Source organism: Mesorhizobium sp. B2-3-7 (assembly GCF_006442695.1).
Lineage (GTDB): Bacteria > Pseudomonadota > Alphaproteobacteria > Rhizobiales > Rhizobiaceae > Mesorhizobium.
On the sequence record NZ_VFVV01000013.1, the window covers coordinates 1 to 57,187 of the forward strand.

Genomic DNA, 57,187 nt, shown 5'->3' on the forward strand with positions numbered 1-57,187 from the left:
GCACGGTCACTTCAACCGAATGCCGAAATTACTTCACTGAGGCCGGATATGCCCAACCTAAATTCATCCCGCTCTAGTGCATGTCCCCCCAAACTGCGCACCGGTTTTGGGACAACGACATGCATGAAAGTACCTAGTTCGGGAAGTCCCACGGGTTTACGAGTGCCACTCCGGTTCCCTCGAAATCCCCGATGTTGCGCGTCACCAGCGTCATACGCCGGGTGTTCCATAGTACGACATTGGGATGCGCCCTGCCGCTCGCTACCTTTCGCAGATCGGACACGACATTGGTATCGAGCAACAGCCTCAGGACAAGTCTATTGGCTTGGCATGTTCCGTGCGGGACGGGAGCGGCAAATCAAGCTCTCCAGCTTCCGGCGCAGCCAGCATGTCACCGAGCGACCGCGGTTTGCCGGTGAGCCTTTTGTACTCATCGAACGATAACAGGACATGCACCGGCCGCCCCCTGTCGGTGACGATCACCGGTCCTTCCTTGGCAGCGCGTTTTGCACGGCCAAGGTCCTGATTGAGTTCGCGACTCGAAAGCGTGGTGATCATCATATTAGCCTACGCTTCTAAATCACCGCGCCAAGGGGCACATAGTCGATCTCCATGAAGGTCTCGACTTCAGGAATCCAGCGGTCGCGCACGAAGGCGACGTGGTCGGGATGGTCGTTGTACCTGGTATAGGCGGCCTGGTCGGCGAATTCCATGGAGAAGCCGAACTGGTAGTCGTTCTTGGGACTGACCTGGCGCAATTGTTCGAAATGGGTGACGCCCCTGATCGCCGAGAGGAATTTTTTGGCGTCGACCAGGAACCTTTTTTCCTCCAGCGAGTGCGGCGGATGCTTCAGCGTGAACACGACGGTATGGCGGATCATTTCCCTCTCCTGATTTCCATTATTCGCTGTCGACCCAGGCGCGGATCAGGTGATGCGCGATGGCTCCCTTCGGCGGCGTGATCAGATTGCCCGGATGCTCCCTGGCCAGCATCAGGCGCACCTCGTCGCGCAAGAACCAGCGGCAGTCTTCCAGCTCGTTGAGGTCGGCCTGGATGTCTTCATTGAGCGGCTCGCCGAAGCAGCCGATCATCAGCGAATAGGGGAATGGCCAGGGCTGGCTGGCGTGGTAGACGACGCGGCCGAGCCGGATGCCGGCCTCCTCCAGCGTCTCGCGGCGCACCGCCGCCTCGATCGTCTCGCCCGGCTCGATGAAGCCGGCAAGGGCGGAGTACATGCCCGGCGCGAAATGCCGGCCGCGCCCGAGCAGGCATTTCTCGCGCGTCGCCGTCAGCATGATCGCCACCGGATCCGTGCGCGGAAAATGCTCGGTGCCGCAATTCGGGCAATGGCGCTTGTAGCCGCCGGCCCGCATTTGTGACTCGGTCCCGCATTTGCTGCAGAAACGATGGCTGGCGTGCCAGGCGAGCAGTGCGGCGCCCTGCGCCATCGCTCCGGCGGCCGCTTCGTCGATCAGGCCTTGCATGTAGACCGAGCGGTAGTCGATGGCCCTGACTGTTTCGGGAAGCTGTTCCGGCTCGAGACCGGCGGTCACCGCCAGCACCGGGCCCTGGTCGGAGAATCCAAGCAGCACACCGCTGCCGGGCAAGGTCTGGAAGGGCAGGCTTTCGGCGACGCCGAACCAGGGATCGAAGCTGCCGTCACGAACCTTCAGGTAGAGCCGGCCGCCCTGCATCAAAAGCAGCCTGGTTCCGGGATCGGCGAGCGCTTTGTCGACCGAATCGTCGGCGCGGTTCTCGGATTGTCGGTCGATACTGTTGCCGGCGAAGCCGACGAATTGGCTCGGCTCGCGCAAGGGCGCGTCAAACAGGCTAAAGCTCATGCGGACTCTGGGCGTTCGGGATGGACATGTTCGGGATGGACACGGGAAGGCTTATAGCGCCGCCCTTATCGTTTCGGCAAACCGGTGCAGCTCGGAGCGCTGATAGGGCTCGCGCAGGCCGTGTCCCCACACCGGGCCGGGCCAGCCGGGATCGCCTTCCGAACGGGCGATGACGTGGATGTGCAGCTGGCGCACGATGTTGCCGAGCGCGCCGGTGTTGATCTTGGTGCAGCCGGTCACCTTCTTCAGCGCCTGCGCCACCATATTGGTCTCGAAGGTCAGCATTGTCTGGTCGAGCGGCGTCATGTCGTGGATTTCCTCCACGCCCGGCCGCTGCGGCACCAGAAGCAGCCATGGCCAGCGGCGGTCGTTCATCACGCGCAGTTCACACAGCCCAAGCCACATCAACTGCTCGCTGTCCGCCTCCAGCCGGGTATCCAGCGTGAATCCGGCCTTCAGGCCCGGCAGCATCGGCGTTTCCCTTGCTTTTGGTGTTTTCCTCAGAGTCATGAACGCTAGAGCGGCTGCATCGAGGCTGCAAGCGAATCTCGTGGCTGGTGCAGCCGATTTGCCTGCGCCCTTGCATTTCGTCGCCGAATTGCCGATATGGACGGCGGGAGGTTGGTGGTGGACGATCCACTCGCCAACCGGGTCAGGTCCGGAAGGAAGCAGCCCTAACGAGCCCGGAACGGGTCATTGTTCCAGCCTCCCACCTCATCGGCCCTTCTCGCGACGTTGACGACGCATTGCAGCGCGGGCGAAACTATGCGCAGGAATCGGCCGCCTTTTGGCGCGGCCATTTGGAGTTTTGCGGGCGAATGAGCGAAGCCGGAAATTCGGGACCAAAAAGCCTGGAGATAGGCAAGGCTGGCGCCTATCGCGTGCTGGCGCGCAAGTACCGTCCGGCGAATTTCTCCGAACTGGTCGGCCAGGAGCCGATGGTGCGCACGCTCACCAACGCTTTCGCCACCGGCCGCATCGCCCAGGCCTGGATGTTGACCGGCGTGCGCGGCGTCGGCAAGACCACGACGGCGCGCATTCTCGCGCGGGCCCTGAATTATAAAACGGCAACAATCGACCAGCCTTCCGTCGACCTTGCCGTGCTCGGCGAGCACTGCCAGGCGATCATGGAAGGCCGCCATGTCGACGTCATCGAGATGGATGCCGCCTCGCACACCGGCATCGACGACATCAGGGACATCATCGAACGGGTGCGCTACGCGCCGGTCTCGGCCCGCTACAAGGTCTACATCATCGACGAAGTGCACATGCTGTCGACGCAGGCCTTCAACGGCCTGTTGAAGACGCTGGAAGAGCCGCCGCCGCACGTCAAGTTCATCTTCGCCACCACCGAAATCCGCAAGGTGCCGATCACCGTGCTGTCGCGCTGCCAGCGCTTTGACCTGAGGCGCATCGATGCGGCTGTGGTGAAGACTGATCTCGCCCGGATAGCGGGCCTGGAGGGCATAGAGGCGGACGACGACGCGCTGGCAATGATCGCGCGCGCCGCCGAAGGGTCGATGCGCGATGCTCAATCGATTTTCGACCAGGCCATCGCGCATGGCGGCGGTGCGGTCAGCGCCGAAGCCGTGCGCGCGATGCTGGGTCTCGCCGATCGCGCCCGCGTCGTCGATTTGTTCGAACATGTCATGAAAGGTGACGTTGCCGCGGCACTGGCGGAATTGCGCGCGCAATACGACACCGGCGCCGATCCGGCCGCCGTTCTGACCGACCTTGCCGAATTCAACCATCTCGTCACCCGGCTGCGTTTCGTTCCGGCCGCCGCCGACGACGCGGCGCTGTCGCAGGACGAGCGCGAACGCGGCGCCGATTTCGCGCGGACGCTCTCGATCAAGGTGCTGTCGCGGACGTGGCAGATGCTGCTCAAGGGCATCCCGGAGGTGCAGTCCTCCAACCGCCCGGTAAGTGCTGCCGAGATGGTGCTGATCCGGCTGGCGCACGCGGCCGACTTGCCGACGCTGGACGAAGCATTGAGATCGCTGGAGAACGGCCTGCCGGCGCCGGGCGCCGCGCCGCGTTCGAACGGCGCGCCGGCGAGCCCCGGTAATGGCGGCGCTCCTGGTGGCAACGGCGCCAGCGCAGTGGCGCAGGCGCGCATGCCCGGCGGGTCGGGCGGCGCGCAGACCATGCGGCTGGTGGAAGCCGCTCCGGCCGCCTTCATTGCGCCTGTGCAGCCGGCGCCGGAGGCGCAGCCAATACCGCTGAAATCGCTGGCCGATATTGTCGCCCTTGCCGACGCGCAGCGCGACATCGCCTTCAAGGTGCTGGTCAAGCGCTGCATCCGCCTCGTGCGCATCGAGCCCGGCCGCATCGACGTCAGCCTGACCGACGATGCGCCCAAAATGCTGCTCAACGATTTGACGACCAAGCTGCGCGCCTGGACCGGCCGCAACTGGCTGGTGTCGCTGTCGAAGGAAGAGGGCGGCCAGACGCTGGCCGAAATGGAATCGACCAGGCGCGAGAACGCTTTGCTCGATGCCAAGAGCGATCCGACGGTCGCCGCCATCCTGGCGCGTTTTCCCGGCGCCAGGATCATCGACGTGCGCATTCCCGACGCGCCGGAAGCCGACGCGGTCGAAGCCGAAGTGCCGGTCGAGCCGCCGGCGGACGACGACGAACCCTGACGAAACCACGACTTTGCAAAGGATCGGACCATGAAAGATCTTCTCGGCCTCATGGGCAAGGCGAAGGAAATGCAAGCCAAGTTCCAGGCTATGCAGGACGAGATCGCCACGGTCGAAGCCGTCGGCCAGGCCGGCGGCGGCCTGGTCATTGTCACGTTGACCGGCAAGTTTGAGATGAAGTCGCTGAAGATCGACCCGTCTCTGTTCAAGGAGGATGAGGTCGAGATCCTCGAAGACCTGCTTCTGGCCGCTCACAATGACGCCAAGGCCAAGGTCGAGCAGATCATGCAGGAAAAGACCAAGGCGCTGACCGCCGGCCTGCCGATTCCGCCGGGAATGAAACTGCCGTTCTAGATGCATGTCGCCCAAGAGTGTGCGACAGTTTTGGGGATAACGACATGCATAAAGCCAAAGACTAGTTGGCCATGGCCGAAGAGCCGTCCGAAAGGCTGATCGAGCAGCGTATCCGCAACAGGATCTACGAGATCCTGGAAATCCTGGCCGATTCTGATGCCGGCGTCGATCTCGTCGGCATCAAGGGCTATTTCAACCTGTTCGAGGATTTCGTGCATCGCCCCTCGATCGAAGCGGGCACTTCGGCGCTCTCGAAGGAAGAACGCGCCATCGTGCTGGAGATCGCGGATTTCCTGGAGGCTGCCGGGGAGGCCAACCCCGATTTCACCAGGTCCGAGTTCATCGACAGCGACTGGCCGGGAAAGATCGCGCCGGTCGCCCGCAATGCGCGAGCATTGTTCCTGAAGCGCGGGCTGTTCTCGGAGAAATTCGAAGAAATTGAGCCAGGACGGCCGGCAGCGATTTCAGCCGGGCGATAATGCATGTCGTCCAAAAGCGGTCTCGGCCTGGACAAGGGCGTGCATAAAACAAAGGCTTGAAGTCCGGATCTTGCCACGTAACTGTGCCAGTTTGGCAACAGCATCTCACCAATAACGTTTTAGCCATCATTTTGCCCGAAAGTGTCTCATTCTTGCCGCAGCCTGGGGGCGGGCATCGAAGTGAGAGGGTTACCTGTTGATTGCCACGCGATGGAAGACGCCGCTGTTGCTCGGCGTCGTCACGTCTCCCCTGTTCCTGGCCGCTTGCAGCCAGACCGCGTCACACGGCATGTCCAGCCTGACCGACGCCATCACGCCGAGTTTCCTGAGCTCCCGCGGCTACCACACGCCGAAGGACAGGGAATGCCTGGAAAGGGCGATGTTCTTCGAATCCAACCGGTCGAGCCGCGATGGCATGATCGCCGTCGGCACTGTCGTGATGAACCGGCTGCGCTCCGGCAAACATGGCGACACCATCTGCGCGGTGGTGGGCGAGCGCGGCCAGTTCGCGCCCGGCGTCATGACCAGGCCGATGAATTCGCGTGCCATGCCCGATGTCGAGGAAGCCGCCGACGCCGTGCTCAAGGGCGAGCGCAAGGCCAAGCTCAAGAACACGATGTATTTCCACACCGCGGGCCTGCGCTTCCCCTACAAGAACATGCATTACACCATGGTCGCCGGCGGCAATGCGTTCTACGAGAAGCGCGGCCGCAACTGGCAGCCGCTGCCGGACGAGCCGACGGTCGCGGTCGCCTCGGCCGAGCAGCCAGCAGCCTTGCCCGGAGTAGCCGCGACTCGTGTCGCTTCCGCCGAGCCGACGGCCAAGACATCCGATCGCACCGCTGCGGCCTACGTGACTGCGGCGGCGGAGCCGGTGCGCTCCGGCAAGGCGGCCCAGCAGACCTACGTGACGGCATCGGCTGCGCCGGCCGCAAAGTCCGCGCGCGTCCAGGAGAAGCCGACGATGGTGGCGATGCAGGAGCCGATGGAGGAACCGGATGCCGCTCGTTTTGGGGGGACCTTGAACACGAAGGTCATTTCCTCGGTGCAGGGCGCGCCGCAGGAAGCGGCGATGGGGTTCCAGTCGACGCCTGAGAACACCGATGCCATCGGCGCGATGATCGTCAGCCAGAGCCGTCCGCTCGAAACCAACTGAGGCGGGCCGCACTTGACGGCCTGCCGGTGCTGGTTGGAGACGCGGTCCGGACGCAAAACCGCTTCGCACTTTTCGCGGAATTGCTCTAGATCAGGGCAATGTCCAAGCGAATCGCGGGTCCCGAGATCGAACGCCTGATCCAACTCCTGGCCAAAGTGCCGGGGCTTGGTCCTCGTTCGGCCAGGCGCGCCGCGCTGCATTTGATCAAGAAGAAGGAACAGCTGCTGTCGCCGCTCGCCGCCGCCATGGGCGAGGCGGCCGACAAGGTGCGCATTTGCTCCACCTGCGGCAATGTCGACACGTCGGACCCCTGCATGATCTGCACCGATCCGCGCCGTGACGCCGGCACGCTGATCGTCGTCGAGGACGTCTCTGATCTGTGGGCGCTGGAGCGGGCGGCGGCGATGAACGTGCGCTACCACGTGCTGGGCGGCACGCTGTCGCCGCTCGACGGCATCGGCCCCGATCAGCTCAACATCCGCTCATTGGTCGACCGCGTCGCCGGCGGCGAGGTCAAGGAGATCATCCTGGCCGTCAATGCCACGGTGGAGGGCCAGACCACGGCCCACTACCTGACCGATCAATTGCACGGTTTCGAGGTGAAGATAACGCGGCTGGCGCATGGCGTGCCGGTCGGGGGCGAACTCGACTATCTCGACGAAGGCACGCTGGCGGCAGCGCTGCGCTCCAGGACGGCGTTTTGACGCGATTGCGGGGAAGGATGCTTGTCACGGTGATCCCGCATCCTCAAAAGTTGGCGTTCCGTGGCGCCCCCCTCTGTCCTGCCGGACATCTCCCCCTCAAGGGGGGAGATTGGCAATTTCGCAGCCGGCATCTCCTTTTCAACGGCGGTGTTTGGCGAAGGCAGAGACAACGGTCGATCTCCCCCCTTGTGGGGGAGATGGCCGGCAGGCCAGAGGGGGGCGCCAAGGAACGCGGCCTCCGCAAGTTCTGCTTTGCGTTTTTCCTGGCGATACTGGCTGCACTGTTCCTCTCCACCTCCGCCTCGGCCGCCAAGATCGACGACCAGTTCCGCGCCTGGCTCCGGAGCGATCTGTGGCCTGACGCCAAGGCCAAGCGCATTTCCAAGCAGACCTTCGATGCCGCTTTCGACGGTGTCAAACCCAATCTCAAGCTGCCCGATCTTGTCATGCCCGGCGAGAAGCCGAAGACGCCGCAGAAGCAGCATCAGGCCGAGTTCGGCTCGCCCGGCGCCTATTTCGCCGAGAAGACCATCCGCGCGGTCACATCGGGCGGGCGGACGCGCGCGGCGGCCAACGCCAGGACGCTCGCCGCGATCGAAAAGCGCTATGGCGTGCCGGGCGAGGTCCTTTTGGCGATCTGGGGTCGCGAAACAGGGTTCGGCGCGGCGAAGATGCCTTACGACGCCTTCGAGGTGCTCGGCACCAAGGCGTTCATGTCGACGAGGAAGGACTTCTTCCGCACCGAGCTGCTGGCGGCGCTCGAGATCGTCCAGCGCGGATTGGCCCCGGTGGATGCGATGAAATCGTCCTGGGCCGGCGCGCTCGGCCAGCCGCAATTCATGCCGACATCGTTCCTCAAGCATGCGGTGGATTTCGATGGCGACGGGCGTGTCGACATCTGGAGCTCGACGCCTGACGTGCTCGCCTCGATCGCCAACTATCTCGTCCATTATGGCTGGGTGAGGGGACGTGGCTGGGGCTTCGAGGTGACCGTGCCCGAGAGCGTCTCCTGCTCGCTCGAAGGCCCCGACCAGGGCAAGACAATCTCGCAATGGGCCGCAATGGGCATCAAGCGTGTCGGCGGCAAGGCATTCCCGGCGAGCGAGCTGAAGGCCGAGGGCTTCCTGCTGATGCCGGCCGGCCGCAGCGGCCCGGCCTTCATCGCCACGCCCAATTTCTACGTGCTGAAGCAATACAACACCAGCGACCTCTATGCCCTCTTCATCGGCCATGGCGCCGACCGCATCGCCCATGGCGATGCGAATTTTTCCGGCAGCTGGGGTGCGGTCGGTGACCTCCACCGCTCCGACATCGCCGCCCTGCAGCGGGCGCTGGAGGCCAAGGGCTACGATGTCGGCAGCGCCGACGGGCTGCCCGGCTTCAAGACCCGCCGCTCGATCGGTGCCTGGCAGGAAAAGAACGGCAAGCCCGCCACCTGCTTCCCCGATGCCGGCCTGGTCGCTGCTCTGAAGTAACTCCCACGTCAGGGTTTTTTCTCGAACGCTGGCCTCTGTTGGCCTTCGCATGCTCCGGCTCGTCCGCCTGCCACTATGATCCAGTGAGCCGACGCATAAATGCTCGTTGCCCGCCGCGAGGCCGCCGGATATGCTGTTGACCAACTGGACAAAAACCACGACGGTAAGTGGTCAAAGGGGGCCCTTGTCGGCCTGGAAAAACACCGCAACCCTGAGCCGGGAACTCAGGTCAACAAAACAGGGAACAATCACCATGATGATGGAAAAGCTTGCTCTACGATCCCGCATTCTGCTTGCGGGTGCCGCAATGTCGGCGCTGCTTCTGGCGGGAGCGCCGGCTGGCGCGGTCACGCCAGCCGACACGCTGGTCGAAGGCTTCGCCATCGATGACATCATCTCCATGGATCCGGGCGAGGCATTCGAGCTGTCGACCGCCGAGGTCACCGGCAACACCTATGACCTGCTGGTTCGGCTCGACCTCAGCGACACCTCCAAGGTCAAGGGCGACCTCGCCGAAAGCTGGACCGTCTCGGACGATGGCCTGACCTACACGTTCAAGCTCAAGCCCGGCCTGAAATTCGCCTCGGGCAACCCGATCACCGCGGCCGACGTCGCTTATTCGTTCGAACGCGCCGTCAAGCTGGACAAGAGCCCGGCCTTCATCATCGACCAGTTCGGGATCAGCGGCGACAATGTCGCCGAAAAAGCCAAGGCGGTCGATGACACCACCTTCCAGTTCATCGTCGACAAGGCCTATGCGCCGAGCTTCGTGTTGAACTGCCTGTCGGCCACCGTCGCCTCGGTCGTCGACGCCAAGCTGGTCAAGGAACATGTCGCGGCGGTCACGCCGAGCGCCGACTACAAATGGGACAATGATTTCGGCAATGCCTGGCTGAAGACCGGCTATGCCGGCTCGGGCGTCTACAAGCTGCGTGAGTGGCGCGCCAACGAGGCCGTCGTGCTCGAACGGAACGACAATTACTACGGCGAAAAGGCCAAGCTTGCTCGCGTCATCTACCGCAACATGAAGGAAAGCTCGGCACAGCGCCTGGCGCTTGAGGCCGGCGACATCGACGTCGCCCGCAATCTTGAGCCAAACGACCTCGACGCCATTGCCAAGAACGCCGACCTCACCACAACCAGTGCGCCGAAGGGCACTGTCTACTACATCAGCCTCAACCAAAAGAACCAGAACCTCGCCAAGCCCGAAGTCCGCCAGGCCTTCAAATATCTGGTCGACTATGACGCGCTGAGCTCGACCATCCTCAAGGGCATCGGTGAAATCCACCAGACTTTCCTGCCCAAGGGCGTGCTCGGAGAACTGGACAAGAACCCGTTCAAGCTCGACGTCGCCAAGGCCAAGGAACTGCTGGCCAAGGCAGGCCTGCCCGACGGCTTCAGCGTGACCATGGATGTGCGCACCGGCCAGCCGACAACCGGCATGGCGGAATCGATCCAGCAGACGCTCGGCCAGGCCGGTATCAAGCTGGAGATCATTCCCGGCGACGGCAAGCAGACGTTGACCAAGTACCGCGCCCGCAACCACGACATCTATATCGGTCAGTGGGGCCAGGACTATTTCGATCCGAACTCCAATGCCCAGACCTTTGCCTCGAACCCGGACAATTCGGATGAGGGCAAGTCCAAGACGCTGGCCTGGCGCAACGCCTGGGATATTCCGGACCTGACCAAGCAAACCGAAGCCGCTTTGCTGGAGAAGGATTCGGGCAAGCGCGCCGACATGTACAAGGATCTGCAGCAGAAGATCCTCGATACCAGTCCCTTCGTCATCATCCATCAGCAGCTGGAAGTCGCCGGGTTGCGCAAGAACCTCAAGGGTTTCGCGCTCGGCCCGAGCTTCGACACCAATTTCGTTGGGCCGGTTTCCAAGGAATAGCGCCGGCGGATGAGCGTAGCTGAAAATCAGGCGGCGGCAGGGCGCGGCAGCGCCCGTGCCGTCGCCATTTTCTCATCGATCGGCCGCTTCCTGGTGATCGCGATCACGACCTATCTCGGTCTGCTCGCGGTGACCTTTTTCATTGGCCGCGTCATCCCCATCGACCCGGTGTTGGCCGTGCTCGGCGACCGGGCGCCGGCCAATGTCGTGGAACGCACGCGCCGCGAGATGGGTCTCGACCTGCCGCTGGTCGAGCAGTTCTATATTTATGTCAAAAATGCCCTCAATGGTGATTTCGGCACCTCGGTGCTGACCACCAATCCGGTCATGACCGACATCCGCCGCGCCCTTCCGGCAACGACGGAACTGGCGACGTTGGGGACACTGATCGGCGCGCTGTTCGGCGTGCCGCTGGGTGTGCTGGCTGCCGTCAGGCGCGGCAGCCTCATCGACCAGGTCGTCCGTGTCATCGGCCTGATCGGCTATTCCGTGCCGATCTTCTGGCTTGGCCTGCTCGGGCTCGTCCTGTTCTACGCCAAGCTGCAATGGGTGGCTTTCCCGGCGCGGCTCGACGTCGTCTACGAATACACCTTCACGCCGATCACTGGCTTCTACCTTCTCGATTCGGCGATGCAGGGGCAGTGGGATGTCTTCTGGGACGCGTTCCGCCACATCATCCTGCCGGCCTCGCTGCTCGGCTATTTCTCGCTCGCCTATATCAGCCGCATGACGCGCTCCTTCATGCTCAACGAACTCACCCAGGAATACATCGTCGCCGCGCGCGCCAAGGGCCTGTCGGAAACCCGCATCATCTGGGCTCATGCATTGCGCAATGCCGCCGTGCCGATGGTGACCGTGATCGCGCTCTCCTATGCCGGGCTGCTGGAAGGCTCGGTGTTGACCGAGACGGTCTTCTCCTGGCCTGGCATCGGCCTCTACATCACCAATTCGCTGCAGAATGCCGACATGAACGCGGTGCTCGGCGGCACCATCGTCATCGGCTCGGTGTTCATAGCCATCAATCTCCTGTCCGACCTGCTTTACCGCGTGCTCGACCCGAGGACGAAGGTAAGATGAGCAGAGGAATCCCACTTTCGGGCTCGGCTGCCGCCAATCGCCCCTATTCCGGCCCTTCGGGCCACATCTCCTCTTGCCCGGGGGAGAGGAAGAGCCGGTCGCACGCCTGGCGCCTTTCCTCTCCCCCGTCGAACGGGGCAGAGTTGGTCTGCGAAGCAGACCGGAGTGGGGGCCGACAGCGCCAAGAGGCATCGTCATGACCGCCTCCGACGCCGCCCCCCTCTCCCGCCGCGACTGGCTGCTCAGCGAGCGGCCGGCCTCGCGCATGCAGGCGAGGCTCGGCCGCGCCTATGTCGCGTGGCGGCGTTTTTCCGCCAATCGGCTGGCCTTTCTCGGCCTGCTCATCATCATCGCGCTGCTGGTCATTGCCGCCCTTGCAGGGGTACTGGCGCCTTATTCGCCGACCTTCGGCGATCTGAAGAATGCGCGCCTGCTGGCGCCAAGTGCTGAGCACTGGTTCGGCACCGACGATCTCGGCCGCGATATCCTCTCGCGCATTCTCTACGGCTCGCGCTGGACGCTGTACGTCGTCATCCTGGTCGCCATCATCGCCGCCCCCATCGGCCTCGTGGTCGGCACCGTCGCCGGCTATGCCGGCGGCTGGACCGATGCCATACTGATGCGCATCACCGACATCTTCCTCGCTTTCCCCAAGCTGATCCTGGCGCTGGCCTTTGTCGCGGCCCTCGGCCCCGGCATCGAGAACGCGGTGCTCGCCATCGCCATCACCTCCTGGCCGCCCTATGCCCGCATCGCGCGTGCCGAAACGCTGACTGTGCGCAATTCCGATTACATCAAGGCGGTGGAGCTGATGGGCGCCTCGCCCTTCCGCATCGTGCTGCGCCACATCATGCCGCTCTGCATCTCCTCGCTGATCATCCGCGTGACGCTCGACATGGCCGGCATCATCCTCACCGCCGCCGGCCTCGGGTTCCTCGGCCTCGGCGCGCAGCCGCCGCTGCCCGAATGGGGCACGATGATCGCTTCGGGCCGCCGCTTCGTGCTCGACCAATGGTGGGTGGCCGGCGCGCCGGGCTTCGCCATCCTGATCGTCAGCCTCGGCTTCAACCTGCTTGGTGACGGCCTGCGCGACGCGCTCGACCCGCGGAGCGGCGACCAATGAACGGCGAAACGAGGACACGGCCGGAACGCGCATTGCTCGAAGTCGACGATCTGCGCGTCACCTTCCCGACGCGCACCGGGCTGATCGAGGCGGTGCGCGGCGTCTCTTTCTCGCTCGGCCGCGAAAGGCTGGGCATTGTCGGCGAGAGCGGCTCGGGCAAGTCGCAGACCGGCCGTGCCATCATGGGGCTGACGCCGCCCCAGGCGCGGATATCGGCGAAGAGGCTGGCTTTCGACGGCATCGACCTTCTGGCCGCATCGCCACGTGAGCGCCGGGCATTGCGGGGAAACCGCATCGCCATGATCCTGCAGGATCCGAAATATTCGCTCGATCCGGTGATGAGCATCGGCCGCCAGATCGTCGAGACGCTGCGCACGCATGAGAAGGTCTCCAAGGCCGAGGCGCGGGAGCGAGCGGTGGCCATGCTGGAAGCCGTGCAGATCCGCGACCCCCGGCGTGTCTTCGACCTGCATCCGCACGAGGTCTCCGGCGGTATGGGCCAGCGCGCCATGATCGCCATGATGCTGATCGCCGGGCCGGAAATGATGATCGCCGATGAACCGACCTCGGCGCTCGACGTCACCGTGCAACTCGACGTGCTCGGCATTCTCGACCGGCTGGTCGGCGAGCGCGGCATGGGGCTGATCTTCATCTCGCACGATCTGCGCCTGGTCTCGTCCTTTTGCGACCGCGTCATCGTCATGTATGCCGGCAAGGTGGTGGAGCAGCTCAAGGCCTCCGAACTCGGTCGCGCCCAGCATCCCTACACGCGCGGCCTGCTCAACTGCATGCCCAAGATCGGCGCCGATCGTCACCCGCTGCCGGTGCTCGACCGCAAGCCGGAGTGGGCGGCATGACGTCAGCAATTGCCGTCGACGGGCTGGAGGTCATCTTCGACCGCTTTCGCGCACTGAAGGGCGTCAGCCTGGACGTGCAGCCGGGCGAATCCTTCGGCCTGGTCGGTGAATCTGGCTCCGGCAAATCGACGCTGCTCAGGGCGATCGCCGGCCTTGCGCCGGTCGCTTCGGGCAGCATCACGGTCAACGGCAAGAAGCTCGGCGCGCGCCGCGACAAGGCCTTTTACCGCGAAGTGCAGATGGTGTTCCAGGATCCGTACGGTTCGCTGCACCCGCGCCAGACCATCGACCGCCTGCTGCAGGAGCCGCTCGCCATCCATGGCTTTGCCGACGGCGAAAAGCGCATCCAGCGGGCGCTCGACGAGGTCGGCCTCGGCAACGGCTTCCGCTTCCGCTACTCGCATCAATTGTCGGGCGGCCAGCGCCAGCGCGTGGCGATCGCGCGCGCGCTGATCCTCGAACCGTCGGTCCTGCTGCTCGACGAGCCGACCTCGGCGCTCGATGCCTCGGTGCAGGCCGAGGTGCTCAACCTGCTCGAGGAAGTACGCCGGCGGCGCAAGCTGACCTTCCTGATGGTCAGCCACGACCTCGCCATCATCACCCATATGTGCGAGCGCCTGATGGTGATGCAAAGCGGCGAGGCGGTGGAGAATTTGACGGCGGGTGACTTGGTCGAGCGCCGCGTGACGAAGGATTACACGCGCAATCTCTTGCGGGCCAGCGACGGGTTTGTGAGAGCTATTTGAATTCGCTTGTCTTGCGAACCGATCGTCTTAGGGGACGTCATGAAGGAATGGCAGTTTGCAGATCCTCCTAACGTCGGGGTGTTTTTGGACAGGGGCATAGTAACCCGGGGCGACTGGATCGCATATGTCTCGCATGACGATGACGACGGCAGTTGGCAATTCCACAACAGCGAAACCGGACCTGTTGAAGAAGGCGACATAATGATCGTGAGCCTGCAAAGCGTTTTGCAGCGGGATGAAAGCATCCAAATCTTGGCCGACTTGCCGGAAGGCTGGCATGCCTGGCGCAGCTCAAAATCGTCACCTTGGCAGCGGGCAAAATCGCGTCCCACACCCTCCAACGACAACGAATGACTCGGCAATGTCTCAGGTCTGAGCTTGCACCGGTTCGCCGGTCTCCAGAGCGGGCGGCTCATCCCGACGCTTCGGCTCCTTGATCCTGAACCACGTCACATAAAGCGCCGGCAGGAACAGCAGCGTGATCGCAGTACCCGCGATGATGCCGCCCATCATCGCGTAGGCCATCGGTCCCCAGAACACTTCGCGCGCGATCGGGATCAGCGCCAGGCTGGCGGCGGCGGCCGTCAGCGCGATCGGCCGCATCCGGTGTTCCGTCGCTTCGATGACAGCGGCCCAACGGTCCTTGCCCTCCGCGACAAGGTCCTCGATCTGCACGATCAGGATGACCGAGTTGCGGATCAGGATGCCGATCAGGGCAAGCACGCCGAGGATGGCGACGAAGCCGAGCGGCGCGCCGCTCGGCACCAGGGCCGCCACCACGCCGATCAACCCGAGCGGCGCCACCGCAACGACCAGGAACAGGCGCTGGAAGCTCTGCAGCTGGACCATCAGGATGGTTGCCATCACAAACAGCATCAGCGGCACGACGGCCGCTATCGGCCCCTGGCTCTTGGCGCTTTCCTCGACGGAGCCGGCGGTCTCGACGGAATAGCCCGGCGGCAGCTTGGCGATGAAGCCATCGACCGATGGCTTCAGTTCGTTGACCACTGTTGCCGGCAGAACGTCGCCGACCAGGCCGGCCCGCACGGTGATGGTCGGGATGCGGTCGCGCCGCCATACCGTCGGTTGTTCGAGCTCGTAGCGGAAGTTGGCCACCGCCGCGAGCGGGATGGCCTCGCCGGTGCTGGTCGGCAGCTGCATGTTCTGCAAAGTCTCGATCGAGCCGCGTTCGGCCTCGCGCGAGCGCGCCACCACGTTGATCAGGTAGGTGGCGTCACGCACTTGCGTGATGGTGGCGCCGCCGACGGTGCTGTTGAGCGCGCTGGCGATGTCGGAGGAGGTGATGCCGAGCTGCCGCGCCTTGTCCTGCAGCACGTCGACCCTGAGCACGCGCTGCGGCTCGTTCCAGTCGAAGGTCGGCGCGGCGAGTTTGGGATTGGCTGAAATCACGCCGGCGAATTGCTGCGCCAGCGAGCGCACCGTCTGGATGTCGGGCCCGCCGACGCGGTACTGCACGGGCCGGCCGACAGGCGGTCCGAGTTCGAGTAGCTTCACGAAGGCGTCGGTACCGACGAATTCCTCGCGCAGCAGCTTTTCCAGCGCCGGCTTCACCCGGTTGCGCGCCTCGATGCTCTTGGTGACGATGACCGTCTGGCCGAAATAGGGATTGGCCGGTTGCACGTCATAGGCGAGCACGAAGCGCACCGCGCCCTGGCCGATATAGGACGAGAAATGGTCGATGTCGGGATTGCCGACCAGCGCCCGCTGCTCGAACCGCTCCATCTGCTCGCGCGTGTCGGCGATCGAGGAATTCTGCGGCAGGTTCCAGTCGACGATCAGCTCCGGCCGGTCCGAGGGCGGGAAGAACTGCTGCTGCACCAGGCCGAAGCCGGCGATCGACGCGGCAAACAACAGCACCGTGGCGATGATGGTCAGCCAGTGATGGCGCACCGAGCCGACAAGGGCACGCCGGAACAGCGAGGTGAAGCGGCCTGGCTGGTCGTGATGCTTCGTCTTCATCGTCGCCGGCAGAATGGTGACGCCGAGCAGCGGCGCGAACAGCACCGCCACGATCCACGACACCAGCAGCGACACGGCGATGACGACGAACAGAGTGAAGGTGTATTCGCCGGCGGCGCTGTTGTTGAGGCCGATCGGAATGAAGCCCGCGACGGTCACCAGCGTGCCGGTCAGCATCGGGAAGGCGGTCGATGTGTAGACATAGGTCGCCGCCTTGCGCAGGCTATCACCGACCTCCAGCCGCGCCACCATCATCTCGACCGCGATCATCGCGTCGTCGACCAGAAGCCCGAGCGCGATGATCAGCGCACCGAGCGAGATGCGCTGCAGCGAGATGCCGAGATAGGACATGACCGTGAAGGTGATGGCCAGCACCAGCGGGATCGACAGCGCCACGACGAAGCCGGCGCGCATGCCGAGACTGATGAAGGACACGGCCAGCACGATGGCCACCGCCTCGAACAAGGCGCGCGTAAAGCCCGAGACCGCTTCCTCGACGATGACCGGCTGGTCGGCGACCAGATGCACGCCGACGCCGACCGGCAGGTCTGCCAGCACCTTGTTCATCGCCTCATGCAGCGCCTCGCCGAATTTGAGCAGATTGGCGTTGGGCTTCATGCCGATGGCAAGCCCGATCGCGTCCTGGCCGTTGAAGCGGAACAGTGCCGTTGGCGGATCGGCATAGCCGCGCGTGATCGTCGCCACGTCGCTCAGCCGGAAGAAGCGGTCGTTGACGCGAAGATTGATCGCGCGAAGGCTGTCTTCGGAGGTGAACTGGCCGCCGACCCGCACGCTGATGCGTTCCGGGCCGGACTGGATGACGCCGGACGGCGTGATCGCGTTCTGCGCTTGCAGGCTTGCCACGATCGCCTGTTGGTTGAGGCCGAGGGCCGCGATCTGGCGGGTCGAGAATTCGAGGTAGATCGCCTCGTCCTGGGCACCGACCAGGTCCACCTTGCCGGCATTCGGCACGGTCAGGATTTTTGTCCTGACATCCTCGACATAGTCGCGCAGCTGGCGCGGCGTCAGCCCGTCCGACGTGAAGGCATAGATGTTGCCGTAGACGTCGCCGAAACGGTCGTTGAAGAACGGCCCCTGGACGCCTTGCGGGAACTGCGCCTTGATATCGTTGACCATGTTGCGCACCTGAATCCAGTTCGGCACGACATCGCGCGCCTTGGTAGTGTCCTTCAGGTTGACGAAGACGACGGTCTGGCCGGCTGTGGTGACGGATTTGGTGTAGTCGAGGCTGTCGAGTTCCTCGAGCTTCTTCTCGATGCGGTCGGTCACCTGCTGCACCGTCTCCTTGACCGAAGCGCCGGGCCAATTGGCCTGGATGATCATGGTCTTGATGGTGAAGGCGGGGTCTTCCTCGCGGCCGAGGTTGAGGTAGGAGAAGATGCCGGCCGCAACGAAGACCAGCATGAAATACCAGACCATCGAGCGGTGGTTGAGCGCCCAGTCGGAGAGGTTGAAGCCCTTCATGAGGCCCCTCCCGCGGGCAGTTTGACCTTCTGGCCTTCGGTCAGGCTGTGGACGCCGGCGGTGACGACGCGCATTCCCGCTTCCAGTCCCTGAGCCACCGTGAAGGTTCCGCCGTTCCTGGAGGCAACCTTGATCTCGCGCGTGCTCACGCTCGATGTCTGCGCATCGACGATCCACACCCTGTCGGAGCCGTTCCTCTGGAAGAGCGCCGACAGCGGCAGTTCGATCGTCGGCTCCACCGTGGTCATGCGCGTTGCGGTCACGGTCGAGCCGAGCCGGAAGGCCTGCGGCGGATCGGTAAGCGTCAGCCGCACGCGCCGCGTGCGCGTCGAGCCCTCGGCCTGCGGCGCGATCTCGCGCAGCTTGGCCTCGGTCCGGATCGTCGGCAGCGATTGCAGGATGACCTGGAACGGCGTGCCGGCCGTGAGATCGCCGGTCAACTGGTCTGGAATATCGACCACCGCTTCGCGCGGGTCCGAGCGCGCCACGGTGACGACCGTCTGGCCGGGGGAGACCGTCTGGCCGACCTCGGCGCCGACAGCCGTGACGACGCCGTCGAAATCCGAGAACAGCCTGGCATAGCCGAGCTGCTCCTGCGATTTGGCCAGCGAGGCCTTGGCCCGCTCGACACTGGCCTCGGCCGCCTTCCTCGCCTGCTGCGCGGCATCGAACACGGCTTGCGTGGTGTTGGCGGTGGCAAGCAATTGGCGCTGGCGCTCCTCGCTGGCGGCGGCGTTGGCAAACTGTGCCTCGGCATTGGAGAGCTCGGCCTTGGCCGCCTGGACGGACAGCTCCAAGGCGGTCGGGTCCAGTGCCGCGATCGTCGTGCCCTTGCTGACGATGTCGCCGACATTGACGTCGCGGGACACGACCCGGCCGAGCAGGCGAAAGGCGAGATCGGCGCTGACCTGCGGCTCGACCGATCCGGCGAAGCCGAAGACCTGCGTGGTGCGCGGCTCGACCACCACCGACAGCACCGGCCGGATGATCTCCGGCGGCTTCTCCTCCGATTTCGAGCAGGCGGCGAGCGCGCCAAGCGCTATCACGCCAAGCAGGAGGCGCGGCAGCCGGCTCATTGGCCCGCTCCCGATATCTCGATTTTCTGACCCGCACTGAGCAGCTGTCCGCCCGCGGTGACGACGCTTTGGCCCTCCTCCAATCCCCTGGCGATGACGACGGTGCCGGAATTGAAAGCCAGCACCTCGACCGGTGCCATCGTCACCGTACCGGTCGAGGGATCGACGATCCAGACCGCCGGCTTGCCGGCGCTGGACGTCAATGCCTGCCAGGGCAGCAGGATCGCCTTGGCCGGTTTGGCGCCGACCGAGCCGATGACGGCCGCGCCCAGCGGCATGCCGGCGGGCGTATCGGCAATGCCGACCTTGACCCGGATCGAGCCCGACGCCGGATCGACCGCCGGGGAGATTTCGCGCACCTTGCCCGTTGCCCTGATCTGCGGGTCGGACAGAAGCGTAATCGTCACCGCCGGCGAGGTCGGCGTCCTGGCGACCAACGTCTCCTGGACGTTGAACACCGCGTCGCGGTCGCCGTCCTCGGCGACGGTGAAGACGGTCTGCGCAGCCTGCACCACCTGGCCGGTTTCGACTTGGCGGGCGGTGATGACGCCCGCGGCGCCAGCCTTGAGTTCGGTGAAGGACAGGTTCTGCTTGGCATTGGCGAGCGCGCTCTGCGCCGCGTCGAGGCTGCCTTGCGCCACCTTCAATGCCTGATCGGCGGCGTCATAGTCGCGCCTGGTGGTGTAACCCTGGGCAAGCAGCGTCTTTTGCCGCTCGAAGGCGGCGGCGGACTGGGTCAACTGCGCTTGCGCCGCGTCGAGATCGGCCTGCGCCGAGCGCAAATCGGATTCCTGCTCCTGCGGGTCGATGCGGGCAAGCACCGCGCCCTTGTCGACATGCTGGCCGACATCGGCAAGCCGTTCGGCGACGCGGCCGCCGACCCGGAACGACAGATTATTCAGCGTACGCGCCGCGATCACCCCGGTCAGCGCGGTTCTCGGCGCATAGTCGGCCATCGCCACGGTCTCGGTGCGCACCATGATCGGCAGCTTTTTTTCCGCCGCTTCCTGTTTCTGGCAGCCGGCCAAAAGCAGGACGGCCGTGCAAGTGAAAAGCGCTACGCCGATGGAAAAAGTCGAAAAATTGGAAGGTTTGACCGATGGCGGCGAGACGGACGATGTCGCGTTCCTGCTCATGGGCTCCCTCAGCCGCAGGCCGCTCGCCGATCGCGATGCCTCGCGGATCCCGGCACGATAGTCGATCTCCCGAAAAAGGAAACCGGACTCGTACCCGTGTCAGGCATCCGACTCGGGTTTGCAAAGGCCTGACGACGGCCGGTCCCGGCCGGGCAGCTTTTCGTGATAGGAATTTTTTCCTTGACGAGGTGAAGGCAACTATGATAGATATTTGGATATGGTGCTGAGTTGCGCCAGGGACCCGCCGCACAGGCGGGTTTTTCCGTTCAATGATCCTCAACAGCGCGCCGCGAAGGCTCCGAACCCGTTAACGCAGTCCGTTGCCCTGGTACGGATATCGCCGGCTGATCAGGCGCGATACCTCAGGCCCAATCGCCTGCCGGCGGTGCCGACTTGAGGAAAGCATGAAATAAGCCCAGAAGACATCTGATCAAGCAGAACGGGCGCCGGCCCTATGAGGGACATCATGAAGAACTCAGCCATTTCCGAACGCAAGAGCCAGTCGATCTCGCGCGGTGTCGGTATGACCACGCAGATTTACGCCGACCGGGCCGAGAACTCGGAGATCTGGGATGTCGAGGGCCGCCGCTACATCGATTTCTCCTCCGGCATCGCCGTCGTCAACACCGGCCATCGCCACCCCAAGGTCATCGAGGCGGTCAAGGCGCAGCTCGACCGCTTCACCCACACCTGCCACCAGGTGGTGCCCTATGAGAGCTATGTACGGCTGGCCGAGCGGCTGAACGGCATACTTCCGGGCAAGTTCGAGAAGAAGACGATCTTCGTCACCACCGGCGCCGAGGCGGTCGAGAACGTCATCAAGATCGCCCGCAATGCCACCGGCCGCCAGGCCGTCATCGCCTTTGCCGGCGGCTTCCATGGCCGCACCTTCATGGGCATGGCGCTGACCGGCAAGGTCGTGCCTTACAAGGTCGGCTTCGGCGCCATGCCGGCCGACGTCTTCCACGCCCCGTTCCCGGTGCCGCTGCACGGCGTGTCGGTGGCCGATTCGCTTGCCGCGCTCGATCGCCTGTTCAAGGCCGACGTCGATCCGGCCAGGGTCGCGGCCATCATCGTCGAGCCGGTGCAGGGCGAGGGCGGCTTCTACGAAGCGCCGCGCGATTTCATGACCGCGCTGCGCAAGATCTGCGATCAGCACGGCATCCTGCTCATTGCCGACGAGGTGCAGACCGGCTTTGCCCGCACCGGCAAGATGTTTGCCATGGAGCACCATGAGGTGACCGCCGACATCACCACCATGGCCAAGGGCCTGGCCGGCGGCTTTCCGCTGGCTGCGGTCACCGGCCGCGCCGAGATCATGGATGCGCCTGGCCCCGGCGGGCTGGGCGGCACCTATGGCGGCAGCCCGATCGGCGTTGCCGCCGCGCATGCGGTGCTTGACGTGATCGAGGAAGAGAAGCTGTGCGACCGCGCCAACTCGCTCGGCGCCAGGCTGAAGCAGCGTCTGGGCTCGATCCGCGACGACGTCCCCGAAATCGTCGACATCCGTGGCCCCGGTTTCATGAACGCGGTCGAGTTCAACGACGTCAGGAAGGGCTTGCCATCGGCGGAGATGGCCAATGCGGTCAGGCTGAAGGCGCTCGACAAGGGGCTGATCCTGCTCACCTGCGGCGTTCACGGCAACGTCATCCGCTTCCTGGCGCCGCTCACCATCCAGGACGGCATCATGAACGAGGCGCTCGACATTCTGGAAAGCTCGATCCGCGAGGTTCGCGCTGCCTGAAAGGGCGGCGCCCATTTCTCCTGACGGCTTACACCGGACCCGGTGAACGTGCCGTCAGGAGCTCGGATTCTGTAACCAGGCTGGAAGGTCCGCCTGGCGTGCAGCAACGCCGCATGCGAACCAGCTTCTCGCGCATAGTAATCGACAGCATCCTCGACATCCCGCAGGGCTAGTTTTCGAGGAATGATCGCCTTTATGGGCACTTACTCATTGGCCCTGCGCTCGTTTCCGCAGCGTGGCGAAATAGTTGTCGTCGACGGGAGCGCCCGGGGCGGACGATGCGCCCTCGAGGAGCAAACCGCGCAGAAGTTGACGATCCTGATCGCGGCGGATCAATTCACGCATATACTCGCTGCTCGTGCCATAGCCGCGATCGGTCACTTGCTGATCGACAAAATGCTTCAAGCTGTCCGGCAGGGAGATGTTTATGATGCTCATCCAAGCATTTTATGGACTATGGCAAAAATGGCAATCTTAGGCACTGGCCTCGGCTGACTCCTTGTTCTGGAACGCGGCCAGCGCCGCTTTCAGTCCGTCCGGCCCCGCAGCCACCGTCTGCGGCGCCGGCGAGAAGCCGGCGCTCAGCATCTTGCGGCCGAGCATGTGGTCGCCGGGGCGGTTGACCGATTCGATGCCGAGCAGCCTGTCTGCGGCATAGTGGTAGATCGAGAACTTGTTGTCGGCGAGATCGCCCAGCACGACATGGCTGTCGCCGCCGGATGTCAGGCCGACCATCTGCAGCTTCATGTCGCCGATGTCGGACCAGAACCAGGGCACGGCCGAATAGGCGTCGGCATGGCCCGTTATGGTGCGCGCGGCAAGCCGCGCCTGGTCGGTGGCGTTCTGTACCGATTCCAGCCGCACGTCGCCGCCGGTGAACCAATGCCGATAGGAGGCGGCGTCGCCGATGGCGAGGATTTCCGGCACCGAGCTGCGCATCTGGTTGTCGACGCGAATGCCGTTGGCGATGGTGAGGCCGGCTTCCGCGGCCAGTTCGACATTGGGCACGGCGCCGATGCCGACGACGACCATGCGCGCCGGCAGCCTTTCGCCTGACGAGGTGATCGCGGCCGTGACATGGCCGTTTTCGCCTTCGAGCCTTGCGATCGTGGTGCCGGTGAGAATGTGCACGCCGGTCGCTTCCAGCCGTTGGCGGACATGGCCCGCCACGATCGGCGCCACGGCGCGGCCAAGCAGCCGGTCGACCGCTTCCACGACCGTTACGGTGCGGCCGGCCGCGCGCAGCGTCGCCGCGATCTCCAGCCCGATGAAGCCGCCGCCGAGGATGACGACGTCTTCGCTCCGTGCGCTCAAGTCCCGGATCAGCCGCGCATCGGCCAGCGAGCGCAACGACACCACACCGGACAGATCCGCGCCGGGCAGCGGCAGGAGGCGCGGGCGCGAGCCGGTGGCGAGGATCAGATGATCGAAGGCAAGTTCGCCGCCGCCTGATATCTCCAAACGGCGACTGCCGGCATCGATGCGGTCGATCCGAACGCCCGGCCGGTAGTCGACGGCGTTGCCGGTGTAAAATGCCTCGCCACGCAAGGGTTGCGGCTTGGCCTCGGCATCCTTGATGAAGGTCTTCGACAGCGGCGGCTTGTGATAGGGCAGTTCGTTCTCGTCGCCGACGAGGATCACCGGCCCGTCGTAACCCTCCTCGCGCAGGCTTGCCGCCGCCTGCACGCCCGCATGTCCCGCACCGACAATGACCACGCCGTTCTTCATCGCATTCCGATCCCAAGCTTGATTTTAGGATGTCTCGCCACGTGGCAATTGTCTGGCGCCGCCGCAAGAGGCCATTTGCGGGTCGCACCCGGAACGGCGGCTGTCAATCGGACAGTTCGGCGATGAAGTCGGCACACGGTGCAGGCGGCTAAAGTTGACTATCGCAGTTTAGAATAATTCTAAACTGTTGTTTCGATTGAGTTTTCCTGTCGATTTTCGTTGACTTCCATCGGTCCTGAAGCTTTATGGGGCCTCGCGCATCGGCGCATCCCTTTGATGTCTGGGCCTTGAACCCTTTCGATTGGAGGCATTTTGGTGTCTTTCTTCTTCGACCCGCGCGACAGCGCGGCATGCCCCGCGAATGACGGCCTGCACATGGCCTGGCGCCGGTTGTCGCGCGCGCCGTTCACAAAATTCCCGAAAAACTGGAGAGTGATAATGACGGCACGACATGGCAGCAGGCTTGCGGCGATCAGTGCCACGGCGCTGCTGACGGCGGCGGTGTTCGTGCTGCCGGCCAAGGCCGAGAGCGATCCCAAGGCGGTCATCAAGACCTATGCCGACATCGCGCTTGCCAAATACGAGGATTCGCTGACCACCGCGCAGGCGCTCGACAAGGCGGTCGATACCTTATTGGCCAAGCCTTCGGCCGAGACGCTCAATGCCGCCCGCGAGGCCTGGAAGGCATCGCGCGTTCCCTACCAGCAGACCGAGGTCTACCGCTTCGGCAACAAGATCGTCGACGACTGGGAAGGCAAGGTGAATTCCTGGCCGCTGGACGAAGGCCTGATCGATTATGTCGCCAAGAGCTACGGCACAGAATCCGACGCGAATTCGCTCTACACGGCCAATGTGATCGCCAACAAGGAGATCGAGATCAACGGCAAGAAGGTGGACGCCTCGAACCTTTCGCCGGAATTCCTCTCCGGCACGCTGCAGGAGGCCGGCGGCGTGGAGGCCAATGTCGCCACCGGCTACCATGCCATCGAGTTCCTGCTCTGGGGTCAGGACCTGCACGGCACCGGACCGGGCGCCGGCGAGCGCCCCTACACCGATTATGATCTCAAGAACTGCACCGGCGGCAATTGCGACCGCCGCGCGGAATATCTGAAGTCAGCCAGCACGCTTTTGGTGTCCGACCTCCAGGAGATGGTCGGCGACTGGAAGGAAGGCGGCGCTGCGCGCAAGAACCTGGTCGACGGCGAGCCGAACGCCGCTATTTCGGCCATCTTCACCGGCATGGGCTCGCTCTCCTACGGAGAACTCGCCGGCGAGCGCATGAAGCTCGGCCTGCTGCTGCACGATCCGGAAGAGGAGCATGACTGCTTCTCCGACAACACCTACAATTCCCATCTTTATGACGCCGTCGGTATCCGCGCCGCCTATCACGCCAGCTACACCAGGCTGGACGGCACCGTCGTTTCAGGGCCGTCGGTGGCGGACATGGTCAAGGCGGCCGATCCGGCCATCGACAAGGAACTGTCTGACAAGCTCGATGCCACCGTCGCCAAGATGGAGGCAATCAAGGCCCGCGCCGAAGGCGGCGAGGCTTACGACCAGCAGATCGCCGAAGGCAACACCGAGGGCAACGCCACGGTGCAGGCGGCAATCGACGCACTGGTCGACCAGACCAAATCGGTCGAACGCGCCGTCGGCGCGCTGAAGCTCAACGCCATCGCCTTTGAGGGTTCAGACAGCCTCGATGCGCCGGACAAGGTGTTCCAGTAAGCGTCGAAGCCTGGAAGCCCGGGCCGAAGTCACAAAGGCTTCGGCGCGGGGAAGATAGAGTCAAGCCACACGGCGCGGAAGGCGCCGTCAGCCATCCGAGCAAGTTTATGCTAATCTGCCATTGCAACATCATCACCGAGAAGGAGATTGAGCAGACGATCGTCGGGCTGCTGGACCAGGATCCCTGGCAGCTCATCGTGCCGGCAAAAGTCTATCACGCCATGCACAAGCGCGGTCGCTGTTGCGGCTGCTTCCCAAATGTGGTCGAAACGATCATTCGAGTCACCGAGAACTACCACGCCCGCTCGCAGGCGAGCGGCGTTGACATCGTTTCACATCTGGATCGCGTCAGAGGCCTGCGCGTCCAATACGGGAGCAGAACCCATGAAAGGCGAACCACAGATCATCGAGCGGCTTAACGAGGCTCTGTTCCTGGAGCTTGGTGCCGTCAATCAGTATTGGGTCCATTTCCGTCTGCTGGAGGACTGGGGATACGCCAAGCTCGCCAAGAAGGAACGCGCCGAATCGATCGAGGAGATGCACCATGCCGACAAGCTCGTGGCCCGGATCATCTTCCTGGAAGGGCACCCCAATCTGCAGTCCGTGGCGCCGCTGCGTATCGGACAGAACGTGAAGGAAGTGCTCGAATCCGACCTTGCCGGCGAGTATGACGCTCGCACCGCCTACAAGCGCTCGCGCGAGGTCTGCAACGAAGCCGGCGACTATGTCAGCATGAAACTGTTCGAGGAACTCTTGGCCGACGAGGAGGGGCACATCGACTTCCTCGAGACGCAGCTCGATCTGCTTGCCTCGATCGGCGAGGAAAAATACGGCCAGCTCAATGCCGCATCGGCGGACGAGGCGGAGTAAGGGCATGCGGGAATGCGGCGCACCCTAGCATTGCTGCGCCGCTGGCGGCGGGCCGAAGGCCTGTCGTCAAACAGAAAACCGGGAAGCGTCGTGCTTTCCGGTTCGGCCGCCATCATTCTTTTGACCTTCGCCACGGGCGGGTCCGGCTCGCAGCAGCCCGCCAATTTCGCCGCCACGCGCACCGACCTCAGCCCGAAGGATCAGGCGCGCGTCACAGCCGTTACCAGGCCGACCAAGGACTTCTCGAAACCCGAGCAGTTCGAATTGATGCAAGGCGGCGCCGGCACATCCAGGAAGGACGTCAACCGCGATTCCTTCTCGCAATCGTCGGCCAACATCACCTTCGAGGAAGAAGGCACCTTCAAGCTGGGCAACGCCCTGTTCCGCAAGAATTGGGTCTCGTCGCCGTCCTCGACGCAGGCTTCCGACGGGCTCGGACCGCTGTTCAACGAACGCGCCTGCCAGAACTGTCATCTGAAGGACGGCCGCGGCCGTCCGCCGCAAGGCACCGGCAGCACGTCGATGTTCCTGCGGCTGGCGCGCGAGGCGAGCACCGAGGAGGAGAAGGCTGGGCTTGCCGACCACAGGCTGCTCAACATCCCCGATCCGGTCTACGGTTCGCAGCTGCAGGATCTTGCCGTCCCCGGCCTGCGCGGCGAGGGCCGGATGCGCGTCGACTACAGCGAGGAAAAAGTCGGGCTCGGCGACGGCACCGTGGTTTCGCTGCGCAAGCCCACTTACGCGGTCGATGATCTGGCCTACGGCCCGCTCGATCCGCGCACCACGCTGTCGCCGCGCCTGACGCCGCCGATGATCGGGCTTGGCCTCATCGAGCAGATCGCGCCCGCTGATATACTCGCCCATGCCGATCCGAACGACCGGGACGGCGACGGCATTTCCGGCAGGCCGAACATCGTGCGCGACGGCATGAGCGGCGAGCTCACCCTTGGTCGTTTCGGCTGGAAGGCGCAGACCGCGTCGATCCGCCAGCAGGCCGCGGATGCCTTTGCCGGCGACATCGGCATCTCGACGCCGGAGGAGCCCAAACACTGGGGCGACTGCACCGCCGCCGAGAAGGATTGCCTTGCCATGCCGGATGGCGTGCAGGAGCGGCTCGGTCCGGCCGAGGCGCCGGCGCCGGTCATGGACCTCGTCACCTTCTATTCGCAGAACCTGGCCGTGCCGGCGCGCCGCGACCTCGGCGCCCCGGATGTGCTCGCCGGAAAGAAACTCTTCTACGAGATCGGCTGCGTTTCCTGCCACGCGCCGAAATTCGTAACCCGCCGCGACGCGCCCAACAAGGCGCAGGCCTTCCAGCTTATCTGGCCCTATTCCGACTTCCTGCTGCACGACATGGGCCCCGGCCTTGCCGACGGCCAGGCGGTGGGCGAGGCGACGGGCAACGAATGGCGCACGCCGCCGCTATGGGGCATAGGCCTCGCCGAAACGGTCAACGGCAACAATTTTTATCTGCACGATGGCCGCGCCCGCAGCCTGGTCGAGGCGATTCTTTGGCATGGCGGCGAGGGCCAGAAATCGCGCGACCGCTTCGCCGCCGCCGGCGCCGCCGACCGCGAGGCATTGCTCAAATTCCTGGAGTCCCTGTGATGTTGAAGCGTCCCGCGCTGGTAATCCTTCTTCCTCTGGCCCTGCTGGGCGTCAGCCCCGCATCGGCGGCGGTGAAGGCCACCGACGTCATCCAGCGGGCAATCGACGGCTTTGTCCGGCCGGCCTATGCCAGTCTGCACGACCGCGCGGCGGGCTTGAACAAGGCGATGCACGCGCTTTGCGAAAAACCCTCAAAGGGCGATCTCGATGCGGCACGCGCCGAATTCTCGCGCACGGTGGGTGCCTGGTCGTCGGCCGAGATCATCGGGTTCGGCCCGATCAAGGAAAACAACCGGCTGGAGCGAATGCTGTTTTGGCCGGATCGCAAAAGCATCGGCCTGAAACAGGTGCAGGCCGCGTTGGCCGCCCAAGACCCGAGCGCCACCGATCCGGCACAGCTTTCCGGCAAGAGCGTCGCCATGCAGGGGCTCGGCGCCTTGGAGTTCGTGCTCTACGGTGACGGCGCCGATGCGCTTGCCGGCAAGAACGATCCCTATCGCTGCGCCTATGGTGCGGCGGTTGCCGGCAACATCGAAACCATGGCCGGCGATGTCGCCGACGCCTGGAACAAGCCGGACGGCTTTGCGGCGCGCTGGGCCAATCCGGGGCCGCAGAATCCGCTCTATCGCGACGGCACCGAAGCGGTGACGGAACTGGTCGGCATCTTCATCAACGAGCTGGAAATGGTTCGCGACGTGCGCCTGAAAGGCTTCCTGGGCGGCAAGCCGGAGGCGGACAAGCCGAAACAGGCGATCTACTGGCGTTCGCAAAACACCACCAATTCGCTGGCCGGAAACCTTGCCGGCATCGACGGGCTGTTCGAGGCCTCGGAGCTCGGCGATGCGCTGCCGGCCGATGCGCGCTGGATGGCGGAATCGATCCACATCCAGCTGCTCAACGGCGTCGCCACCGCGAAGTCGGTCCAGGGGCCGATCGACAAGGCGCTCGCCGACCCGGCGCTGCGCGAAAAGCTCGAGCATCTCGCGCTGATCACCTCCAGCCTGTCGACCCTGTTCGGCACAAGGCTGACCGCCGAATTCGGCCTGACCGCCGGGTTCTCCTCGCTGGATGGGGACTGAGCGTGAAAACCTCTCTCATCGATCGCCGCGATTTCCTGAGAGCTGCCGGAGCAGGCTTCGTGGCGGCGATGGCACCGCCCGCGTGGGCGAAGACGCTTGCGGCCGATGCCGTCTTCGCCACCGCCTTCGTCAAGCGCGACGGCAGCTATGGCGCCGCAATCCTCTCCGAGGCCGGCAAGCTCCTGCATGCGATCGACTTGCCCGACCGCGGCCACGACGTCACCTTCGATCCCATATCGAAGCGCTCGGTGGTCTTCGCCCGCCAGCCCGGCACCTTTGCCGTAGTCTTCGATCATTCAGGCTGCGATGAACCGCTGACCATCGCCAGCATCACCGGCCGGCATTTCTTCGGCCATGGCGTGTTCTCCCCGGACGGCGCCTTGCTTTATGCCACCGAGAACGATTTCGACAACGCGGCCGGCGTCGTCGGCGTCTACGACGCGCGGGCGAAATTCAAGCGCCTTGGTGAATTCCCGACCTATGGCATGGGACCCCACGAGCTTCTGCTCCTGGGCGACGGCAGGACGATCGCCGTTGCCAATGGCGGCATCGAGACTCATCCCGATTATGGCCGCGCCGAGCTCAACATCGCCACCATGAAGCCGTCCTATGTGCTCATCGACCGTGTCACCGGCGATCTGGTCGAGAAGCACGAATTGCCGGCGGCGCTGCACCAGCTGTCGATCCGCCACATGGACACCGACCAGACCGGCACCGTCTGGTTCGGCTGCCAGTACAGGGGGCCCGGCACCGACCGTCCGCTGCTGGTCGGCCGCGCCGCGCGCGGCAAGGATTTGCAGCTCCTCGACATGCCGCGGGATGTCCTGTCCGGCTTCCGCAACTATATCGGTTCCGTCGCCGCCAATCCGGTTGCCGGCACCATTGCCGTCTCTTCGCCGGAAGGCAATTCGCTTGTGGTGATCGATGCGGCGAGCGGGCGGCTCGTCTCGTCAAGCGCGCTCGTCGAGGTCTGTGGCGTGGCGCCCGACGGGACGGGTTTTATGGCCACCACCGGAGCCGGCGAAATCGTCGAATGCAATGGCGCGACATGGTCCGAACCGTACTACGTCTGGGACAACCATATGCTGCGCATAGAGCCGGCCGCATAGACACCTTCCCGCTGCGTCGGAGCGAAGCCGCTTAAGAAATTATGCGCTTTCCCCTTGCGGTGGCGCGCTGTGGCAGGCACAGGGAATTGTTTTTCGAACCGGTCGTTTCATGAAAGTGCTCGCCATCGACTGTGCCGCCAACCTCTGCGCCGCCTGCGTCTATGATGCCGTGGCGAGGCAGGAACTCGGCCGCGCGGTGCTCGATTTAGGCAAGGGCCATGCCGAGCATCTGATGGCAGTCATCGCCGAGGCGCTGAAGGCCGGCGCAACCGCCTATGCCGGCCTTGGCGCCATCGCCGTCTCCGTCGGCCCCGGTTCCTTCACCGGTCTGCGTGTCGGGGTTTCCACGGCGCGTGGCCTGGCGCTGGCGCTCAAGCTGCCTGCAATCGGCGTGACGACGCTCGAGGCGCTGGCGGCCGAGGCGGCAGGGGCATTTCCCGGCCGTGCCGTGCTGGCCGCGCTCGATGCCGGCCGCGAGGAGATCCATGCCGCTCTCTATGATGAAATGTCGGTTTTGACTTACGGTCCGGCCGTGGTCACGCTGGCGGATGCCGTGGCCATGGCGAGCGAGCGTTCTTCGGTGCTCGCCGGAACCGCCGCGACGCGGATCGCGGCATCCGCCGGACGCTCCTTCGACATCGGACCCGAGACGGCGACCGCGGACATTCTCACCTACGCCCGCCTGGCGGTCGCCAAGGGCGAGGGCGAGAGGCCGAAACCTCTTTATCTGCGCGGCGCCGACGCCAAGCCGCAGGCCGGGTTCATACTTTCCAGGCAAGGGAAATAATGCGCATACCTTTTCTCCAGCCGCGCCGCCGCGATTACGCGCTCGAACCGCTCAGGACCACCGACAGTCCGGCGGTCTCGCTGCTGCACCGCGAGGACTTCGTCCGCCCCTGGACCGATGGCGAGTTCGCGGCCTTGCTCGAACAGGACACCGTGTTCGGCTATGCCGCGCGCGAAACCGGGCAGGGCGCCAAACCGCCGGTCGGCTTCGTGCTGGCCCGGCTGGCGGCCGGCGAGGGCGAGATCCTGACCGTCGCGGTGGCGCGGTCGCATCGCCGCCAGGGGCTCGGCTGGCAGCTGATGGACGCGGTGCTGCGCGAACTGCACGCGCAGCGCGCCGAAGCGCTCTTCCTCGAGGTCGACGAGACCAATGTCGCTGCGATCGCCCTCTACAGGCGTCTCGGGTTCCGCGAGGTCGGCAAGCGCCCCAACTATTACAGGTCGCCCGAGCATGGCCCGACCGGCGCGCTTGTCATGCGCCGCGATCTTCGCTAGCCAGGGTTTCGGGGTGGAGCGATGATCGGAAAAATCAGGATTTTCCTGGCGATAGGGCTGGTCGTCGCCGGTTCGCTGATCCTGGTGCCTTTGCAGGTCCTGTCGATGAAGACCGGCTGGTGGCCGGAAACCTTCATCCTCAAGATCTGGCACAGGCTGATCGTCAGGGCGCTCGGCATGCGCATCCATATCAACGGCACGATGTCCGACCGCCGCCCCTTGTTGATTGCCTCAAATCACATCTCCTGGACCGACATCATGGTGCTGGGCTCGTTTGCCGATGTGAAGTTCATCGCCAGGGCCGACATGGAAGGCTGGCCGCTGATCGGCATGCTGTCGAAGCTCCAGCGCACCGTCTTCATCGAGCGTGAGCGCAAGCGCTCGTCCGGCGACCAGGCGAGCGAGATCGCCAACCGCATGGCCAAGGGCGATGCCATGGTGCTGTTTGCCGAAGGCTCGACGGGCGACGGCAACATCGTCCTGCCTTTCAAGAGCACGCTGTTCGGTGCCGCCTCGATGGCGATTTCGGAGGGCGCGGCGGAGCAGGTCTTCATCCAGCCGGTAGCGATCGCCTATACCCGGCTGCATGGCGTGCCGCTCGGCCGCCGGCACCGGCCGATCGCGGCGTGGATCGGCGACGAGGATCTGATGCCGCATCTCAAAGTGCTGATGGCGGAAGGCGCGCTCGATGTCGAGGTGCATTTCGGCGAACCGATTGCCTTCGCCAAGGGGTCGAACCGGAAGGAAACGGCGAAGCTGATGGAAAGCCGCGTGCGCGAAATGATGCAGGCGGCACTGGCCGCGCCGCGCCCGAGCCGCTGAATCCCGAAGGCCCCCAGGCAGAATCGTCTGTTTTTTGTCGCGGAAAGGCGTTAGAAGCCGCCGGATGGACTTGAACACGGTTGAAACCGACGACATCGGCACTGCGGCTGGACAGCAGCCAGTGATTTCCGCGGCAGCGAAAAAGGTCTTCGTCAAGACTTATGGCTGCCAGATGAACGTCTATGACTCGCAGCGCATGACAGATGCGCTGGCCGCCGACGGCTACACGGCGACGCAGACCATCGGCGAAGCCGACCTGGTGCTGCTAAACACCTGCCATATCAGGGAAAAAGCGGCTGAAAAGGTCTATTCCGAGCTCGGCCGCATTCGCGAAATGAAGGCCGAACGCGCCGCCGCCGGCCGCGAATTGCTGATCGGCGTCGCCGGTTGCGTGGCGCAGGCCGAAGGGGCCGAGATCATCCGCCGCTCGCCCGCCGTCGACCTGGTCATCGGCCCGCAGACCTATCACCGGCTGCCGGACGTACTGGCCAGGGTGCGCGGCGGCGAGAAGATCGTCGAGACCGACTACGCCATCGAGGACAAGTTCGAGCACTTGCCGCAGCCGAAGCGCGCCGAGGTGATCAAGCGCGGCGTCACCGCCTTCCTCACCGTCCAGGAGGGCTGCGACAAGTTCTGCACCTTCTGCGTCGTGCCCTACACCAGGGGGTCCGAAGTGTCGCGGCCGGTGGCACAGATCGTCGCCGAAGCCGAGCGCCTGGCGGAAGCCGGGGTGCGCGAGGTGACGCTGCTTGGCCAGAACGTCAATGCCTGGCATGGGCAGGGCGAAAACGGCGAGGAATGGGGCCTTGGCCGCCTTCTGTTCAGGCTGGCCGAAATTCCCGGGCTGGCGCGCCTGCGCTACACCACGAGCCATCCACGCGACATGGACGACGAGTTGATAGCGGCCCATCGCGACCTGCCGGCATTGATGCCGTATCTGCATCTGCCGGTGCAATCCGGGTCCGACCGCATCCTGAAGGCGATGAACCGCAGGCACACGGCGGTTGATTATCTGGCGCTGCTCGACCGCATCCGCGCCGTGCGGCCCGATATCGCGCTGTCGGGCGATTTCATCGTCGGTTTTCCCGGCGAGACCGAGACGGATTTCGAGGCGACGATGGAGCTGGTGCGTCAGGTGAACTACGCCTCGGCCTTCTCGTTCAAATATTCGCCGCGCCCCGGCACGCCGGGCGCCGAGATGGCCGGCCATGTGCCGGAAGCGGTCAAGGACGAGCGTTTGCAGCGGCTCCAGGCGCTGCTTATGAAGCAGCAGCAGGATTTCGGCTTGAGTCTCGTCGGCCGCACCATAGATACGCTGATCGAGAAGCCAGGTCGCCAGGCCGGCCAGAAGGTCGGACGCTCACCTTGGCTTCAGCCCGTTATTGTTGATGAAAAGGCCGGCGAAATCGGTGACATTATCCAGGTGCGAATCACGAAGACGGGTTACAATAGCCTGTTCGCCGAATTGGTCTGATGACCTCGGCAGATGAGGAGAGACGGTTGAGCGCAGCGGAGCTGAAGAACCTGCCCCCGGTACCGGCATCTGGGGCTTCTGACATGGCGCACATCGTACTGACTTTCGACAACAACAAGCTTGCCAGCGCCCTCTACGGCCAGTTCGACGAGAACCTCGCCCGGCTCGAGCAGAAACTGGGCGTCGACATCCGCTCGCGCGGCAACCAGCTGACCATCAAGGGATCGGCTTCCGCCGCCGAGCAGGCCCGCCGGGCGCTCGACAATCTCTACGGCATTCTCCAGAAGGGGGTGGATATCGGCCAGTCCGATGTCGACGGCGCCGTGCGCATGGCGGTCGCCGCCGATGACCAGCTCACGCTGCCGACGCTGGAGCGCAAGGGAAAGGTTTCGGCCGCCCAGATATCGACGCGCAAGAAGACGATCTACGCCCGTTCGCTCACGCAGGACGCCTATATGCGGGCGCTGGAGCGCTCGGAACTGGTGTTCGGCATCGGCCCGGCCGGCACCGGCAAGACCTACCTGGCGGTGGCGCATGCGGCGATGCTGCTCGAACGCGGCATGGTCGAGCGCATCGTGCTGTCGCGGCCTGCCGTCGAGGCCGGCGAGCGGCTGGGCTTCCTGCCGGGCGACATGAAGGAGAAGGTCGATCCCTACCTGCGGCCGCTCTACGACGCGCTCTATGACATGATGCCGGCCGACAAGGTCGAACGCGCCATCGCCGCCGAGGTGATCGAGATCGCACCGCTCGCCTTCATGCGCGGCCGCACGCTGGCGCATGCCGCCGTCATTCTCGACGAGGCGCAGAACACCACGCCGATGCAGATGAAGATGTTCCTGACCCGTCTGGGCGAGAATTCGCGCATGATCGTCACCGGCGACCCAACTCAGATCGATTTGCCGCACAACACCAAGTCCGGCCTTGTCGAGGCGCTCCGGATCCTCGACGGTGTGACCGGCATGGTGACGGTCCGCTTCAATGAAGGCGACGTCGTCAGGCATCCGCTGGTCGCCGAGATCGTCAAGGCCTACGACCGGGACGGCAAGCTAGCCCGCGGCCTGGGGACCGAAGGCTGATTTTGATCGTGCGACCCAATGGTTGAGGCCGAAACGCCGAACGGGCCGGCTCCGCCGCTGCCCGTCGACATCGATCTGACGGTCGAGGCCGGGCATTGGCCGGACGAAGCCGAGCTTGTCCGGCTGGTCGGCGCCGCCGCCGCCGCGGCATTCGCCGAGACGGGTGCGGCTGGCCGTTCCGAACTCAGCGTCGTTTTTTCCGACGATGCCCATGTCCAGGCGCTCAACGCCGACTGGCGCGGCAAGGACAAGCCGACCAACGTCTTGTCTTTTCCGGCATTTCCTTTCCCCAAGGGCGGTCCGCTGCCGCCGATGCTCGGCGATATCGTACTGGCCGCGGAGACGGTGGCGCGCGAGGCGGCACTGGAAGACAAGCCGCTGGAGAACCATATTTCCCATCTCGTCATCCACGGCCTGCTGCATCTCATGGGCCATGATCACGAGACCGATGCCGAGGCCGAGGAGATGGAGGCCGTCGAGCGCGCCGCGCTCGCCAGACTTGCCATTCCCGATCCCTACGCGTAACTACAAAACACCAATTGACGGACGAAGATGAACGACAAACCTGAAACTGCCGTCCGCCCCGACGCCGGCAGTGCGACCAAGGCTTCCGATACGTCGGAAGAGGGATCAAGTCCGAGTACCATTACCCCTGGCGTTGCCAACACCGGCAGCGCTGCCAGTGAGCCGTCGCCTGCCGGGCCTTCCCTGTTCAACCGCGTTCTGGGCCTGTTCAGGCAACGCAACGGAACCAGCCTGCGCGAGGAGATCGCCGGCGCGCTCGCCGAGACGACGAGCGATGTCGAATCCTTTTCGCCGGGCGAACGCGCCATGCTCAACAACATCCTGCGGCTGCGCGAGGTGCGCGTCGAGGACGTCATGGTGCCGCGCGCCGACATCGAGGCGGTCGAGATCACGACCACGCTTGGCGATCTGCTTGGCATGTTCGAGCAGTCCGGCCATTCCCGCATGCCGGTCTATGCCGAGACGCTCGACGACCCGCGCGGCATGGTCCATATCCGCGACGTGCTGGCCCATATCACCAAGATTGCGCGCGTCAGGAAAGGCCGGGCGACCAGGAAGACACCCGCCGCCACGGTTCTCGACCTCACCCAGGTCGACCTCTCGCGCACCATAGGCGAACTGAACCTGATCCGGCCGGTGCTGTTCGTGCCCCCGTCCATGCTGGCCTCCGATCTGATGGGCCGCATGCAGACGACCCGCACGCAGATGGCGCTGGTCATCGACGAGTATGGCGGCACCGACGGGCTCGTCTCGCTCGAGGATATCGTCGAGATGGTGGTCGGCGACATCGAGGACGAGCACGACGACGACGAGCCGATGATCACCCAGACCGGTGAAGGCGTGTTCGTCGTCGACGGCAAGGCCGAGATCGACGAGGTTGCCAAGATGATCGGCGGGGATTTCGCCGCCGGCGAACATGGCGAGTATGTCGACACCATCGGCGGCATGATCTTCAACACGCTTGGCCGGGTGCCGGCGCGCGGCGAGGTGGTGCAGGCCATCCCTGGCTTCGAGTTCCATGTGCTCGACGCCGATCCGCGCCGCGTCAAGCGCGTGCGCATCGTGCAGAACCAGAAGGGCGAACGTCGCCGCCGCGCCGCGGCGCGCACCGAGCAGGCTTAAGCGCCTGCGGATGACCGAAGACCCCTTCAAGCACGCCGCCTTGGGATCCGGCGTGTTCTACAGGGATCCGCGGGCCGCGCTGGATTGGCTGGAGGCAGCTTTCGGCTTCGAGCGCAGCATGGTGGTCAGCGATGCCGACGGCAAGCTCGTCCATTCCGAGATGCGGTTCGGCGACTGCTACATCATTGTCGATTCCGAATGGAGCGACTACGTCGCCAGCCCGGCCTCGGTCTCGGGCAAGAACACGCAGTCGGTCTATGTCAGGCTGAAAGACGGCATTGATGCACATTGCGAGCAGGCGCGGACGGCGGGTGCCGGTATAATCCAGGAGCCGGCGGACCAGTTCTACGGCGAGCGCCAGTATCGGGCGCGCGATCCCGAGGGCCATGTCTGGACCTTCACCCAGACCATCCGCTCCGTTCCGCTGGAAGAGGCCGAACGGCTCGGCGACGTGCGCATAGAAGGGTGGCACCGCTGATCCATGTCGCCCTAAGTAACTTCGGTTTTGGGAGGAGGACATGCACAAAAACAAAGATCTAAGGCGCGTCGTCTGATCAGTTCAAACGCGATGCGCTCCAGCAGTGGTGAGTGGGTTTCACGGCAGACCACCCGAAGTTTGGAGCGCAGGCCGCGGCCTGATAAATCTGCTGCCGTGATTCGCACGACTCGGAACAATGCATGAACCGCCTGGCCGGCCGGATAATTCTGTTTTGGGGTTGGCGGCGTGCGCTCGTGGCGTTCCTCGCGGGCGCCCTGGCGGTGCTCGGCCAGGCGCCGTACGATTTCTTTGCCGCTTGTTTCATTTCGTTTCCGCTGCTGGTCTGGCTGCTCGACGGGGCGACCGGTGAGGCCTCGGGCAGCCTGTTTGCGCGGCTGCGGCCGGCCTTTGCCGTCGGCTGGTGGTTCGGCTTCGGCTATTTCCTCGCCGGCCTGTGGTGGATCGGATCGGCGCTGCTTGTAGAGGCCGACAGTTTCGCCTGGGCGCTGCCCTTCGCGGTGGTCGGCATCCCCTTTGCATTGGCCTTCTTCTACGGCTTTGCGGCCATGGTCGCCCGGCTCCTGTGGAGCAACGACATCGGCCGCATCGCGGCCCTGGCCGCCGCCTTCGGGCTGGCCGAGTGGCTGCGCGGCTTCCTGTTCACCGGCTTTCCCTGGAACGCGATCGGCTACGCGGCGATGCCGGTGCCCCTGCTGATGCAGAGCGTCTCGGTCACCGGGATGGTCGGCATGAACGTGCTCGCCGTGTTCGTCTTCTCGCTGCCGGCGCTGCTGGCGGCGCGCACGCATCTTCGTCTTGGCGTCGCGCTGCTTGTCGTGCTCGTCGCCGCTCATGCCGGCTTCGGCTATCTCAGGCTCAACGCTCCGGCCGCGCCTGAGGCCCGCACGATCAATGTGCGCATCGTCCAGCCGGCCGTCGACCTTTCGGAAAAGTGGGACGCCTCGGTGCGCGACCGTATCTTCGCCACCTTGATAGGCCTGTCGGCCAAGGCGCCGGACCCCGGCCATGAAAAGCCGCAACTGATCCTGTGGCCCGAAACCTCGGTCCCGTTCCTCCTCACCGAGCGGCCGGACGCTTTGACCGCACTGGGCGACATGCTGGACGCCGGCCAGATGCTGATCGCCGGCGTCGTGCGCGAGGAAGGCGGTGCGGCGGCCGGTGCCGGCAGCCGCTACTACAACTCCGTGGTGGCGATCAACTACAAGGGCGAAATCGCTGACGCCGTCGACAAGGTCCATCTGGTGCCGTTCGGCGAATACCTGCCTTTCGCCGACCTGCTCGATCGTTTCGGCATCGAACAACTGGTCGCTGGCCCGGTGACCTTCACGGCAGGCAATGAGCGGCATGCGATCACGCTGCCGGACGGCGTCCGCGCCTTGCCCTTTATCTGCTACGAAGTGATCTTTCCCGAACTGGTAGCGGTTGACGCAACGTCAGCGCAGCTTATTGTCAACGTTACCAACGATGCGTGGTTCGGCGATACGCCGGGTCCCTATCAGCATTTCAGGCAGGCTCAGATTCGCGCGGTGGAGAACGGGTTGCCCTTGTTGCGCGCGGCCAACAACGGCATCTCGGCGGTTGTCGACCCACGGGGGCGCATCGTCGATGCGCTGGCGATCGACGCGCGCGGGGCCATCGACGTCCGTGTGCCAATCTCGCGGCAAGCTGTCGTGTCCGCCGGCCAGCTGCGCATTAACGGAATGCTGATCATGTTGCTGTTTGCCCTGGCTGCCGTCCTGTTCAATGTAAGGCAAAGGCTACGGGTGAATTGACAGTCGACACATTAGAAACTCATACTGTAACGCCTGAAAATTTCTCGAAGCCGGTGGATCGTTCTGTTGGGGCAGTCGCCTCCGGCTTTGTTTGGGTAGGAAAAAAATCACAAAGCCGAAAAAATTCGGCGAGGAAAAAATGACAGAAGATAACAAGAAGAAACCGAATCCGATCGACATCCATGTTGGAAGTCGCATCCGGCTTCGCCGCAATATGTTGGGAATGAGCCAGGAAAAACTAGGCGAGAACCTCGGCATCACATTTCAGCAGATACAGAAATATGAAAAGGGCACCAACCGGGTCGGCGCAAGCCGCCTGCAGGCGATAGCATCCATACTCGGCGTGCCTGTCGCCTTCTTTTTCGAGGATGCGCCGGGCCAGGAGAGCCCGGCCGGCCGCGGTTTCGCGGAGGATGCTTCGATGGCTTTCGCCGTGGAATTCTGCGGCAGCCCGGAGGGCCTTCAACTCAACCGGGCCTTCGTCAAGATCGCCGACGTCAAGGTGCGTCGCAGGATCATAGACCTGGTGAAGTCGCTGGCGTCCGAAGATTCCGACTGATCCGCAACAGGACTCGAACCGGCGGCATTCCGGCCGCTGGTGGTACAAAATATCGACATCGACATTCATGCCAGAAGGGCGGCACCGCTTGACGAGCGGCGCTTCGCCCCGCTAACACGTGGCGCGCCAAATCGGCAGCCTGCCGATCGTTTTTTCAAGAGGGGACACCCGTGACGCGGCAGAACTACTTCTTTACCTCGGAATCCGTTGCCGAGGGCCATCCCGACAAAGTCTGTGACCGGATATCCGACGAGATCGTCGACCTGGTCTACCGTGAGGCCAAGAAGACGGGCATGGACCCGTGGAAAGTCCGCGTCGCCTGCGAGACGCTGGCGACCACCAACCGCGTCGTCATCGCCGGCGAGGTGCGCGTTCCCGAGACGCTGCTGAAGAAGGACAAGGAAGGCAACATCCTGAGGGATGCCGCCGGCCATCCGGTCGTCAACCCGGCGAAGTTCAAGTCGGTCGCCCGCAAGGCGATCCGCGAGATCGGCTATGAGCAGGCCGGCTTCCACTGGAAAAAGGCCAAGATCGACGTTCTGTTGCATGGCCAGTCGCCCGACATCGGCCAAGGCGTCGACAATGCCTCCGACCGCCAGGGCGAGGAGGGTGCCGGCGACCAGGGCATCATGTTTGGCTATGCCTGCCGCGAGACGCCGGACCTGATGCCGGCACCGATCTACTACAGCCACAAGATCCTCGAACTCCTGGCCGCCGCCCGCCACCAGAACAACGGCGATGCCGGCAAGCTCGGGCCGGACGCCAAGAGCCAGGTCACCGTCCGCTATATCGACGGCAAGGCCGCCGAAGCGACGCAGATCGTGCTGTCGACCCAGCACCTCGATGCGAGCTGGGATTCCAAGAAGGTGCGCAAGGTCGTCGAGCCCTATATCCGCGAGGCATTGGGTGACCTCAAGATCGCAGACGATTGCATGTGGTACATCAATCCGACCGGCAAGTTCGTTATCGGCGGGCCTGATGGCGACGCCGGGCTGACCGGCCGCAAGATCATCGTCGACACCTATGGCGGCGCCGCACCCCATGGCGGCGGCGCTTTCTCGGGCAAGGACACCACCAAGGTCGACCGTTCGGCCGCTTATGCGGCGCGCTACCTGGCCAAGAACGTTGTGGCGGCGAAACTTGCCGACCGCTGCACCATCCAGCTTTCCTACGCCATCGGCGTCGCCCAGCCCTTGTCGGTCTATGTCGACCTGCACGGCACCGGTAAGGTCGACGAGGCAAGGCTCGAGGAGGCGCTGCGCACTGTGATGGACCTGTCGCCGTCCGGCATCCGCCGCCACCTCGACCTCAACAAGCCGATCTACGCCAAGACCTCGTCCTACGGTCATTTCGGCCGCAAGGCCGGCCGCGACGGATCTTTTTCCTGGGAAAAGACCGATCTCGCCAAGGCGCTCAAGGATGCTGTCGCTGCCTGAGGGCGGCGACAGGACCTTGATCAGCCGATGAGTTCCGGGGACAGGCCAAGCCGCGCGACAGAAGCCTTCTTCGGCCGTCGGCGCGGCAAGCCGGTTCGCCCGCAGCAGGCGGCGGCGCTGGAAAGCGGCCTCGACACCTATCGGCTCGATCTGACGACCGAGGCGCCGTCGGATCTGCGGGCTCTGTTCGAAGCCGATGTTTCCGCCGTTCGCCTCGAAATCGGCTTTGGCGGTGGCGAGCATCTCCTGCATCGCGCGACCGAAGCGCCGATGACCGGCTTTATCGGTGTCGAGCCCTTCGTCAACGGCATGGCCAAGATGATGATGGCGGTGCGGGAAAAGCCGCTGGCCAACCTCAGGGTCTACGACGACGACGCCACGCGGCTGCTCGACTGGCTGCCGCAGGCCTCGCTCGATGGCATCGACCTGCTCTATCCCGATCCGTGGCCGAAGAAGAAGCACTGGAAGCGCCGTTTCGTCAGTCCGGTCAATCTCGAGCGTTTCGCACGCGTTGTGAAGCGTGGCGGCGAATTCCGTTTCGCTTCCGACATCGACACCTATGTGAACTGGACCCTGCTGCATTGCCGCGCGCATGGCGGTTTCGCCTGGCAGGCTTCAGAGGCCGTCGACTGGCATCGCCCCTACGATGGCTGGCCAGGCACCCGCTACGAGGCGAAAGCCGTCCGCGAGGGCAGGCGGCCGGCCTATCTTACCTTCATCAGGACCTAGGCATCAGGTCCCAGGCATCGGGATTTGGGCATCAGGATCTGGGCCCTTCGTGAGGGAGAGATCTTCAATTGTTGCGGGGACACAGAAATCGAATGTCGCCCGTTGGCCGGAGTTCAGAAACGGCCGATCTTGTCGAAAGCCGTCGGATCCATGCCGAGGCTGCGCAGATCCTGGGCGCGCGGCTTGCGGCCGGCTTCCACCGCCCGCGACGCGGCTACGGCGCTGCCGAATGTGGTGAAGAGATCGCCTATGGCGGAAAAAACCTTGCGGCTGTTCATTGTCATGTCCTTTCGCGTGCGGTGACGCGCTATCGCTGTCGTTTTGTGCAATGCAACATAGATAGGAGCGCGGCTTGAGGACCAACAAGGGCCGTTGCCGCATGGATGGCATGCACCTGGCGCAACCCCAATGCGCCAGGACATTCGCGCAGTTGGGACGGCGGGCTTGAAACACCGGGGCGGATCGTTTATATCAGCCTCAAATTCTTGGTCGGTATGACGAAGAGTGGGTCCACCCGGTCCCGCTCTTTTTTATTACCTGCCGACGGCTAGAGAATGATCGACAGGAATCGAATGACGTCAACGGCAAGCGAGAGCGACGATCGCATCGTCCGCGAAAGCGGCATCGATGCGCGCATCGCGCTGATCGTCCAGCCGGTGCTGCGCGGCATCGGCTTTCGCCTTGTACGCGTGCATCTGTCCGGCCAGAACGGGCTGACGCTGCAGATCATGGCTGAGCGCGAGGACGGCACCATGACGGTCGAGGATTGCGAAGAGGTGAGCCGTGCGGTGTCGCCGGCGCTCGACGTCGACGATCCCATCGAGAAGGCGTATCATCTCGAAGTCTCATCGCCCGGCATTGACCGGCCGCTGGTGCGCAAATCGGATTTCTCGACCTGGACCGGTCATCTGGTGAAGATGGAAACATCGGTCGTTGTCGCGGATCGCAAGCGCTTCAAGGGCAAGATCGCCGAAGCCGGTGAGAACGATGTGCTGATCGAGCGCGACAAGGCGGCCTACGGTGAGGAGCCGACAGTGCGCGTGCCCTACGACGCCATTGCCGAAGCCCGGCTGATCCTGACCGACGACCTCATCCGTGATGCGTTGTCGAAGGACAACAGGGCGCGCAAGGAAGCCAAGAAACGCCGCGGCGAACCGGACGACGACGTACCGGAGGGTACGGAACCGGGCGCTACGGAAGAACACGAACAGGAAAGTTGATTGAGCTGCCAGGCCCCAGGGGCCGGCAAACAGGCTCGGGAGAAAAAACATGGTTGTAAGCGCCAACAGACTTGAACTGCTGCAGATCGCCGACGCGGTCGCGCGTGAAAAGTCGATCGACAAGTCGATCGTCATCGCCGCCATGGCTGATGCGATCCAGAAGGCGGCACGCTCGCGTTATGGCCAGGAGACCAACATCCGCGCCGACATCAACCCCAACACCGGTGAGATGAAGCTGCAGCGGCTGATGGAAGTGGTCGAGAAGGTCGACGACTATGCCACGCAGATCGCCATTTCCTCGGCGCGCGAGCGCAATCCCGACGCCCAGCTCGGCGACTTCATCGCCGAACAGCTGCCGCCGATGGATTTCGGCCGCATCGCCGCCCAGTCGGCCAAGCAGGTCATCGTGCAGAAGGTGCGCGAGGCCGAGCGCGACCGCCAGTATGACGAATACAAGGACCGCATCGGCGAGATCGTCAACGGAACCGTCAAGCGCGTCGAATACGGCAATGTCATCGTCGATCTCGGCCGTGGCGAAGCGATCATCCGCCGCGACGAGCTGATCCCGCGCGAAAACTACAAATATGGCGATCGCGTCCGCGCCTATGTCTACGACGTGCGCCGTGAGCAGCGCGGCCCGCAGATCTTCCTGTCGCGCACCCATCCGCAGTTCATGGCCAAGCTCTTCACCATGGAAGTGCCGGAGATCTATGACGGCATCATCGAGATCAAGTCGGTCGCCCGCGATCCCGGTTCGCGCGCCAAGATCGCCGTCATCTCGCGCGACAGCTCGATCGATCCGGTCGGCGCCTGCGTCGGCATGCGCGGCAGCCGCGTCCAGGCGGTCGTCGCCGAATTGCAGGGCGAGAAGATCGACATCATTCCGTGGTCGCCCTCGGCCGCATCCTTCATCGTCAACGCGCTGCAGCCGGCGGAAGTCGCCAAGGTCGTGCTCGACGAAGACGCCGAGCGCATCGAAGTGGTGGTGCCGGACGACCAGCTGTCGCTGGCCATCGGCCGCCGCGGCCAGAATGTGCGCCTCGCTTCGCAGCTCACCGGCTGGGATATCGACATCCTGACCGAGGCCGAGGAATCCGAGCGCCGCCAGAAGGAATTCGTCGAGCGCTCGGCGCTGTTCATGGAAGCTCTCGACGTCGACGAGATGGTCGGCCAGGTGCTCGCCTCCGAAGGCTTCACCAGCGTCGAGGAAGTCGCCTATGTCGATGCCGGCGAAATCGCCTCGATCGACGGCTTCGATGAGGATACCGCCTCGGAGATCCAGACCCGGGCCCGCGAATATCTGGAGAAGATCGAAGCCGAGCACGACGAAAAGCGCAAGGCGCTGGGCGTCAAGGACGAGCTGCGCGAAATCCCCGGCATCACCACCGCCATGATGGTGACGCTCGGCGAGGACGGCGTGAAGACGATCGAGGATTTCGCCGGCTATGCCGCCGACGACCTCACCGGCTGGAAGGAACGCAAGGACGGCGAGACCAAGGTGTATCCGGGCGTGCTGGCCGATCATGGCGTTTCGCGCGCCGATGCCGAGCAGATGGTGCTCGCGGCCCGTCTCAAGGCCGGCTGGATTTCCGAAGACGAGCTTGCAGCCGAAGAAGCGCCGGCTGACGAAGCCGTTGGTGCGTGAGGTGAAACCGCATCGCACAGAAACCGCCCTTGGACGAGATGAACGATCGCACCTGCATCGTCACCCGCAAGCAGGCCGAACCGGATGAACTGATCCGGTTCGTCGTCGGCCCGGATTCGGCCGTCGTTCCGGATCTCAAGAGAAATCTGCCCGGCCGTGGTTGCTGGGTGAGCGCCGACCGCCTACATATCGACAAGGCGGCGGCCAAGAACCTTTTTAGCCGCGCCTTTAAGGCACAGGTGGTCGTGCCGCCCGATCTCGGCGGCATGGTCGATGGGCTGCTTTCCAGATCCGCCCTTGGCATGCTGGGTCTCGCTCGCAAGGCAGGGGCGATCGCGCTGGGCGCCACCAAGGTGGAGAGCGCGGTGCGCGGCGGATTGGCGCTTTTCGTGCTCCACGCGACCGAAGCCTCAGACGATGGCGTGCGCAAGATCAGCCAGGCGCGGCGGGCGACCGTCCATATTGGCGGCCCCTCCATCCTTGCCTACAAACTTTTCTCCGAGGCCGAGTTGAGCTTGGCATTGGGGGGTACAAATGTGATACATGCTGCCGTCCTCGCGGGAGACGCGGGTAAGGCGGTCCAGAAGCGCATGGTTGCGCTCGACCGATATCGGGGCGGTACCCCGGACGATCTGGCAATGCTTGCGGCCGTTGCTGACGAAGATGAGGCCGCAGAGGATATGGAATGAGCGATACGAAATCGGGCGACGACAAGACGTTGAGTGTTACGCCGAAGAAGACCTTGACGCTGAAGCGCCCCGGCATGGAACAGGGCACCGTGCGCCAGAACTTCTCGCACGGCCGCACCAAGTCGGTCGTGGTCGAGACCAAGAAGCGCAAATTCTCGCTGCCCGGCGACAAGCCGGAGCCGGTGGTGGCGGCACCCGTGTTCACCCCGAAGCCGGTGGTCGCGGCGGCTCCCGTCGTGCAGGAGGCACCCAAGGCGCCGCCTCCACCTCCGCCGGCACCGGTCGAGCGCAGCGGCATGGTGTTGAACGAACTGTCGCGCAGCGAAATGGAAGCGCGCCGCAGGGCGCTCGAAGGCTCCAAGGCGCGCGAGGTCGAGGACCGCCAGCGCGCCGTCGAGGAAGCCAAGCGCCGCGCCGAGGATGAGGAGCGCCGCAAGCGCGAGCGCGAGGAATCCGCACGCCGCCAGGCCGAGGAAGAAGCGCGGTTGCAGGCCGAGGCCGAATCCCGCCGCCGCGCCGAGGAAGAGGCGCGTCGCCGCGCGCCGCAGGCCGCCGAACTGGCGACCGCCGACGAGGAAGAAGAGGTCAAGCCGAAGCGGACTGGCGCCGGTGCGCCGGTGCGCCGTCTGGTGACGCCCGAAGTGGCGCGTCCGGCCAAGCCGACCAAGGGCGAGGAAGACCGCCGTCGCGGCAAGCTGACTTTGAACTCCGCGCTTTCCGACGAGGATGCGCGGGCCCGTTCGCTGTCGTCGATGCGCCGCCGCCAGGAAAAGTTCAAGCGCGCGATGCACAATGAGCCGCGCGAGAAGGTTATGCGCGAAGTGATCCTGCCCGAAACCATCACTATCCAGGAACTGGCGCAGCGCATGTCCGAGCGCGCCGTCGATGTGGTCAAGTTCTTCATGAAGCAGGGCCAGATCCTGAAGCCGGGCGACGTCATCGACGCCGACACGGCGGAACTGGTCGCCACCGAATTCGGCCACACGGTCCGCCGCGTCGCCGAGTCCGACATCGAGGAAGGCCTGTTCAACATCGCCGACCGTCCGGAAGACCTGGTGTCGCGGCCGCCTGTCGTGACCATCATGGGGCATGTCGACCACGGCAAGACCTCGCTGCTCGACGCGATCCGCAACGCCAATGTCGTCTCCGGCGAGGCCGGCGGCATCACCCAGCATATCGGCGCCTATCAGGTCGAGAAGAACGGTCAGAAGATCACCTTCATCGACACGCCCGGCCACGCCGCCTTCACGGCCATGCGCGCCCGCGGCGCCCAGGCCACCGACATTGCCATCCTGGTGGTGGCGGCCGACGACAGCGTGATGCCGCAGACGATCGAATCGATCAGCCATGCCAAGGCGGCCGGCGTTCCGATCATCGTGGCGATCAACAAGATTGACAAGCATGACGCCGATCCGCAAAAAGTGCGCTCGGAACTTCTGCGCCATGAGGTATTCGTCGAATCGATGGGCGGTGAAGTGCTTGATGTCGAAGTATCGGCGACCAAGGGCACCAACCTCGACAAGCTGCTCGAAGCGATCCTGCTGCAGGCCGAAATCCTCGACCTCAAGGCCAATCCGGACCGCACCGCCGAGGGCGTCGTCATCGAGGCGCAGCTCGACAAGGGCCGTGGCCCCGTCGCCACCGTGCTGGTGCAGACCGGCACGCTGATGCCGGGCGACATCCTTGTCGCCGGCAATGAATGGGGCCGGGTGCGCGCGCTGGTCGACGATCGTGGCGAACACGTCAAGGAAGCGCCGCCGGCTATGCCGGTCGAGGTGCTCGGCCTCCAGGGCACGCCGCAGGCCGGCGACCGCTTCGCCGTGGTCAACAACGAGGCCCGCGCCCGCGAGATCACCGAGTACCGCCAGCGTCTGGCCCGCGAGAAGGCGGTTGCCCGTCATGCCGGCCAGCGCGGTTCGCTCGAACAGATGATGTCGCAGCTGCAGACGAGCGGACTGAAGGAGTTCCCGCTGGTCATCAAGGGTGACGTGCAGGGTTCGATCGAGGCGATCAACGCAGCGCTCGACAAGCTCGGCACCGACGAGGTGCGTGCGCGCATCGTCCATGCCGGCGCCGGCGCCATCACCGAAAGCGACGTGTCACTGGCGGAGACGTCGGGCGCGGCGATCATCGGCTTCAACGTCCGCGCCAATGTGCAGGCACGCGCCGCTGCCGCGGCCGCTGGCATCGAGATCCGCTACTACTCGATCATCTACAACCTCGTGGATGACGTGAAGGCGGCTCTGTCGGGTATGCTCTCGCCGGAGCGTCGCGAGACCTTCATCGGCAATGCGCAGATCCTCGAGATATTCGACATCACCAAGGTCGGCAAGATCGCCGGCTGCCGTGTCACCGAAGGCAAGGTCGAGCGTGGCGCGGGCGTGCGCCTGATCCGCGACAACGTCGTCATCCACGAAGGCACGCTGAAGACGCTGAAGCGCTTCAAGGACGAGGTTTCGGAAGTCCCGGGCGGCCAGGAATGCGGCATGGCCTTCCAGAACTACGAGGACATGCGCGTCGGCGACATCATCGAGTGCTTCCGCGTCGAGATGGTAACCCGCACGCTCTGAGTTCGTGTGACGTCCGTCATGCCAGGCGGTGGCCGAGAGGCCGCCGCCTGGCAAACATTTGAGACATGAGGCACGGTCCTATCCCGCGCCCCACGCTTTCAGGATCGAGAAAAAATGCCCCGTTCGACCACATCAGGCCCATCCCAGCGCATGCTGCGCGTCGGCGAGCAGGTGCGCCATGCGCTGTCCGAAACCTTGCAGCGCGGCGAGATCATCGATCCGCTGGTCGAGAATGCCGTGGTTTCGGTGTCGGAAGTGCGCATGTCGCCCGACCTCAAGATCGCAACCGCCTTCATCTCGCCGCTCGGCGCCACGGACGCCGGCGCGGTGGTCGAGGCGCTCAACAAGCATGCCAAGTTCATCCGCGGCCGTGTCTCCGGCGCGCTGCGGCAGATGAAGTACATGCCCGAGTTTCGCTTCCGGCTCGACACCTCCTTCGACAATTTCGCCAGGATCAACGATCTCCTGAAATCGCCGGAAGTGGCGCGCGATCTGGATGCGGACGACGACGATAAGGACAGCGAATAATGGCGCGCCGCGGCAAGAAGAAGGGCCGGCCGGTCTCGGGCTGGGTGGTGCTGGACAAGCCGGTCGGCATGGGCTCGACCGAGGCCGTCTCCAAGATCAAGTGGCTGTTCCAGGCGGAGAAGGCCGGCCACGCCGGCACGCTCGATCCGCTCGCTTCCGGTATGCTGCCGATCGCGCTCGGCGAAGCCACCAAGACCGTGCCCTACGTCCAGGACGGCGCCAAGATCTACCGCTTCACCGTGGCCTGGGGGCAGGAGCGCTCGACCGACGACCTCGAAGGTCCGGTGACGAGGGACTCCGACCGGCGCCCCGTGGAGGCCGAAGTGCAGGCGCTGCTGCCGAAATACACCGGCGTCATCATGCAGACGCCGCCGCAATTCTCGGCCATCAAGATCGCGGGCGAACGCGCCTATGATCTCGCCCGCGACGGCGAGACGGTCGACATTCCCGCGCGCGAGATCGAAATCGGCCGCCTCGACATCGTCGAGCACGGGGCCGATCACACGGTTTTCGAGGTCGAATGCGGCAAGGGTACCTATGTGCGCTCGCTGGCCCGCGACATGGGCCGCGATCTCGGCTGCTTCGGCCATATTTCTGAACTGCGCCGGATCGAGGTCGAGCCGTTCACCGCCGAGGATTTCGTCACCGTCGCCGAACTGGAGGCGGCGCGCTTCGGCGAGCAGGGTCATGGCACGCAGCAACCGTCCCCCGATTCGATAGAAGCGCCGATCGATTTTGCCGCGATCGACGCGCTGCTTGTCGACACCTCGGCGGCACTCGACTGCCTGCCGCAGATAGCCATCAGCGACGATGCGGCGACGAAGATCCGCCTCGGCAATCCCGTCATCATCCGCGGCCGCGACGCGCCGGTGGAGGCCGAGGAAGCCTGCGCGACCGCGCGCGGCAAGCTGGTGGCCATCGGCGCCATCGAGCAGGGCATGTTCAAGCCCAAACGGGTCTTTGCCGGGTGAGGGCCCTCGTCTAATCTCTATGCGATATCTATCCGAGGGGCCGCATGGCAAAGGTTGAGGCGATCAAGACGCGGGCGCCGCTCAGGGCCAGGCGGCCGCCGGTCGGTGCATCGCCCGGAACGCTGATCGCCGATCCCGCGGCGCGACGCTCGGAACTGCGGCTCACCCTGATCTCGCCGCAAAAGTCCAAAACGATCGACAATGCCAGCATCGACGACGTCAATGCCAATTGCGAAAAGTGGCCGGTCATCTGGCTGGACTGCACCGGCCTGGCCAATATCGAGCTGATCAAGGAGATCGGCCGCATCTTCAGCCTGCATCCGCTGGCGCTGGAGGACGTCGTCAACACGGGCCAGCGGCCGAAGGTGGATTTCTACGAAGACCATGCTTTCGTGGTCGTGCGGATGATCGACGACGTCGCCTCGCACCGCTACGAGCAGATCGCCGTTTTCCTTGGCAAGAATTTCGTCGTCACCTTCCAGGAGCGCGAAGGCGATCCGTTCGATCCGGTGCGCAAGCGCATCGAAAGCTCGGCGCCGAACCGGCTGCGCGCCCGTGGCGCCGACTATCTCGCCTATGCGCTGATCGACGCCATCGTCGATAGCTACTTTCCGCCGATCGAGGCGGCCGGCGAACTCGTCGACAGCATCGAGGACCAGATGCTGCACGCACCGCACAAGCATCAGATGCAGCAGCTTCATGGATTGCGGCACGACGCCAATGTGCTGAAGGGGGTGCTGTGGCCGGTGCGCGATGCGCTAGCGACGCTGATCCGCAACGACGTGTCCTATGTGAAGGCCGAAACCAAGGTCTTCCTGAACGATACGCTCGACCACGCGCTGCGGCTGATCGAGCTGGTCGAGAACCAGCGCGACATGCTGACCGGCCTGATCGAGATGCATCTGTCGCTGAGCCAGGCACGCACCAACGACGTCATTTCCTATCTGACGATCGTCTCGGTCATCTTCATGCCGCTCACGTTTCTGGTCGGCGTCTGGGGCATGAATTTCGATCCGGAGACGTCGCCTTGGAACATGCCTGAGCTGAAGGCCTATTACGGCTATCCCTTGTCGCTGCTGTTCATGGCCGTGGTCGCGGTTGGGCTGATTGCCTTCTTCAAATGGAAAAAATGGCTTTGACAGGGATAACTTGCCGTTTTGGCGTGAAAAGCCGGCTTCGTGAATTGGGCTGGTGTTTTCTTGGGAATTGCACTATATGCGCCGCAGCTTAGCGCTATGACGCTCTGCTTGCACCGGCCCCTGCTGGACGACATCCCGGCTGAGGGCGACCCGTTTCCTCGAACAGATAAGGAAAAACACGATGTCGATTACTGCCGAGCGCAAACAGGAATTGATGACTGAATTCGCAACCGCCAAGGGCGACACCGGGTCTCCGGAAGTTCAGGTAGCCATCCTTTCCGAGCGCATCAAGAACCTGACCGACCATTTCAAGGACCACAAGAAGGATAACCATTCCCGCCGTGGTCTGCTCGCTCTCGTCTCCCAGCGCCGAAGCCTGCTTGATTATCTCAAGCGCAAGGACGACACGCGCTACCAGACGCTGATCGAGAAGCTCGGCCTGCGCCGTTGACGAATTGACCGGCGGGCCTCACAAGGGCCCGCCGGTCGCGCATTTGAGCACCGGACCAATCCGATCTCGAATGCAGGTACTGGAGCGCCGCGCACCCATCCGGATGCCGGACGGACGCTCCAACAAGTTGAGTTTGCGCGTGACGCATTCCACAAGCCGCTGCTTGTGGGGTCATGCGCAGGGCCAGTCGGATCGATTGGCCAAATCCGGTTTCGAGCGTGCAGAGGGCCCCCTCGAAGCCACCCCATGGACGGTCATGGGGCAGGATTGCAGGACGCTCGCGCGGCCATCCGGCCGACATGGATCGAGCTTCCCGTTGTCTTGCCCGTGGCTGCCCGAGAAAGGAAGCCAGGGGAAAGGGCACCCGCGCACGCTGAAACGGCGCGGCCCTTTCCTCATATGAAGGACAAGACATGTTCAATCACCACAAAGTGGAAATCGAATGGGGCGGTCGCCCGCTCATCCTCGAAACCGGCAAGATCGCGCGCCAGGCCGACGGCGCCGTGCTCGCCACCTACGGCGAGACCAAGGTTCTCGCCACGGTCGTTTCGATGAAGGAGCCCAAGCCGGGCCTCGACTTCTTTCCGCTGACCGTCAACTACCAGGAAAAGACCTACGCCGCCGGCAAGATCCCGGGCGGCTATTTCAAGCGTGAAGGTCGTCCGAGCGAAAAGGAAACGCTGGTTTCGCGCCTCATCGACCGCCCGATCCGCCCACTCTTTGCCGACGGCTACAAGAACGACACGCAGATCGTCGTCACCGTCGTCCAGCATGATCTCGAGAACGATCCGGACATCCTGTCGATCGTCGCCACCTCGGCGGCCCTGACCCTGTCGGGCGTGCCCTTCATGGGCCCGATCGGCGGCGCCCGCGTCGGCTACATCAACGGCGAATACGTGCTCAACCCGCATGTCGACGAGATGCAGGAATCCAAGCTCGACCTGATCGTCGCCGGCACCGCCGACGCCGTGCTGATGGTCGAGTCCGAAGCCAAGGAGCTCGGCGAAGACCTGATGCTCGGCGCGGTCATGTTCGGCCATCGCGGTTTCCAGCCGGTGATCGACGCGATCATCAAGCTGGCCGAAGTCGCCGCCAAGGACCCGCGCGACTTCACCGCGCCGGACTATTCCGCTCTCGAAGCCGAGATGCTGAAGATCGTCGGCGACGAGCTTCGCGACGCCTACAAGATCACCGACAAGCAGAAGCGCTATGCCGCCGTGGACGCCGTCAAGGCCAAGGTCAAGGCGGCCTTCGCTCCGGCCGAAGGCGAAGAGCCGAAATATTCCTCCGAGCAGATCGGCAGCGTGTTCAAGGAGCTCCAAGCCAAGGTCGTGCGCTGGAACATTCTCGACACTGGTTCGCGCATTGACGGCCGTGACCTGAAGACCGTGCGCAAGATCGTATCCGAGGTCGGCGTCCTGCCGCGCACCCACGGTTCGGCGCTGTTCACCCGCGGCGAGACCCAGGCGCTGGTCGTCGCCACGCTGGGCACCGGCGAGGACGAGCAGTATGTCGATTCGCTGACCGGCATGTACAAGGAGAAGTTCCTCCTCCACTACAACTTCCCTCCCTATTCCGTCGGCGAGACCGGCCGCATGGGCTCGCCCGGCCGCCGCGAGATCGGCCACGGCAAGCTCGCCTGGCGCGCCATCCGCCCGATGCTGCCGACATCAGACCAGTTCCCCTACACGCTGCGCGTGGTCTCGGAGATCACCGAGTCCAACGGCTCGTCGTCGATGGCAACCGTCTGCGGCACCTCGCTGGCGCTGATGGACGCCGGCGTGCCGCTGGCCAAGCCGGTCGCCGGTATCGCCATGGGCCTGATCAAGGAAGGTGAGCGCTTCGCCGTGCTCTCCGACATCCTGGGCGACGAGGATCACCTCGGCGACATGGATTTCAAGGTCGCCGGCACCGCCAACGGCATCACCTCCTTGCAGATGGACATCAAGATCGAGGGCATCACCGAGGAGATCATGAAGATCGCTCTCGACCAGGCCAAGGACGGTCGTCAGCATATTCTCGGCGAAATGGGCCACGCGCTGTCCGGCGCGCGCGCCGAGCTCGGCGAGTTCGCGCCGCGCATCGAGGTCATGCACATCCCGACCGACAAGATCCGCGACGTGATCGGTTCCGGTGGCAAGGTCATCCGCGAGATCGTCGAGAAGACCGGCGCCAAGATCAACATCGAGGATGACGGCACGGTCAAGATCGCTTCGGCGAACGCCAAGGAGATCGAGGCGGCGAAGAAGTGGATCCACACCATCGTCGCCGAGCCGGAAGTCGGCGAAATCTACGAAGGCACGGTCGTCAAGACCGCCGACTTCGGCGCTTTCGTCAACTTCTTCGGCCCGCGTGACGGCCTCGTCCACATCTCGCAGCTTGCCAACGACCGGGTCGCCAAGACTTCGGACGTCGTCAAGGAAGGCGACAAGGTGTGGGTCAAGCTGATGGGCTTCGACGAGCGCGGCAAGGTCCGCCTGTCGATGAAGGTCGTCGACCAGGCCACCGGCAAGGAAATCGTTCGCGACAAGAAGGCTGAGAGCGAAGAAAACGCCGCCTGAACGGCCTGACCGAAAAATCGAAGCGGGCGCGGCTCATGTCGCGCCCGCTTTCGTTTATGGAGCAAAGGCATGTCTGCCGAACCGCTGAAGACACTTTTCCATCCATTCGAGGCCGAGGCGGTCGCTTTGCCAGGCAAGGGCGAACGGGCGCTTTTTCTCGGGGCCGAATCCGGCTTGCGGACACCGCGGGACTTCGACGCCGAGCTGCACGTGGTGCAAGGCTTCCGGCCGCATTTTCGCGCGCTGCAAGCCGCGGGCTTCACTGTCACCCCGCAAACGCAGGGCGATGGCTTTGACGCCGCGCTGGTGCTCGCGGGCCGCCATCGCGGCCAGAACGAGCTGCGCATCGCGGATGCGCTGGAGCGCGTCACCGAGGGCGGATTGATCGTCATTGCCGGCGGCAAGGATGATGGCATCGCCAGCCTGCGCAAGCGCATGGACGAGCTTGTGCCGCTCGAAGGCCATCTGCCCAAATATCACGGCATCGCCTTCTGGCTTCGCCGGCCGGCCGGGACGGACGCGTCGACAGCGCTGCGTGCCGCCAATCCCGCCGGGCTGGTCGACGGCCGCTTCAGCACGGCGCCCGGCATGTTTTCCTTCGATCGTGTCGATGCCGGTTCGAAGTTGCTGGCGGACCATCTTCCGGCCGACCTGCGCGGCCATGTCGCCGATTTCTGCGCCGGCTGGGGCTATCTGGCGGCGGAGATGGAAGCGCGTTCGCCCGGCATCTCGGCACTTGATCTCTATGAGGCGGATTTCGCTTCTCTCGAAGCCGCCAAAGCCAATCTTGCCACGGCCAGCCAGTCGGTTGCGAAAGGTTTCTTCTGGACGGACCTGCAGGGGGAGCCGGTCGAGCGTCGCTACGACGCGGTCGTCATGAACCCGCCTTTTCATCGCAGCCGCGCGGCCGAACCGGAGATCGGCGCCGGCCTGATCCGGGCAGCGGCAAAGGCGCTGAAGCCGGGAGCGCGGCTGTACATGGTGGCGAACCGCCAGCTGCCCTACGAGCCGGCACTGGCCGCCGCCTTCTCCAGCCATGCCGAGCTCGCCCGTGACGGCATGTTCAAGGTTCTTTCCGCGCGTCGCTGACACGCAACGGCGTGACACTCAGTGCAGATTGGCGACGCGCCTCGAATCCTCGATGACATGTCCCTCGCCGGCCATGACCGCAAGCGGCGCCGGCCGGCCGAACAGATAACCTTGCACCACCTCGCAACCGGCTGCCCTGAGCAGTGTCGCCTGGTCCTCTGTCTCGACACCCTCGGCAATAATACTGACGCCGAGTGCTCGCGAGAGGCCGACAATGGTCGATACGACGGCGCCGGAGCTCGAATCCGTATCGATGCGGCTGACGAAGGAGCGGTCGATCTTCAGCTTGCCGAATGAAAAATCGATCAGGTAGCTGAGATTGGAATAGCCGGTGCCGAAATCGTCGACGGCAACCGAGATGCCCATATCGGCAAGCTCTTTCAGGATGGCGGCGGCGCGGTCGCGGTCCTGCATCATGGCCGTCTCGGTGACTTCCAGCTCCAGCCGCGAGGGCTTGATGCCGGTGGTCCGCATCGTGTCGCGCACGAGGCCGATGAAGTCCTTGGTCATGAACTGGACCGGCGAGATGTTGACGGCGACGAAGCAGTCGTCGGGTAAATGGCGGGCGTCGCTGCATGCCTTGCGCAGAACCCATTCGCCGATCGGATTGATCATGCCGGTTTCCTCGGCGATCTGGATGAACTCCAGAGGTGGGATCATGCCGCGTTCTGGATGGTTCCAGCGGATCAGCGCTTCATAGCCGACGATGCGGCCGCTCGGCAGGTCCAGCTGCGGCTGATAGTGAAGGTCGAAATCACCGCGCTCGAATGCGATGTGCAGCTCGGATTCGACCCATTGGCGATGATCGGCGACCCGACCCATCTCGGTATCGAAGACCGACCAGTTGCCGACTCCCCTGGCGCGCGCATTTTGCAGCGCCAAGTTGGAGCGGCGCAGGATGAGGACCGGGTCGACGCCGTCCTTGGGCATCGCCACGATGCCCACCGACAGGCTCACCGATTGCTGGTGGCTGCTGAGCTCATAGGGCTCCATCATCTCGTCGATGAGCCTCTCCACCATAGCTTCCATCGTTCCCTGAATCTGATGATCGGGAAGCAGCACCGCGAACTCGCCGGCGCCGATGCGCCCGATCTGCACGCGCTCGGGCACGCAGGCCTGCAGCCGCTTGGTGAAGGCGCGGATCAGTTCGTCGCCCTGGCTGTAGCCGATCGCGTCGTTGATCTGCTTGAACCGGTCGATGTCGATGTCGATGAGGAACATCGGGGCCCCGGTGCGGCTCGTCGCGCAGGCTGCCTCGGCGATCTTGCCGACCATCGCCGGACGCGCCAGCAATCCGGTCAGCTTGTCGAACTGGGTTTCGTTGAAGACGAAATCAGCCGATTCATCGACGCCGGCGAAGAAAGACATCGCGGCTCCCGCCGCCGCCAATGCGCAAAGGGCAGCCATGATCGCCACCATCACGTCCGCCGGCATGCCGGCAAAGCCGTCGCCAAGCGCGTGCTTCAGCCCCCAGATGCCGAGAATGAAACTGCCAATGCCCGAACTGGCTATGGTGATCAGCCGGAACACCGGTGTGCGGTTCGGGTTGCTGACGGCAGGCATTGAAAGTCCCCAAATTGCGGGACTCTATAGCCGATAGGCCCTTAAAATGAGTTTCCGCGAATGCATCCAATTTTATTGGAAGGGAATTATTTCTTCGCAGGAGAAAAGACTATTTCGCGTAATGGCCTATTCGCTCGCGCGATCCGTCTGCTTCAGCTCCTCGAGCGTCGGCATGGAAACGATATGATAGCCGGAATCGACATAGTGGATTTCGCCGGTGACGCCGGAAGCGAGGTCGGACAGGAGGTAGAGTGCCGAGCCGCCGACCTCGTCGATGGTCACGGTGCGGCGCAGCGGAGAATTGCGCTGCTGGTAAGAGAACATGTGGCGCGCATCGGAAATCCCGGCGCCGGCAAGCGTTCGCACCGGTCCGGCCGATATGCCGTTCACCCTGATGCCGCGCGGGCCGTAATCGTTGGCGAGATAGCGCACGCTGGCCTCGAGGCCGGCCTTGGCGACGCCCATGACGTTATAGTTCGGCATGACGCGCACCGAACCGGCATAGGTCAGGGTGATCATCGATCCGCCATCCTGCATCAGGGCCGCGGCGTGGCGCGCGACCTCGGTGAAGGAATAGCAGGAGATGACCATGGTGCGGATGAAATTGTCGCGGCTGGTGTCGGCGTAGAGGCCCTTGAGCTCATTCTTGTCCGAAAAGCCGATGGCATGGACCACGAAGTCGAGCCCGCCCCAGGCCTTGCCCAAGGTCTCGAAGGTGGCGCGGACCGAGGCGCTGTCCTCGACATCGCAGGGAACCACCAGCGCCGCGCCGAGCTTGTCGGCGAGCGGCTTGACCCGGCGGCCGAAGGCGTCACCCTGGTAGGTGAAGGCAAGTTCGGCCCCATGTTCGGACAGTTTCCGGGCGATGCCCCAGGCGATCGAATGATCGTTGGCGACGCCCATGACAAGCCCGCGCTTGCCCTTCATCAATCCGTCCATGATCGCCAATCCTCGTGGAAAAAACGTGGCCTTATGCGGAATAGCGCTGGAAAACCAGCGTTGCGTTGGTGCCACCAAAGCCGAAGGAATTGGACAAAACGGTGTCGATCCTGGCGTTGTCGATGCGCTTTCGCACCACCGGCATACCCTCGAATTCGGGGTCGAGAGTCTCGATATGGGCGCTTTCGCCGATGAAACCGCCTTGCATCATCAGGATCGAATAGATGGATTCCTGCACGCCGGCCGCGCCCAGCGAATGGCCCGTCAGCGATTTGGTCGAGGTGATGAAGGGCATCTTCTCGCCGAACACCTCGCGGATCGCGCCCATTTCGCGGGAATCCCCCACCGGCGTCGAGGTGCCATGGGTGTTGATGTAGTCGACCGGGGTGGTGACGGTCGCCAGCGCCTGCCGCATGCAGCGGACCGCGCCTTCGCCCGAGGGCGCAACCATGTCGAAGCCGTCCGAGGTGGCGCCGTAGCCGACGATCTCTGCATAGATCTTGGCGCCGCGCGCCTTGGCATGCTCCAGTTCCTCGAGCACCAGCACGCCGGCGCCGCCGGCGATGACGAAGCCGTCGCGATCGACGTCATAGGCGCGGGAAGCGGCAGATGCCCTGTCATTGTACTTC

54 protein-coding genes, 1 other RNA gene and 2 pseudogenes (1 of these 57 cut by a window edge) are annotated in these 57,187 nt (G+C 64.1%); 42 read left to right on the top strand and 15 right to left on the bottom strand.

All coding sequences use genetic code 11. From position 1 onward, the window contains the following. Positions 1–133 precede the first annotated feature (133 nt). The 5 genes from FJ940_RS22830 to FJ940_RS22850 are packed head-to-tail and all read right to left on the bottom strand — an operon-like array spanning position 134 to position 2,313. Positions 134–283, bottom strand: a complete 150-nt coding sequence (locus tag FJ940_RS22830) for a hypothetical protein (RefSeq protein WP_181165286.1) — start codon at positions 281–283, stop codon at positions 134–136. A 23-nt stretch (positions 284–306) separates the two neighbouring features. After that, the gene (locus tag FJ940_RS22835) at positions 307–561 is read right to left on the bottom strand and encodes a type II toxin-antitoxin system Phd/YefM family antitoxin (protein WP_140658014.1); all 255 of its coding nucleotides are present in this window, start codon (positions 559–561) and stop codon (positions 307–309) included. Between the two features lie 14 nt (positions 562–575). Continuing rightward, positions 576–881: a Dabb family protein gene (locus FJ940_RS22840; protein ID WP_140658016.1), complete on the bottom strand. Its 306-nt coding sequence runs from the start codon at positions 879–881 to the stop codon at positions 576–578. Positions 882–900: 19 nt separating this feature from the next. Continuing rightward, positions 901–1,842, bottom strand: coding sequence for an NAD(+) diphosphatase (gene nudC, locus FJ940_RS22845; RefSeq protein WP_140658018.1), 942 nt, complete (start codon positions 1,840–1,842; stop codon positions 901–903). Between the two features lie 51 nt (positions 1,843–1,893). Beyond that, positions 1,894–2,313, bottom strand: coding sequence for an HIT family protein (locus tag FJ940_RS22850; RefSeq protein WP_140658020.1), 420 nt, complete (start codon positions 2,311–2,313; stop codon positions 1,894–1,896). 145 nt (positions 2,314–2,458) lie between these two features. Between FJ940_RS22850 and ffs the strand changes: the two genes are divergently transcribed. The 13 genes and pseudogenes from ffs to FJ940_RS22920 all read left to right on the top strand — a co-directional run bounded on the left by ffs (position 2,459) and on the right by FJ940_RS22920 (position 14,709). Further along, positions 2,459–2,555: signal recognition particle sRNA small type (ffs, locus tag FJ940_RS22855), an RNA gene on the top strand. Positions 2,556–2,660: 105 nt separating this feature from the next. After that, positions 2,661–4,487 (top strand): DNA polymerase III subunit gamma/tau, encoded by a 1,827-nt coding sequence (locus FJ940_RS22860; RefSeq protein WP_140658022.1) that lies wholly within the window; start codon positions 2,661–2,663, stop codon positions 4,485–4,487. 24 nt (positions 4,488–4,511) lie between these two features. Beyond that, a pseudogene (locus tag FJ940_RS22865) lies at positions 4,512–4,841 on the top strand (YbaB/EbfC family nucleoid-associated protein); the annotation flags it as partial. A gap of 71 nt (positions 4,842–4,912) precedes the next feature. After that, a complete protein-coding gene (locus FJ940_RS22870; protein ID WP_140496863.1) occupies positions 4,913–5,320 on the top strand; it encodes a hypothetical protein in 408 nt (135 codons plus the stop codon). A 196-nt stretch (positions 5,321–5,516) separates the two neighbouring features. Then, complete coding sequence (locus FJ940_RS22875; RefSeq protein WP_140496861.1) at positions 5,517–6,476, top strand: cell wall hydrolase; 960 nt, start codon at positions 5,517–5,519, stop codon at positions 6,474–6,476. Positions 6,477–6,574: 98 nt separating this feature from the next. Continuing rightward, on the top strand, positions 6,575–7,180 hold the full coding sequence (gene recR / locus FJ940_RS22880) for a recombination mediator RecR (protein WP_140496859.1): 606 nt from the start codon (positions 6,575–6,577) through the stop codon (positions 7,178–7,180). A gap of 197 nt (positions 7,181–7,377) precedes the next feature. Beyond that, positions 7,378–8,655, top strand: coding sequence for a lytic murein transglycosylase (locus FJ940_RS22890; protein ID WP_140496857.1), 1,278 nt, complete (start codon positions 7,378–7,380; stop codon positions 8,653–8,655). A 253-nt stretch (positions 8,656–8,908) separates the two neighbouring features. Further along, the gene (locus FJ940_RS22895; protein ID WP_140496855.1) at positions 8,909–10,552 is read left to right on the top strand and encodes an ABC transporter substrate-binding protein; all 1,644 of its coding nucleotides are present in this window, start codon (positions 8,909–8,911) and stop codon (positions 10,550–10,552) included. Positions 10,553–10,561: 9 nt separating this feature from the next. Then, on the top strand, positions 10,562–11,629 hold the full coding sequence (locus FJ940_RS22900; protein ID WP_140496853.1) for an ABC transporter permease: 1,068 nt from the start codon (positions 10,562–10,564) through the stop codon (positions 11,627–11,629). Between the two features lie 196 nt (positions 11,630–11,825). Further along, positions 11,826–12,752: a nickel transporter permease gene (nikC, locus tag FJ940_RS22905; protein WP_140496850.1), complete on the top strand. Its 927-nt coding sequence runs from the start codon at positions 11,826–11,828 to the stop codon at positions 12,750–12,752. Continuing rightward, entirely contained in the window at positions 12,749–13,609 is an 861-nt protein-coding gene (locus FJ940_RS22910) for an ABC transporter ATP-binding protein (RefSeq protein ID WP_140658024.1), read from the top strand. The genes nikC and FJ940_RS22910 overlap by 4 nt, the downstream gene beginning before the upstream one ends. Continuing rightward, entirely contained in the window at positions 13,606–14,355 is a 750-nt protein-coding gene (locus FJ940_RS22915; protein WP_140658026.1) for an ABC transporter ATP-binding protein, read from the top strand. Before FJ940_RS22910 ends, FJ940_RS22915 begins: the two co-directional genes overlap by 4 nt. 39 nt (positions 14,356–14,394) lie before the next feature. Next, complete coding sequence (locus FJ940_RS22920) at positions 14,395–14,709, top strand: hypothetical protein (protein ID WP_140658028.1); 315 nt, start codon at positions 14,395–14,397, stop codon at positions 14,707–14,709. Positions 14,710–14,721: 12 nt separating this feature from the next. Here FJ940_RS22920 and FJ940_RS22925 read toward each other — a convergent pair whose 3' ends face one another. From FJ940_RS22925 to FJ940_RS22935, 3 genes are read right to left on the bottom strand one after another with little or no spacing between them, the layout of a single operon-like run. Next, positions 14,722–17,820, bottom strand: a complete 3,099-nt coding sequence (locus FJ940_RS22925) for an efflux RND transporter permease subunit (protein ID WP_140658030.1) — start codon at positions 17,818–17,820, stop codon at positions 14,722–14,724. Beyond that, complete coding sequence (locus tag FJ940_RS22930; RefSeq protein WP_140523837.1) at positions 17,817–18,896, bottom strand: efflux RND transporter periplasmic adaptor subunit; 1,080 nt, start codon at positions 18,894–18,896, stop codon at positions 17,817–17,819. Before FJ940_RS22930 ends, FJ940_RS22925 begins: the two co-directional genes overlap by 4 nt. Beyond that, the gene (locus FJ940_RS22935; RefSeq protein WP_140523840.1) at positions 18,893–20,032 is read right to left on the bottom strand and encodes an efflux RND transporter periplasmic adaptor subunit; all 1,140 of its coding nucleotides are present in this window, start codon (positions 20,030–20,032) and stop codon (positions 18,893–18,895) included. Before FJ940_RS22935 ends, FJ940_RS22930 begins: the two co-directional genes overlap by 4 nt. Before the next feature lie 466 nt (positions 20,033–20,498). Between FJ940_RS22935 and FJ940_RS22940 the strand changes: the two genes are divergently transcribed. Then, on the top strand, positions 20,499–21,776 hold the full coding sequence (locus FJ940_RS22940; protein ID WP_140496838.1) for a 4-aminobutyrate--2-oxoglutarate transaminase: 1,278 nt from the start codon (positions 20,499–20,501) through the stop codon (positions 21,774–21,776). Positions 21,777–21,880: 104 nt separating this feature from the next. On the opposite strand, the pseudogene FJ940_RS29070 reads toward FJ940_RS22940, so the two are convergent. The 3 genes and pseudogenes from FJ940_RS29070 to FJ940_RS22955 form a co-directional block, all read right to left on the bottom strand. Next, positions 21,881–21,973, bottom strand: a pseudogene (locus FJ940_RS29070) (type II toxin-antitoxin system RelE/ParE family toxin); the annotation flags it as partial. A 10-nt stretch (positions 21,974–21,983) separates the two neighbouring features. Further along, positions 21,984–22,214, bottom strand: a complete 231-nt coding sequence (locus tag FJ940_RS22950) for a type II toxin-antitoxin system ParD family antitoxin (RefSeq protein WP_140658032.1) — start codon at positions 22,212–22,214, stop codon at positions 21,984–21,986. A 36-nt stretch (positions 22,215–22,250) separates the two neighbouring features. Further along, a complete protein-coding gene (locus FJ940_RS22955; protein ID WP_140658034.1) occupies positions 22,251–23,504 on the bottom strand; it encodes an FAD-dependent oxidoreductase in 1,254 nt (417 codons plus the stop codon). 438 nt (positions 23,505–23,942) lie between these two features. Between FJ940_RS22955 and FJ940_RS22960 the strand changes: the two genes are divergently transcribed. The 18 genes from FJ940_RS22960 to FJ940_RS23045 all read left to right on the top strand — a co-directional run bounded on the left by FJ940_RS22960 (position 23,943) and on the right by FJ940_RS23045 (position 41,193). After that, positions 23,943–25,232 carry an imelysin family protein gene (locus FJ940_RS22960; protein ID WP_140556727.1) on the top strand — a complete coding sequence of 430 codons (1,290 nt, stop codon included), beginning with the start codon at positions 23,943–23,945 and terminating at the stop codon, positions 25,230–25,232. 107 nt (positions 25,233–25,339) lie between these two features. Next, entirely contained in the window at positions 25,340–25,651 is a 312-nt protein-coding gene (locus FJ940_RS22965; protein ID WP_140523850.1) for a (2Fe-2S)-binding protein, read from the top strand. Further along, entirely contained in the window at positions 25,617–26,102 is a 486-nt protein-coding gene (gene bfr / locus FJ940_RS22970; RefSeq protein WP_140496826.1) for a bacterioferritin, read from the top strand. Before FJ940_RS22965 ends, bfr begins: the two co-directional genes overlap by 35 nt. A 12-nt stretch (positions 26,103–26,114) precedes the next feature. Further along, a complete protein-coding gene (locus FJ940_RS22975; RefSeq protein WP_140658036.1) occupies positions 26,115–27,710 on the top strand; it encodes a di-heme oxidoredictase family protein in 1,596 nt (531 codons plus the stop codon). Continuing rightward, positions 27,710–28,789, top strand: a complete 1,080-nt coding sequence (locus FJ940_RS22980) for an imelysin family protein (RefSeq protein ID WP_140496822.1) — start codon at positions 27,710–27,712, stop codon at positions 28,787–28,789. Before FJ940_RS22975 ends, FJ940_RS22980 begins: the two co-directional genes overlap by 1 nt. 2 nt (positions 28,790–28,791) lie before the next feature. Next, positions 28,792–29,898, top strand: coding sequence for a DUF1513 domain-containing protein (locus FJ940_RS22985; RefSeq protein ID WP_140496820.1), 1,107 nt, complete (start codon positions 28,792–28,794; stop codon positions 29,896–29,898). Between the two features lie 109 nt (positions 29,899–30,007). Continuing rightward, positions 30,008–30,685 carry a tRNA (adenosine(37)-N6)-threonylcarbamoyltransferase complex dimerization subunit type 1 TsaB gene (tsaB, locus tag FJ940_RS22990; protein ID WP_140496818.1) on the top strand — a complete coding sequence of 226 codons (678 nt, stop codon included), beginning with the start codon at positions 30,008–30,010 and terminating at the stop codon, positions 30,683–30,685. Beyond that, a complete protein-coding gene (gene rimI, locus FJ940_RS22995) occupies positions 30,685–31,179 on the top strand; it encodes a ribosomal protein S18-alanine N-acetyltransferase (protein ID WP_140496816.1) in 495 nt (164 codons plus the stop codon). Before tsaB ends, rimI begins: the two co-directional genes overlap by 1 nt. Positions 31,180–31,200: 21 nt before the next feature. Beyond that, positions 31,201–32,001: a lysophospholipid acyltransferase family protein gene (locus FJ940_RS23000; protein WP_140496814.1), complete on the top strand. Its 801-nt coding sequence runs from the start codon at positions 31,201–31,203 to the stop codon at positions 31,999–32,001. 64 nt (positions 32,002–32,065) lie between these two features. Further along, positions 32,066–33,475 carry a tRNA (N6-isopentenyl adenosine(37)-C2)-methylthiotransferase MiaB gene (gene miaB / locus FJ940_RS23005; protein WP_140658038.1) on the top strand — a complete coding sequence of 470 codons (1,410 nt, stop codon included), beginning with the start codon at positions 32,066–32,068 and terminating at the stop codon, positions 33,473–33,475. 83 nt (positions 33,476–33,558) lie between these two features. Further along, positions 33,559–34,551, top strand: coding sequence for a PhoH family protein (locus FJ940_RS23010; protein WP_246671080.1), 993 nt, complete (start codon positions 33,559–33,561; stop codon positions 34,549–34,551). 18 nt (positions 34,552–34,569) lie between these two features. Beyond that, positions 34,570–35,076 (top strand): rRNA maturation RNase YbeY, encoded by a 507-nt coding sequence (gene ybeY, locus FJ940_RS23015; protein ID WP_140658042.1) that lies wholly within the window; start codon positions 34,570–34,572, stop codon positions 35,074–35,076. A 27-nt stretch (positions 35,077–35,103) separates the two neighbouring features. Continuing rightward, a complete protein-coding gene (locus tag FJ940_RS23020; RefSeq protein ID WP_140496806.1) occupies positions 35,104–36,198 on the top strand; it encodes a hemolysin family protein in 1,095 nt (364 codons plus the stop codon). Positions 36,199–36,208: 10 nt separating this feature from the next. Continuing rightward, positions 36,209–36,676, top strand: a complete 468-nt coding sequence (locus FJ940_RS23025; protein WP_140496804.1) for a VOC family protein — start codon at positions 36,209–36,211, stop codon at positions 36,674–36,676. 200 nt (positions 36,677–36,876) lie between these two features. Next, positions 36,877–38,469, top strand: coding sequence for an apolipoprotein N-acyltransferase (gene lnt / locus FJ940_RS23030; protein WP_140658044.1), 1,593 nt, complete (start codon positions 36,877–36,879; stop codon positions 38,467–38,469). A 139-nt stretch (positions 38,470–38,608) separates the two neighbouring features. Continuing rightward, positions 38,609–39,028, top strand: coding sequence for a helix-turn-helix transcriptional regulator (locus FJ940_RS23035; RefSeq protein WP_140496800.1), 420 nt, complete (start codon positions 38,609–38,611; stop codon positions 39,026–39,028). Between the two features lie 170 nt (positions 39,029–39,198). Beyond that, the gene (metK, locus tag FJ940_RS23040; protein WP_140496798.1) at positions 39,199–40,464 is read left to right on the top strand and encodes a methionine adenosyltransferase; all 1,266 of its coding nucleotides are present in this window, start codon (positions 39,199–39,201) and stop codon (positions 40,462–40,464) included. Between the two features lie 27 nt (positions 40,465–40,491). Then, a complete protein-coding gene (locus tag FJ940_RS23045) occupies positions 40,492–41,193 on the top strand; it encodes a tRNA (guanosine(46)-N(7))-methyltransferase TrmB (RefSeq protein WP_140658046.1) in 702 nt (233 codons plus the stop codon). Positions 41,194–41,306: 113 nt separating this feature from the next. Here the strand turns inward: FJ940_RS23045 and FJ940_RS23050 are convergent, their stop codons facing one another. Further along, the gene (locus FJ940_RS23050) at positions 41,307–41,471 is read right to left on the bottom strand and encodes a hypothetical protein (protein ID WP_140496794.1); all 165 of its coding nucleotides are present in this window, start codon (positions 41,469–41,471) and stop codon (positions 41,307–41,309) included. Positions 41,472–41,765: 294 nt separating this feature from the next. Here FJ940_RS23050 and rimP point away from each other — a divergent pair, with 294 nt between their 5' ends. The 10 genes from rimP to FJ940_RS23100 all read left to right on the top strand — a co-directional run bounded on the left by rimP (position 41,766) and on the right by FJ940_RS23100 (position 54,056). Continuing rightward, positions 41,766–42,413, top strand: a complete 648-nt coding sequence (rimP, locus tag FJ940_RS23055; RefSeq protein WP_140658048.1) for a ribosome maturation factor RimP — start codon at positions 41,766–41,768, stop codon at positions 42,411–42,413. A gap of 49 nt (positions 42,414–42,462) precedes the next feature. Then, positions 42,463–44,058, top strand: a complete 1,596-nt coding sequence (nusA, locus tag FJ940_RS23060) for a transcription termination factor NusA (RefSeq protein ID WP_140496790.1) — start codon at positions 42,463–42,465, stop codon at positions 44,056–44,058. A gap of 38 nt (positions 44,059–44,096) precedes the next feature. Then, on the top strand, positions 44,097–44,747 hold the full coding sequence (locus FJ940_RS23065; RefSeq protein WP_140497289.1) for an RNA-binding protein: 651 nt from the start codon (positions 44,097–44,099) through the stop codon (positions 44,745–44,747). Further along, positions 44,744–47,317 carry a translation initiation factor IF-2 gene (gene infB / locus FJ940_RS23070; RefSeq protein WP_140523875.1) on the top strand — a complete coding sequence of 858 codons (2,574 nt, stop codon included), beginning with the start codon at positions 44,744–44,746 and terminating at the stop codon, positions 47,315–47,317. Before FJ940_RS23065 ends, infB begins: the two co-directional genes overlap by 4 nt. Before the next feature lie 114 nt (positions 47,318–47,431). Next, a complete protein-coding gene (gene rbfA, locus FJ940_RS23075; protein WP_140496786.1) occupies positions 47,432–47,845 on the top strand; it encodes a 30S ribosome-binding factor RbfA in 414 nt (137 codons plus the stop codon). Further along, positions 47,845–48,816: a tRNA pseudouridine(55) synthase TruB gene (gene truB, locus FJ940_RS23080; protein WP_140523878.1), complete on the top strand. Its 972-nt coding sequence runs from the start codon at positions 47,845–47,847 to the stop codon at positions 48,814–48,816. Before rbfA ends, truB begins: the two co-directional genes overlap by 1 nt. Before the next feature lie 44 nt (positions 48,817–48,860). Continuing rightward, on the top strand, positions 48,861–49,955 hold the full coding sequence (gene corA, locus FJ940_RS23085; protein WP_140513174.1) for a magnesium/cobalt transporter CorA: 1,095 nt from the start codon (positions 48,861–48,863) through the stop codon (positions 49,953–49,955). Positions 49,956–50,094: 139 nt separating this feature from the next. After that, complete coding sequence (gene rpsO, locus FJ940_RS23090; protein WP_281405124.1) at positions 50,095–50,406, top strand: 30S ribosomal protein S15; 312 nt, start codon at positions 50,095–50,097, stop codon at positions 50,404–50,406. 413 nt (positions 50,407–50,819) lie between these two features. Further along, entirely contained in the window at positions 50,820–52,967 is a 2,148-nt protein-coding gene (pnp, locus tag FJ940_RS23095) for a polyribonucleotide nucleotidyltransferase (protein ID WP_140513176.1), read from the top strand. Positions 52,968–53,036: 69 nt separating this feature from the next. Further along, positions 53,037–54,056 (top strand): class I SAM-dependent methyltransferase, encoded by a 1,020-nt coding sequence (locus FJ940_RS23100; protein WP_140658050.1) that lies wholly within the window; start codon positions 53,037–53,039, stop codon positions 54,054–54,056. Between the two features lie 18 nt (positions 54,057–54,074). On the opposite strand, the gene FJ940_RS23105 is transcribed toward FJ940_RS23100, so the two are convergent. The 3 genes from FJ940_RS23105 to fabB form a co-directional block, all read right to left on the bottom strand. Continuing rightward, positions 54,075–55,619, bottom strand: coding sequence for a bifunctional diguanylate cyclase/phosphodiesterase (locus FJ940_RS23105; protein WP_140513180.1), 1,545 nt, complete (start codon positions 55,617–55,619; stop codon positions 54,075–54,077). A 126-nt stretch (positions 55,620–55,745) separates the two neighbouring features. After that, positions 55,746–56,558, bottom strand: coding sequence for an enoyl-ACP reductase FabI (fabI, locus tag FJ940_RS23110; protein WP_140496772.1), 813 nt, complete (start codon positions 56,556–56,558; stop codon positions 55,746–55,748). A 31-nt stretch (positions 56,559–56,589) separates the two neighbouring features. Continuing rightward, positions 56,590–57,187 carry the final stretch of a beta-ketoacyl-ACP synthase I gene (gene fabB, locus FJ940_RS23115; protein WP_140496770.1) on the bottom strand. The gene runs 623 nt beyond the window's last position, so only the last 598 of its 1,221 coding nucleotides appear in the window; its start codon lies off the right edge, out of view; it ends in the stop codon at positions 56,590–56,592.

Coding starts and splice junctions, on each gene's coding strand:
- FJ940_RS23045 (WP_140658046.1), top strand. CDS start 40,492: ATGAGTTCCGGGGACAGGCCAAGCCGCGCGACAGAAGCCTTCTTCGGC.
- lnt (WP_140658044.1), top strand. CDS start 36,877: ATGAACCGCCTGGCCGGCCGGATAATTCTGTTTTGGGGTTGGCGGCGT.
- FJ940_RS23100 (WP_140658050.1), top strand. CDS start 53,037: ATGTCTGCCGAACCGCTGAAGACACTTTTCCATCCATTCGAGGCCGAG.
- FJ940_RS22955 (WP_140658034.1), bottom strand. CDS start 23,504: ATGAAGAACGGCGTGGTCATTGTCGGTGCGGGACATGCGGGCGTGCAG.
- FJ940_RS23035 (WP_140496800.1), top strand. CDS start 38,609: ATGACAGAAGATAACAAGAAGAAACCGAATCCGATCGACATCCATGTT.
- FJ940_RS23105 (WP_140513180.1), bottom strand. CDS start 55,619: ATGCCTGCCGTCAGCAACCCGAACCGCACACCGGTGTTCCGGCTGATC.
- FJ940_RS22920 (WP_140658028.1), top strand. CDS start 14,395: ATGAAGGAATGGCAGTTTGCAGATCCTCCTAACGTCGGGGTGTTTTTG.
- FJ940_RS22965 (WP_140523850.1), top strand. CDS start 25,340: ATGCTAATCTGCCATTGCAACATCATCACCGAGAAGGAGATTGAGCAG.
- FJ940_RS22895 (WP_140496855.1), top strand. CDS start 8,909: ATGATGATGGAAAAGCTTGCTCTACGATCCCGCATTCTGCTTGCGGGT.
- rimP (WP_140658048.1), top strand. CDS start 41,766: ATGACGTCAACGGCAAGCGAGAGCGACGATCGCATCGTCCGCGAAAGC.
- FJ940_RS23020 (WP_140496806.1), top strand. CDS start 35,104: ATGAACGACAAACCTGAAACTGCCGTCCGCCCCGACGCCGGCAGTGCG.
- truB (WP_140523878.1), top strand. CDS start 47,845: ATGGCGCGCCGCGGCAAGAAGAAGGGCCGGCCGGTCTCGGGCTGGGTG.
- FJ940_RS22835 (WP_140658014.1), bottom strand. CDS start 561: ATGATGATCACCACGCTTTCGAGTCGCGAACTCAATCAGGACCTTGGC.
- corA (WP_140513174.1), top strand. CDS start 48,861: ATGGCAAAGGTTGAGGCGATCAAGACGCGGGCGCCGCTCAGGGCCAGG.
- FJ940_RS22930 (WP_140523837.1), bottom strand. CDS start 18,896: ATGAGCCGGCTGCCGCGCCTCCTGCTTGGCGTGATAGCGCTTGGCGCG.
- FJ940_RS23065 (WP_140497289.1), top strand. CDS start 44,097: ATGAACGATCGCACCTGCATCGTCACCCGCAAGCAGGCCGAACCGGAT.
- FJ940_RS22915 (WP_140658026.1), top strand. CDS start 13,606: ATGACGTCAGCAATTGCCGTCGACGGGCTGGAGGTCATCTTCGACCGC.
- recR (WP_140496859.1), top strand. CDS start 6,575: ATGTCCAAGCGAATCGCGGGTCCCGAGATCGAACGCCTGATCCAACTC.
- nudC (WP_140658018.1), bottom strand. CDS start 1,842: ATGAGCTTTAGCCTGTTTGACGCGCCCTTGCGCGAGCCGAGCCAATTC.
- FJ940_RS22900 (WP_140496853.1), top strand. CDS start 10,562: ATGAGCGTAGCTGAAAATCAGGCGGCGGCAGGGCGCGGCAGCGCCCGT.
- FJ940_RS22840 (WP_140658016.1), bottom strand. CDS start 881: ATGATCCGCCATACCGTCGTGTTCACGCTGAAGCATCCGCCGCACTCG.
- FJ940_RS22980 (WP_140496822.1), top strand. CDS start 27,710: ATGTTGAAGCGTCCCGCGCTGGTAATCCTTCTTCCTCTGGCCCTGCTG.
- FJ940_RS22950 (WP_140658032.1), bottom strand. CDS start 22,214: ATGAGCATCATAAACATCTCCCTGCCGGACAGCTTGAAGCATTTTGTC.
- FJ940_RS22870 (WP_140496863.1), top strand. CDS start 4,913: ATGGCCGAAGAGCCGTCCGAAAGGCTGATCGAGCAGCGTATCCGCAAC.
- ybeY (WP_140658042.1), top strand. CDS start 34,570: ATGGTTGAGGCCGAAACGCCGAACGGGCCGGCTCCGCCGCTGCCCGTC.
- FJ940_RS22925 (WP_140658030.1), bottom strand. CDS start 17,820: ATGAAGGGCTTCAACCTCTCCGACTGGGCGCTCAACCACCGCTCGATG.
- FJ940_RS22890 (WP_140496857.1), top strand. CDS start 7,378: ATGGCCGGCAGGCCAGAGGGGGGCGCCAAGGAACGCGGCCTCCGCAAG.
- FJ940_RS22940 (WP_140496838.1), top strand. CDS start 20,499: ATGAAGAACTCAGCCATTTCCGAACGCAAGAGCCAGTCGATCTCGCGC.
- FJ940_RS22935 (WP_140523840.1), bottom strand. CDS start 20,032: ATGAGCAGGAACGCGACATCGTCCGTCTCGCCGCCATCGGTCAAACCT.
- nusA (WP_140496790.1), top strand. CDS start 42,463: ATGGTTGTAAGCGCCAACAGACTTGAACTGCTGCAGATCGCCGACGCG.
- nikC (WP_140496850.1), top strand. CDS start 11,826: ATGACCGCCTCCGACGCCGCCCCCCTCTCCCGCCGCGACTGGCTGCTC.
- FJ940_RS23000 (WP_140496814.1), top strand. CDS start 31,201: ATGATCGGAAAAATCAGGATTTTCCTGGCGATAGGGCTGGTCGTCGCC.
- FJ940_RS22850 (WP_140658020.1), bottom strand. CDS start 2,313: ATGCTGCCGGGCCTGAAGGCCGGATTCACGCTGGATACCCGGCTGGAG.
- fabI (WP_140496772.1), bottom strand. CDS start 56,558: ATGGACGGATTGATGAAGGGCAAGCGCGGGCTTGTCATGGGCGTCGCC.
- rimI (WP_140496816.1), top strand. CDS start 30,685: ATGCGCATACCTTTTCTCCAGCCGCGCCGCCGCGATTACGCGCTCGAA.
- FJ940_RS22910 (WP_140658024.1), top strand. CDS start 12,749: ATGAACGGCGAAACGAGGACACGGCCGGAACGCGCATTGCTCGAAGTC.
- infB (WP_140523875.1), top strand. CDS start 44,744: ATGAGCGATACGAAATCGGGCGACGACAAGACGTTGAGTGTTACGCCG.
- FJ940_RS23010 (WP_246671080.1), top strand. CDS start 33,559: ATGGCGCACATCGTACTGACTTTCGACAACAACAAGCTTGCCAGCGCC.
- pnp (WP_140513176.1), top strand. CDS start 50,820: ATGTTCAATCACCACAAAGTGGAAATCGAATGGGGCGGTCGCCCGCTC.
- tsaB (WP_140496818.1), top strand. CDS start 30,008: ATGAAAGTGCTCGCCATCGACTGTGCCGCCAACCTCTGCGCCGCCTGC.
- rbfA (WP_140496786.1), top strand. CDS start 47,432: ATGCCCCGTTCGACCACATCAGGCCCATCCCAGCGCATGCTGCGCGTC.
- FJ940_RS22860 (WP_140658022.1), top strand. CDS start 2,661: ATGAGCGAAGCCGGAAATTCGGGACCAAAAAGCCTGGAGATAGGCAAG.
- FJ940_RS23025 (WP_140496804.1), top strand. CDS start 36,209: ATGACCGAAGACCCCTTCAAGCACGCCGCCTTGGGATCCGGCGTGTTC.
- FJ940_RS23050 (WP_140496794.1), bottom strand. CDS start 41,471: ATGAACAGCCGCAAGGTTTTTTCCGCCATAGGCGATCTCTTCACCACA.
- FJ940_RS22975 (WP_140658036.1), top strand. CDS start 26,115: ATGCGGCGCACCCTAGCATTGCTGCGCCGCTGGCGGCGGGCCGAAGGC.
- FJ940_RS22960 (WP_140556727.1), top strand. CDS start 23,943: ATGACGGCACGACATGGCAGCAGGCTTGCGGCGATCAGTGCCACGGCG.
- bfr (WP_140496826.1), top strand. CDS start 25,617: ATGAAAGGCGAACCACAGATCATCGAGCGGCTTAACGAGGCTCTGTTC.
- miaB (WP_140658038.1), top strand. CDS start 32,066: ATGGACTTGAACACGGTTGAAACCGACGACATCGGCACTGCGGCTGGA.